A 41,702-nucleotide genomic window follows, 5' to 3' on the forward strand; every position below is an offset into this window, starting at 1 on the left:
GGCGTTGGCCTGGGTGGCGAATTCGCGGCGGTCGGCCGCATCGACCAGCAGCACGGCCTGGACCCGGGCCGCCGACGGCAGTTCTTCCAGGCGCCGCGTTACGGCCGGCAGCGCGCTGGCGTCGCCCACCAGCAGGTGCCAGTCCATCTCCAGCGGCAGGATCATCGAGCCACGCGGACCGCCGATGACGGCCTTCGCGCCGACCGTGGCATTGCGCGCCCACTCGGCCGCGCCGCCATGGCCGTGCAGGGCGAACTCCAGGTCGACCTCGCAGGCTTGGCGGTCGAAGCGGCGTGGCGTATAGTCGCGCCGAACCTGCTGGCCGCCCGCATCGTCGAACATGAACTTGACGTGGTCGTCGAAGGACAGCGACGTGAAATCCGAGAGTGCGGCGCCCTTGAAGGTGATGCTCGCAAAGCCGGGGCTGAGCTGCTCGATGCGCGCAACCTCGACCTCGCGAATCTTGAGGTCGTGGCGAACACGCTCGATCGCGGGAATGTGGGATTCAGACATGCTACACTCCAGAATTAGTTGATAGTATCCACCATTATGCAAAAAGAAGTTGATAGAGTCAACCAAAACCACGGCAATCGTGCGGACGATCCCCTGGAGGCGATGCACGCGATCGTGCATCTCTACCGTTCACGGCAGTTGCGCGGTTTGCGCAGCGGGCCGCACGAGCTGGCGCATATGGAGATGAAGGCGCTGGGCTATTTTGCCCGCCATCCCGGCGCCACACAGAGTGATCTGGTGGCGCATTCGGGAAGAGACAAGGCCCAGGTGGCGCGTCTTATCCGGGTGCTGCGCGAAGCGCAGCTGCTGGAGGCCGCCGCCGACGAGCAGGACCGGCGCAGCACGCGCCTGACGCTCAGCGCGGCCGGGCAGGAAGTGTTCGCAGGATTGCACCGCCAGAGCGGCGCATTGGGGGAGGCGGCGCTTGCCGGCCTGTCCGAAGATGAACAGGCCCAGCTGATGGCGCTGCTGGCGCGGGTGCGCGCCAATCTGGAAGAACAGCGGGCGGACTAGCCCGCCCGGTCGTCCGGCGATTACTCGACCCAGCCGAAGCCGTCGCGCGCCAGCAGGGCGAACGACTCGGCCGGACCCCACGAGCCGGCCGCATACGGATGCGGCTTCTCGTTCAGGGTTTCCCAGCCGTTGATGATCGGCTCGACCCATTCCCAGGCCGCTTCCAGTTCGTCGCGGCGCATGAAGTGGGTCAGGCGGCCGCGCACCACGTCGATCAGCAGGCGTTCATAGGCCTCGGCGCGGCGCTGCTGGAAGGCCGATTGCAGGTCGAGGTTGAGCGCGACCTGCTGCATCTGCATGCCGCTGCCGGGCTGCTTGGCGAAGATCTGCAGCTTGATCGCTTCCTCGGGCTGCAGCTCGATCACCAGGCGGTTGGCGACGCCGCCCGGGGTTTCCGGGAACAGCGGGAACGGCGGATTGGCGAATTCGATGACGATCTTGGACGAGCGGCGGGCCATCCGCTTGCCGGTGCGCAGGTAGAACGGCACCTTCGACCAGCGCCAGGTGTCGATGTGCGCGCGCAGCGCCACGAAGGTCTCGGTGTGGCTCTGGGCCGGCACATTGCTCTCTTCGTGGTAGCCCTTGACCTCCTGGTTGCCGCTCACGCCGCGCGTGTACTGGCCGCGCACGGTGTCGCGCGCGATGTCGGCCAGCGTCATGCGGCGCAGCGAGCGGATCACTTTCAGCTTTTCGTCGCGCACCGCGTCCGGCGACAACGAGGTCGGCGGCTCCATGGCGACGATGCACAGCAGCTGCATCAGGTGGTTCTGCACCATGTCGCGCATCGCGCCGGCGCTGTCGTAGAAACCGGCGCGGCTGCCCACGCCCACTTCTTCGGCCACCGTGATCTGCACGCTCGAGATGTTCGGCGCGCGCCACAGCGGTTCCAGGATCGAGTTCCCGAAGCGCAGCACCATCAGGTTCTGCACCGTCTCTTTACCCAGGTAGTGATCGATGCGGTAGATCTGCGATTCGGCGAAGTGCTTGCCGACCGCCTCGTTGATCTCGACCGCCGAGGCCAGGTCGCGGCCCAGCGGTTTCTCGAGCACCACGCGCGCATTGGCGTCGACCAGGCCGGTGGCGGCCAGCTTGTCGCAGATGGTGGTGAACAGCGCCGGCGCGGTGGCGAGGTAGAACACGCGCTGGGCGCCGTCGCGCGACGCATCGCGCAGGGTGTCGAAGATCTCGGCGTTCGAGACGTCCAGGCGCACGTAGACCAGCAGGTCGAGAAAGCCGGCCCAGCTCTTTTCGTTGAAATTGGCGGCGCTGATGAAGGAGCGCGAATGCTCCTCGACGAAGGCCAGATAGGCGGCGCGATCGTAGTCCTGGCGGCCGGTCGACAGGATGCGGGTCGAGGGCGGCAGGTTACCGTGCAGGAAGGCCATGTACAGGGCGGGCAACAGCTTGCGCATGGCAAGGTCGCCCATGCCGCCGAAGATGGTCATGTCGAGGGGAAGGCCGTTATCTTGCTCGTTCGAGGTGCTCATGTCTCTTTCGCTGACAGGTTGTATAGATCGCTTGCGTCGTGCGCTCGCCTGAAATGGTCTTTGATTGTAGCCTACATGGCCGAATAAAGTCTGGTAAAAGCGGCAAGCTTGCCTTCGCCGTTGGGTGAACGAACGGCGGAATGAAAAAAAGGCGCTGTTCGCGTTATTTCTGCGAACCCTGTCTGTCCGGCCCGGTCTCAGTACTGTCGAGTCATTCCGAAGAGGCGGCCGTGGACAGTCTGGATTTCGATGCATTGTTTGCCGCCCTACGCGGCATCCCGCTGGACCACCAAGCACGCTCCCAGCTGCGCGCATTCCTGGCCATGGTCGACGATGCAGCCGATGCCGCAGCCAATTGCATCGCGCTCATCGAACGGGCGGCGGTCGGGAAGTGCTGTCCTCGCTGCGGCGGGACGCGTTCCCACCGCTGCGGACACGCCAGCGGCCTGCAGCGCTGGCGCTGCCTGGCGTGCGGGCGCAGCTATAACGCCCTGAGCGGCACCCGGCTCGCCCACTTGCGCAAGAAAGAGCACTGGCTCACTTATCTTCAGTGCCTGCTGGATTCTCGGACTGTGCGCGCCAGCGCCGAGGCGGTCCAGGTGCACCGCACCACCAGTTTTCGCTGGCGCCACCGGATGGTGGCCGGGTTCACGCACGAGCGCGCGGCGCGCCTGGCGGGCGTGGTCGAAGCGGATGAAACATACCTGCTTGAATCGCAAAAAGGATCACGCAAGCTGACCCGGCCGGCGCGGCGGCGGGGTGGCGTGGCCAGCCACCGCGGCATCGGCCGCGACCATGATTGCCTGCTGGTTGCTTGCGAACGCGGCGGTGCAGCGCTCGATTTTCATTGCGGACGCGGTCCGGTCTCAGGAGCCTGGCTCGATCGCTGCCTGGGGCCGGTGCTGGCGCCGGATTCGCTCCTGATCAGCGACGGCGCCATCGTCTATCGCGGTTTCGCCAAGCGCCATGGCATTTCCCACGAGTTCATCAACCTGCGCGCCGGCGAACGGGCGCGCGGCGCGCTCCACCTGAACCACGTAAACGGCTGGCACAGCCGCTTCAAGCGTTGGCTTGTGCGTTTTCATGGCATCGCCAGCCGTTATCTGATCCATTACTCGGGCTGGCGGCGGGTACTCGATGCGGGCAGTTTAGTGACGCCGACTCAATTATTGGTGGCAGCCGTCAAAGCAGACTGAGCAGAACCATGTGACGAAATAACGCGAACAGCGCCGAAAAAAAGCCCGCGCAAGCGCGGGCCGCAAAGCCACCAGGATGCAGGACTCAGAACTTGTAGCGCAGGCCGAACAGGTACTCGCGGCCGGTCACGTTGTTCACCACCACGCTGTCGCGTGCGCGGCTGATGAACTGGTCGTTTTCCTCATTGGTCAGGTTGACGCCTTCGAGCGTGAACTCGAGGTTCTCGTTGACCTTGTACGACAGCGACAGGTCGACGTTGAAGGTTTCGTTCTTGCCCTCGACGTCGTTGTTGTTCTGGCCCGGCACGCGGGTCACGAAGCCCGAGCGCTTGGCGCCCGAGATGCGCGCGCTGAACTTGCCGTCGTCATAGAAGAAGGTGGCGTTCCACGATTTGGGCGACAGGTTCAGCAGGTCGTCGGTGATGGTGGCGCCGCCGGTCGGCGAGACCAGGTATTCGATCTTCGAGCTCACCTTGGTGTAGTTCAGCAGGGTGCCGAAGTTCTTGCCCCAGCCCGGCAGGAAGGTGAATGGCTGCTGGTAGCTCAGCTCGAACCCTTTCAGCTTGCCGCCATCGGTATTGACCGGCAGCGTCTGCTGGAAGACTTCCTCGCCCGTGAAGTTCGCCGGCAGCAGCGACAGCGGCAGGCCCGAATCCTTGAACGCCACGTTGGTGCGCAGGCTCTGGATGTAGGTGTCGATGTTCTTCTGGAACAGGCCCAGGCCGACGAAGGCCTTGTTGGCGAAGTAGTACTCGAAGCTGCTGTCGAAGGTCTTGGCGCGGAACGGCTTCAGGAACGGATTGCCCGAGTTGATCGACAGGTTGCCGGTGGTGGCGATGCTGCCGCCCGGCGACAGGAAGCCCAGTTGAGGACGGGTCATCACCTTGGCCGCGCCGAAGCGCACGATGAACTCGTCGGTCACGTTGGCGGTCAGGTTGAACGATGGCAGGGTGTCGGTGTAGTCGTGCTCGACCTTGACCTGGGTGCCGCCGCCGGCCGCCTGGTAGCCGATGGTTTCGAGGTCGGTCTTCACGTAGCGCACGCCGATGTTGCCGCGCACCGGAATATTCCACAGGTCGTGGCGGAACTCGCCCATCAGGTAGACGCCGTCGCTCTTCTCGGTCACCGAGCGGTTGTTGCCGCGCGCATTGCCGTTCTCGATCGACGACAGCGTGAAGTCGCCCGGGCCGCCGGCAGGGCCGCTCTTGATGCAGTTGCAGTAGATGTCGTAGGCGGCGGCGATGGCCTGCAGGTTCGGCACCACCCAGCCGGTCGCGTTCCCGGCCGGCATGCCGAGCTGGCTGCCGAAGCCGGTCATATTGGTGGTCAGGCCGGTCGCGCCGGCCGGCGGCGCGAAGATCGTGTCGTTCTGGTTCACGCGGCGGAACTCATAGGTGTCCGACGTGTACTTCTTGCTGTTGATGCCGCCCTTGAAGGTCAGGTTGTCGCTCGCTTCCCACGCCAGGTCGAACTGGGCGACGTTGTTGACGTTGTCGGTGCCTTGCGGACGGATGCGGATCTCGCTGGTGGTGGTGTTCGGCACGGTGGTCGGCTGGGCGCCGCTGGCGACCTGCGGCACGCCGATCAGGCCCAGTTGACTGCCGTTGACGTCGAACGGATAGCTGATGACCGGGCGACGGCTGTCGCCCCGGAAGTCGATGCTGTAGCCATCCACGTTCAGGGCGTCGAGCGTGACCGTGGTCTGGACTGGATTGCGGAACTTGGATTCGGCGCGCCCGTACCTGGCGCTCATGCTCCAGGTGTCGCTCAGCTTGTGTTCCAGGGTCAGCGTCGGCTGGGTGAAGGTGGTCTTGAGCTCGTCGAAGCGCTGCTCGGAGCGGATGTCGACGTTGTCGTAGCGGCCGTACAGCAGCGAGCCGTTCGGCGCGTACTGCGCTTCGAGCACGCCGACCTGCGGTTTGCCGCCCTGGCTGGCGCTGCGGCTGAACGACGTCGCCTGCAGAAAGTCTTCCTGGCGGGTCGCATCGAGCTTCGAGTACAGCATGTCGAAGGTGAGCAAGGTGCCGCGTTGCGGACGCCATTGCACCGAGCCGGTCAGGCCCAGGCGGTCCTGGTCGTGGGTCAGGCGGCCGTAGCGCGGCAGGCGCGGATGGAAGTTGTTCGGGTCGCTGGCAGCGTTGTAGGCGGCGATGTTCTCTGGCGTGCCGGGCAGGCGATCGGCGCCTTGCGCGGCCGGGCCGCAGGTGGTCGCGGTCGAGTTGCTCGGATTGGCGGCCACGCCTTGCGGCGCGCACCAGCCGCCCGAGGAAGGGCCGTTATCCCAGCGCACGGTGCTGAAACCGTCTTCCAGCACGCGGCGCTTGGAGTAGGCGCCCGAGAACAGGACGCCGACCTTGCGGTCGAAGAAGGTGTTCGAGACCATGAAGGCCGCGCGTGGGTCGGTTTTTTCCGAGCCGTCGTTGTACTTGCCCTTCAGGGCGACGGTGGCATTGAAGCCGCGCAGGTCGAACGGGCGCAGGGTCTGCAGGTCGACGGTGGCGCCGAGCGAGCCTTCATCGACGTCGGCCGAGGAGCTCTTGCGCACCGTCAGGGCGCTGAACAGTTCGGACGCGAACACGTTGAAGTCGAAACCGCGGCCGCGGTTGGTGCCGCCCGAGCTGTCGGTGCCGCCGGTGGTGGCCAGGCCTTCGATGCCGTTGATGCGCACGCGGGTAAAGTCCTGGCCCAGGCCGCGCACGGTGATGCTGCGGCCTTCGCCGGCGTCACGATCGATCACGACGCCCGGCACGCGCTGCAGCGACTCGGCCAGGTTCGTGTCCGGGAACTTGCCCATGTCTTCCGACTTGATGACGTCGACGATGCCGTTGTCCTGGCGCTTGGCGTTCAGCGCGCTCTCCAGCGAGGCGCGCAGGCCGGTCACGACCACGGTCTGGGCGTTGACGGTGTCGGCGCCAGTCGGCGTCGCGGCCACCTCCTGGGCAAAAGCCGGGCCGAGCGAGAGCGCCGATACCGAGGCGGTGCCGAGCAGGCACAGGGTCAGTTTGCGCAGGACTGCGCGGTGCGGGGTGTGATTCATCTTGTCTCCGTGCGTTTTTATAGCGGCGCGTTCAGGTGATCGGCCGGTGTTGCATCTGGGATCTGGTCAGGCCAGTTTTGTAATTCTATGGCAACTTAACGAATTTTGGTCAGGCCAAAGTAAAAATATTTACGAATTGGCCTGACCTGATGACACTTAACCATGGGTGGATAGGGTTTGCTTGTGGCGTTTGCCTGCGATGGTGACGTTATCGAGCGTGACGTCGACGGCGTTGTGCAAGAACCACGGTTTGGCCGTATTGCGCGGCGTGCCGAAGTCCGAATCGCTGATGCGCACGCGGGCGATCGGCGGGATGGCGGTGCCCGGCTTGCCGTTGAAGCTCGACGCGACCGGTCCCAGCAGCACGAAGGCCTGGTAGCACGAGAAGCTGCCCTTGCCGGTATCGACATTGGACGTGCGCACGTTGCTGATCTCGATATCCGACACTTGCGGCGGGCGGATGCGCATGGTGTCGTCGCCCGGCACATAGTCGCAGTCGATCGTGATGATCGCGCCCGCCGTCGAGGCCACCGGTTCCTTGATCTCGCGCGCGCCGGGCAGCGGCTTGTACAGCATCGGCTCGGTGGCCACGCCATGCGGCAGCGTGACGTCGCGCACGTACAGGTGGCGCAGGAAGCCGCCCCGGTTCATATTGGTCTTGAGCCGGATCGCGGTGTTGAGCGGGTCGTCTTTCCAGTGGATGTTGCGAAACTCGAGCTTCTCGGCATACACGTGCTCGATGCCGCCGGCCATCTCGCTGCCGAGGGTCACGCCGCCATGGCCGCTGTTCATCACGCAGTTGCGGATCACCACATTGCGCGTCGGTCCGTGGCCGGTGTCGAGGTTCTTGCCCGCCTTGATCGCGATGCAGTCGTCGCCGTTGTTGAACAGGCAGTCGTCGACCAGCACGCCGTCGCAGGACTCCGGGTCGAAGCCGTCGCTGTTCGGTCCCAGGCTCTCCATGTTCACGCGCCGGATTAACAGGTCGCGGCAATCGACCGGATGGTGCAGCCAGAACGGCGCCGCGTTCACCTGGTAGCCCTGCAGCAGCACCTTGCTGCAGCCGATCAGTTCGATCATGCACGGGCGCAGGAAGTGCCCGTGGCCGAACACGCGCTGCTCGACCGGCACGCCTGCCTCGGACAGCGCCGGCAGGTAGCGCGAATCGGTCTGCCAACGGCCGCCTTCGCCCTGGATGGCGGCCTGGCGCCGCGCATCGATGCCGGGAACCACCTGGTCCAGCGGCGGGTTGTTCGGGTTCGCATGGACCTCGGTGCGCTTGCGCACCGGCTTGCCGCGGCCCTTCCAGTCCCACCAGCATTCCGGCTGGTCGGCAAAACCCGCCTCGAACGGCACGCCGCCCTGGCCGTTGAGGATGCTGGTCCAGTCCTCGCCGGTGAGGGCGATATTGGTCTGGTTGAGCGCATACACCATCGGCGAGTAGTTCAGGCAGTCGTTGCCCTGCCAGCGCGACAGCACCAGCTTGCCGTTCGCGCCGCAGTCATGCTCGCCGTGGCGCGCGTAGTGGGCCGGGTTGGCGGCGAAGTGCACGCGCGCGCCGGCGGCCAGGTGCACGTGCACGTTCGAACGCAGCACGATCGGCCCGGCGCAATACCACTCTCCCTTGGGGATGACGACCCGGCCGCCGCCCTTGGCGTGGCAGGCCGCGATGGCGGCGGCGATCGCGGGATAGCAGTCCGGGGAGCCCGGCGCCGGCGTGTCGAGGGTCCCCTCGACCAGCGATTCGGTCTGGCCCTTCACCTTCACCAGCGCGCAGGGCCTGGCGCCATGCGCCGTGATGGGGAAGTCCTCGTCGCGAAACGCCAGCGGCGTGGCGAAGCGGGCCACGATGTCGGCCGCGCGCCGCCATGGGTTGGGGCGGGCAGCGCCGGGCAGGGCACGGGCGGCGCCATCCTGGTGGGCACGGGCGATGCTGGCGGCGCCGAGGCCGGTCATCATCAGCGAGGCGGCGGGGACGGTGCGCAGCAGCGCGCGTCGTTTGGCTTGGAATGGCATGTCGGTCCTTATCGTTGTTGCGCCAGGCTGACGCGCACCGGGTTGGCGTCGCGCGCGGCCTGGTCTTGCGTCACCTGCTGCCACCTGGCGCGGGTGGTGATCTCGCCGGCGCGGCTCCAGGCGCCGCCGGCGTAGTAGCGCAGCGGCTGGCCGGGCGTGGCCGTGGCATAGATCAGTTCATTGAGCGGGTCCTGGGCGAAGCCCTCGGCGGCCGGCAGCACGACGGCGGTGCCGAAGGCGTCGTTGCTCTTCTGCTCCACCCACTGCAGCAAGACCTTGCCGTCGCGGCCGACCTGGATCTTCGGATCCTGGCCCTTGTCGCCCGGCGTCTTGTTCAGGCCGATGGCGACGGTGAGCGCAGCCGTGTCTCCGGCCGCCGTGGTGAAGGTGCTCTCGATCCGGTCCAGCCAGTGGCCGGCATCGACCGTGAAGCGCTTGACCTCGCTGACCTGGCGGCCGCCCGCGTCCCATGGCGCGTAGTGGAGCTCGAACACGGCGCGGATCGGTCCGTTGGCCAGGATCTTGTAGCTGGCCCAGTTCACGCCCGTGTGCAGCGTCTCACCGATCCAGATGCCGCTACCGCCGGCGCCGCGGGACTTGCCGACGTTGTACATGTCCATGCCTTCGCCCTGGTCCTTGTGGTAGTGGTCATGGCCCTTGTTGTACCAGCGGTCGACGATCGGATAGTCGACCCGCTTGAACCACAGGTCGAGGCCGCTGGTCACCAGCACTTCCTTGACCACGCCCGCGGGCGCCGGCGCGGCCAGCGCCGGGCCATAGGTGCGGTGCGCCACCTTGTCGTTCTCCCAGGCGAAGTCGTCGAGGCGCTCCGGGACGTGGCGCGCGAACGCCTTGACCGGGAATGGCGGCGCCACGCCGTCGATGCGCTCGATGGTGAAGCTGGCGCTCTTCTCGCCGGCGGCGAAGCTGTGCTGGAACAGCAGCTCGCCATAGGCGATGCCTTCGTTGTTCGGGTCTTTCGCCTGCGGCGCGATATTGGTCACCTGGTGCGGCAGCACCCGGCCGCGCGCGTCCTTGACCGCGATCTTCTGGATCATGGCGCCGGGCAGGGCGGCGTTGACGTCCTTCCAGGCAATCGCGATGGTTTCGGACGGGCGCGCGATCGCCAGGTCGTGCTGCACGCTGACGTCGACCTTGTCGGCCGCCTGCGCGCCGCAGGTGGACAGGGCGAGCGGCGCCCCCAGCAGGCTTGCCAGTACGAGTCGTTTCATGGTGTCTCCCGGATCAGTGGTGTTCGCGGTAATCGGTCTTCCCGCCCTTGGGCAGGTAGTGGTAGGTGCGGACCTTGTGCTGGATCTCGAACGCCGGGTTGCTCACCAGGCGGATGATCTCGGCGCCGGCCAGCAGCATCGGGCCGTAGCCGTGCAGGGCGTCGACGCTGGTCGGGCGATGGTAGTAGTAGACCATGTCGCTGGCCAGGGTCGTGCCGACGCAGGTGCCTTCGACCTGGCCCAGCGAATTGATGCGGGTCGACAGCGCGTTCCAGCCGGTCTGGGCGATCGAGCCATAGGTGGTGGCGCTGATCCAGCCTTCGTTGACCGCATGCGCGAACACATAGGTGAAGATGGCGCTGGCCGAGGTCTCGAGGTAGGAGTCGTTCCGGTCCAGCATCTGGTGCCACAGGCCGCTGCCGCTTTGCAGCTCGGCGATGCCCCTCAAGGAAGCGCGCAGCTGGGCCAGCACCTTCGGATAGCCGGGGTGGTCCTTCGGCAGCACGTCGAGCAGGTCGGACATCGCCAGCACCGCCCAGCCGTTGGCGCGCGCCCAGTAGAAGCGCGGCGCGTCGGGGTGATTCGCGTGCCAGCCGTGGGTGTACAGGCCGAGCTGCGGGTTGAACATGCGGCTCGACATCCCGATCACGTTACCCACGGCATCGTCGAAGTAGGCGCGCTCGCCGGTCAGGCGGCCCATCTCGGCCAGCGCCGGGATGCTCATGTACATATCGTCGGCCCACAGCGAAACCTCTTGCGGACGCTTGCGCGCCATGGTGCCGTCTTCCAGGCGGAACTGGCGTTTATATACCCAGTCGCTGCAGGTGTCGATCATGTTCTTCAGGTCGGGGCCGACCTTGGCGAAGCGGGCCCGGATCAGGGCCGCGCACATCGAGCCGCTGTCGTCGAGCGAGCGCGGATCGAGGAAGCGCGAGAAGCTGTTGGCGCGCTCGAGCTTGAACTTCTGTTCCTGGGCGCGGAAGTAGGGAAGGGTGTCGTTGAAGAACTGGAAGTGACGGCGGGTCATGTTGGTGAAGCCGGCGTCGCCGGTGACCTGCGCCGCCTTGAGCAGGCCCGAATGCACCACGCCCATCTCGTACACCTGGATGCCGTAGTCGCCGGCGCTGCGCTCGAAGATCGCGTCCGCGACCGGGTTTTTCAGGTCGGCGATCGGCTGGCCGGTGCGCTTGCTGACGACGCGGGTCGGGGTGGCGCGCTCCATGAAGGCCCGGATCGACTGCAACTGGGCGGTGACTTCGGCCACCACCGGCTTTTTATAGGGAATCGGGTAGGTGCCTTCGCCCGGATCGCCCAGGTTGCCGTTGTCGGGATTGCGGTACTTGCCCTCTGCCAGGGCGGGTCCGCAGGCGAGCGCGCAGCCCAAGAGAGCTGCAAGCAGGTGCAGGGTGTGGCCTTTCATGTGTCTCCAATCGCTTTGTTGTATTACCGGATATCGGCATGTGCTTCAGCTACCGTACTTCTAGTATTGCTGGCTTGCATGGTGCAGGTCCAGGACTGCGTGATCGTCTTGACACTGCTTATCTTGCGTTTTGGTCAGGCCATTCTAATTTGGTCCGGCCAAAATCGCAAGGTGGACTAGCCGCATGCGATTTATTTATGGCATACTAAAAATGACCCTCCCCAATCAGCCATAAGACAGGCAAAGAGACATGAACCACCAAGTTCCGCGCACCATCCGCATGCAGGCCAGCGACAACGTCGCGATCGTCGTCAATGACGGCGGCCTGCCCGCCGGCACCGCATTCCCGGACGGCCTGGTGCTGCTCGAAGGCGTCCCGCAAGGCCACAAGGTGGCGCTGGCGGACCTGCAGGATGGCGACGCCGTGATCCGCTACGGCGTGACCATCGGCTACGCCGACGGCGCGATCCCGCGCGGCAGCTGGGTCTCGGAACGCGTGCTGCGCATGCCGGCCGCGCGTTCGCTCGACGACCTGCCGATCGGCACCCACGCCGTCGATGCCGGGCCGCGCCTGGAAGGCTTCACCTTCGAGGGTTACCGCAACAAGGATGGCTCGGTCGGTACCCGCAACATGATGGCGATCACCAGCACCGTGCAGTGCGTCTCGGGCGTGATCGACTACGCCGTCAAGCGCATCCGCGAAGAACTGCTGCCGCGCTACCCGAACGTCGAGGACGTGGTGGCGCTCGAGCACGTGTATGGCTGCGGCGTGGCGATCGACGCCCCCGGCGCCGACATCCCGATCCGCACCATCCGCAACCTGTCCAGGAACCCGAACTTCGGCGACAGCGTGATGGTCGTGAGCCTGGGCTGCGAGAAGCTGCCGCCGGCGCGCCTGTTCCCGGCCGGCGCGATCCCGATCGGCAACGCCGCGCCGTCGGTGGTGACCCTGCAGGACCAGCAGCACGTCGGCTTCATGTCGATGATCGATTCGCTGATGCGCACCGCCGAGCAGCACCTGCAGGAGCTCAACGCGCGCCGCCGCGAAACTTGCCCGGCGTCCGACCTGGTGGTCGGCGTGCAGTGCGGCGGCAGCGACGCCTTTTCGGGCGTGACGGCCAACCCGGCGGTGGGCTTCGCCACCGACCTGATCGTGCGCGCCGGGGGCGCCGTGATGTTTTCCGAAGTGACCGAGGTGCGCGACGGCATCGACCAATTGACGGCGCGCGCGTCGAGCCCCGAGGTAGCGCAGGCGATGGTGCGCGAGATGCAGTGGTACGACGATTACCTGGTGCGCGGCGGCGTCGACCGCAGCGCCAACACCACCCCCGGCAACAAGAAGGGCGGCCTGTCGAATATCGTGGAAAAGGCCATGGGCTCGATCGTCAAGTCGGGCAGCACCGCCATCACCGGCGTGCTGTCGCCGGGCGACCGGCTGCAGCAGAAGGGCCTGATCTACGCCGCGACGCCGGCCAGCGACTTCATTTGCGGCACGCTGCAGATGGCCGCCGGGATGAATGTCCACATCTTCACCACCGGGCGCGGCACGCCCTACGGCCTGGCCGCGGTTCCGGTCATCAAGGTGGCCACCCGCACCGAGCTGGCGCGCCGCTGGCACGACCTGATGGACCTCGACGCCGGCAGCATCGCCAGCGGCGACGCCACCATCGAGGACGTCGGCTGGGAGCTGTTCCGCCTGATCCTGGACGTGGCCAGCGGCCGTAAAACCTGGGCCGAGCACTGGAAGCTGCATAATGCGCTTGCGCTGTTCAATCCGGCGCCCGTGACCTGAACACCTATTATTGGAGACCCGAATGACCGCTGCAGTACAAAACAAGACCGGCAAGCCTTTCAAACGCATCCTGCTGACCGGCGCCGCCGGCGGCCTGGGCAAGGTGCTGCGCGAGCGCATCAAGCCCTGGGCCGAGGTGGTGCGCCTGTCCGACGTGGCCGAGATGGCCCCCGCCGGCCCCGGCGAAGAGGTGGTCCAGTGCGACCTCGCGGACAAGGAGGCCGTGCTGGCCTTGCTCGACGGCGTGGATGCGGTGCTGCACTTCGGCGGCATCTCGACCGAGAAGCCGTTCGAACCCATCATGCAGGCCAATATCCTCGGCGTGGCCAACCTGTACGAAGCGCTGCACAAGGCCGGCACCCGGCGCGTGGTGTTCGCCAGCTCGAACCACGCGATCGGCTACCACCCGGTGACCACGGTGCTCGACGCCGATTCGCCGACCCGTCCCGACAGCTACTACGGCCTGTCGAAGGTCTTCGGCGAGCAGATCGCCCGCTACTACTATGACCGCTTCGGCATCGAGACCGTCTGCGTGCGCATCGGCTCGAGCTTCCCGGAGCCGGCCAACAAGCGCATGATGAGCACCTATCTGTCGTACGACGACCTGACCGAATTGCTGCGCTGCTCGCTGTTCGCCCCGCGCGTCGGCCACACCATCGTGTATGGCGTGTCCGACAACGACAGCACCTGGTGGGACAACCGCCTGGCCTCGCACCTGGGCTACAAGCCGAAGGACAGCTCGGCGAAGTTCGCCCACCTGTTCCCGGATTCGTCCGAGTTCCCGGCCAGGGACGACGTGACCACGATGTACCAGGGCGGCAAGTTCCTGCTCGACGGTCCGCAGTACTGAATGGTCGAGCGCATCGTCATGCGCAACGCCAGCCTGCTGGCCGAGATCGTCCCCCAGGTCGGGGGCGGACTGGCGCGGCTGGACTGGCTCGGCTCTGGCGAACCGGCCCCCTTGCTGCGCGCCTTGCCGCCCGATGCGCCCGGCGCGCCGACGCCGTCGCAGCTGGCCTGCTTCCCGCTGCTGCCCTGGTCCAACCGCATGGCGCCGTCGGGTTTCGCGTTCGAAGGCCGGCAATATGTGCCGGCGCCGAACCGCGCCGGCGAGCCGTGCCCGATTCACGGCGACGCCTGGCAGCAGGCCTGGCAGGTGGCCGAACGCTCGGACACGGCCGTGCGGCTGACGCTGGCGCGGCCCGGGGCAACGCCATTCTCGTACGAGGCCGGGTTGCGGTACTCGTTGGATGGCGCCGCGCTGCTGGTCGAGGTCGAGGTGCGCAACACGGGCGCCGCGGCGCTGCCGTTCGGGATCGGCCTGCATCCCTGGATGCCCGATCCACAGGGCGCGCGGCTTGAAGCGTGCGCTGACGGGGTGTGGTCGAGTGGTCCGGACAGGCTGCCGCTGACCCGCAGCGACATACCTGGTAACTGGCGTTTCGACACGCCGGCCGCGCTGCCGCAAGATGGCGTCGATCACGTGTTCGACGGCTGGCCGGGGCAGGCGCGCATCGCCTGGCCGGCGCGCGGCGTGGCGCTCGAACTCGACGCCGACATGGATTACTTCATCCTGTATGTTCCGCCGGGGCGCGATTTCTTTTGCTTCGAGCCGGTGGATCACCCGATCAACGCGCACAATCTGCCGGGCCGGCCCGGCCTGACCGTGGTGGCGCCTGGTGCGACGTTGCGGCGGCGCTGCGCCTTCCGCGGCTCGTCCCTATGAGACAAACTTCCCGTGCCACCGCACTGGCGGTGGCCGCGGTGCTGACGCCGGCCAGCGCGCAGTCTCCCTATAACGCCGAAACCACCTACCGCAAGCTGGTGCGCGACTACCCGCAGATCCGCATCGCCAGCGCCGAGGCGCCGGCGCCGGTGCGGGTCCGCAAGGACCTGGTCTATGCGCGCCGCGCCGACCTGGCGCTGGCGCTCGACCTCTACCTGCCGGCACCCGATGCAAAGCCCGCGCCGCTGGTGCTGCTGGTGCACGGCGGCGGCTGGGGCGGCGGCGAGCGCACGAATATGGCGCCGCTCGCGGCGCGCCTGGCGGCGCGCGGCTATGCCGCCGCCACCGTCAGCTACCGCCTGTCGGGCCAGGCCCGGTATCCGGCCGCGATCGACGACGTCAAGGCGGCGCTGGACTGGCTGCGCACGCGCGCGGGCGAGTTCGGCGTCGACGCGGACCGGATCGCGCTGGCGGGCGGTTCGGCCGGCGGCCAGATCGCCGCCCTGGTCGGCATGACGCGTCCGCAACACGTGGGCGCCGTGGTCAATATCGATGGCCTGTCCGATTTCACCTCGCCCGAGGCGCTGCGCCATGAGGACGATCCGGCCAAGAAACCGTCGGCAGCCGGCGCCTGGTTCGGCGGCCGTTACGCCGAGAAGGCCGCGCTGTGGCGCGCCGCCTCGCCGTTGACCCACGCCGGCAAGGACAGCCCGCCGGTGCAGTTCATCGTCAGCAGCGTGCCGCGCTTTTCCAGCGGGCGCGAGGCGCTGGCGGCCAGGCTGGCCGCGCACGGCATCGCGACCGACACCGTGGCGCTGGCCGGCGCGCCGCATTCGTTCTGGCTGTTCGATCCCTGGCTGGCGCCGACGGTCGACGCGATGGACCGTTTCCTGGGCCAGCAGCTGGGCCCCATGCCGGCGCGTGCGCCGTGGTCGGCCGACCTGGGCGACGGCCGCTACCGCAACCCGATCCTGCATGCCGATTATTCCGATCCGGACGCGATCCGGGTCGGGGAACGCTATTACATGGTCTCGTCCAGCTTCGCCAACGCCCCCGGCCTGCCGCTGCTGACCTCCAGCGACATGGTCAACTGGGAGCTGGTCGGGCATGCGCTGCCGCAACTGGCGCCGCAGGCGACTTTCGCGACGCCGCAGCACGGCACGGGAGTGTGGGCGCCGAGCCTGCGCCACCACGACGGGAAATTCTGGATCTTCCATCCCGATCCGGACCATGGCGTCTACCTCAGCACCGCGACCGACTTCGCCGGACCCTGGAGCACGCCGCACCTGCTACTGCCCGGCAAGGGCATCATCGACCCGGCGCCGCTGTGGGACGACGATGGCCGCGCATGGCTGATCCACGCCTGGGCCAGGAGCCGGGCCGGCTTCAACAACGTGCTGACCCTGCGCCGCATGGCGCCGGACGGCCGCAGCCTGCTCGACGGGGCGGGCCGGGTGATCATCGACGGCAACCGCCTGCCGGGCTACCGGACCCTCGAGGGTCCCAAGCTGTACAAGCGCGACGGCTGGTACTACGTGTTCGCGCCGGCGGGCGGCGTCGAGCATGGCTGGCAGTCGGTGTTTCGTGCGCGCCGCATCGAAGGCCCGTACGAAGACCGGATCGTGATGGAGCAGGGCGCCACCGATATCAACGGCCCGCACCAGGGCGCCTGGGTCACGACGCCGCAGGGAGTCGACTGGTTCTTCCACTTCCAGGACCGGCGCGCCTATGGCCGCGTGGTTCACCTGCAGCCGCTGCGCTGGATGGACGGCTGGCCCCTGATCGGCGAGCCGTCCGCCAAGCCGGGCGTGGGACAGCCGCTGCGCGAGCACGCCAAGCCGGTGCCGGGAGTCTTCGCCCGGCGCGAGCCGGCGGTCGGCGACGAATTCGACGGCCCGGCCCTCGGCCCGCAATGGCAATGGACGGCCAACCCGCAAGCCGGCTGGCATGCGCTGGACGCGCGCCCCGGCTTCCTGCGCCTGCACGCGCAAGCGGCGGCGCCGGTGCGGCAACTGCCGTCGGTGCTGACCCAGAAGTTTCCAGCGCCGGCGTTCGGCGTGACGGCCAGGGTGGAGTTACGCGCGCAGCAGGACGGCGACCAGGTGGGGCTCGGCGTGATGGGCCTGGCCAGCGACTGGTTCGGCGTGCGCCGCGTCGGCGGCCAGCCGCGCATGGTCGGCGTGCGCTGCGGCCAGGACGGCGCCTGCGCCGAGACGGTCGGACCCGTATTGCCCGGATACGCGGTCACGCTGCGCATGCACGTGACGCATGGCGCCCGGGTATCGTTCTCGTACAGCGCGGACGGCCTCCAGTACACGTTCCTGGGCGAACCTTTCGACGCCACCATGGGCCGCTGGGTCGGCGCCCAGGTCGGCGTGTTCGCGACCGGAACGCCGGGCGCCTACGCGGACCTGGATTACTTCCGCATCAATCCCTGATCACTTGCCGGCGCCCGCGCGCCCGCGCACATGCGCCGGGACGGCGGCCGCGGGCAGCGGCGCGAACGCATAGGGCACCTCGAACGCTGGCGCGGCATCCACGCCGCAGCCGGCCAGCGGCGCGCCGTTCAGCAGCGAGCCTGTGTCGCTGAAGCTCCCCGCGTCCGGCCCCTGTGCGAACGGCTTCACGGCGTCGGTGCAGCCGCGCGCATTGGTCACCTCGAAGACGTTGGCGTGGGAAACGATGCGCGCCTGGCGGGCCACCCCGACGCTGTAGTCGTGGCGGTAGGCCGCATGCTTGCGGTCGCCGACGTGGTAGTTGTTGAACAAATGGACCTGGCCGAAGCGCACCCGCGGGGCGCGGCTGGCAATGAATTCGAACAGGTTGTTGCTGACGGTGATGCGCAGATGGCCGGCATCGCCTTCGGCCCGGTCGCTGGCGCCGATCAGCGTGTTCTTGGCATGCAGGGCGAAGTGGTTGTACGAGACCGTGACGTAGTCGCTGGCGTCGCGGATGTCCAGCGCGCCATCGTGGCACTGCCGGGTCTTGCCGTCCACGACCGGCAGCGTGTCGTCGGTCAACGGGGCGTCGGTGAAGCTGTTGCGGTCGACCCAGACGTGGGTGGAGGCGACGATGGCGATGGCGTCGAACTCGGCATTCCAGTTACCGTCGCCGTCCTTGGGGTCCCAGCGCGGCGCGACGTCGCAGGGATTGCGCAGGTTCAGGTTGCGAATGATGACCTGCGACACCCTGGTCACCGTCAGGTGGGCGTTGACGAAGCCGGATCGTGGCCCGAGCCCGACCAGGGTGGTGTCGCCCGGCAGCGCGACCCGCCCACGCCTGGACTGGTCCGCATGGTCGGCAAAGGGCCGGCCTTCGCTCATGTCGATCACGCCGTCGACCTGCACGATGCGGCTGCCTTCTACCGACTTGCCGAGCGCCCGGCGCAGCTGGGCGGCGTCGGTGACGGTGAAGACGTTGGCGGTCGGTGCGTCGGCGCCGCCGCGGGTGCCGCCGGCCTGGGCCGCCCAGCCGTCGGGCGGCGCCGCCTGGCGCGACATGGGGGCGAAAGAAGCGGCGCGCGGCGCGTCGCTGGCGCAGCCGGCACTGCTTGCGGCGAGCCACAGGATCAGGAACTTGGACAGGTGCTTCATGGCGCTCCAGGATACGTCGTTACCCCCACCGGAGGTAACGACTTTTCGCGCAGGCGAGAACGACGGGCTTAGAACGTGTAGTCGGCGCGCAGCGTGAAGGCGCGGCCGATCGGCTTGGCGATGTTCTGCGCGAACACGACGCGCGAGGACAGGCGCTGGTTCGACAGCGGCGGATCGGTGTCGAACAGGTTGTTCACGCCGGCGCCGAGCTTGAAGTTCTTCGACACCTTGTAGGTGGTCGACAGGTTGTACACGCGATAGGGCTCGATCACGTTGTAGAACGGCTGGCCCGGTTGCTGGGTCGGCAGGGCGTTGGTGTCTTCGTAGCTCGACGTGTACTGCTGCGTCAACTGGGCGAAGAACGGGCCGTAGCTCCAGTTCACGCGCGCCTGGTGCTTCCACTTGAAGATATACGTGTTGGCCGAGGTCGAGCCGGTGGACAGGGCGCCGATGCGGCCGACGCTGTCGACCCATGGGCTGCCTTCGTCGTTCTGGCCCTCGTAGCGGTCGGTGTAGGTGCCGTCCATCGAGAAGCCGAAGCGGCCCCAGTTCGCGGTCGGCACCAGGTAGTTCAGGCCGATGTCGACGCCCTGGGTCTTCAGGCCGCCCATGTTCAGGCGGGTCTTCGTGATGTACGCCAGCGTGCCGTCGGGATTACGCACGAACAGGTCGCCGTAGCGGTCCAGGTTGTCGAAGATCGAGTCCTCGTTGATCTGGGCGATCGTGCGCTTCATGTCGATCTTCCAGAAATCGACGGTCGCCACGAAGTTCTTGACCGGTTCGATCACGAAGCCGACCGTGTAGGTCTTCGACTTCTCCGGCTCCAGGTCCGGATTGGCGCCGACCAGCGTCGTCAGGCGCGTGTTGCAGACACGTTCCGCGTCCAGGCCCAGGCCGGCGAAGCGCGGATCGGTGGTAAGAGAGCCGGAGCCGGCCACGTTCGGGGTCGGGCCAGGGCACAGCAGCGGGTCGTCCCAGCTCGAAGTCGACGGCTGCAGGCTGCGCGGCACGCCGTACAATTCGGGCAGGGTCGGGGCGCGGAAGCCCGTGCTGACGGTGCCGCGCACCATCAGTTCCTTCATCGGCTGGTAACGGAAGCTGGCCTTCGGATTGAAGGTCGAGCCGAAGTCGCTGAAATGGTCGCCGCGCACCGCGAAGTTCAGGTTGAGCGCTTTCGTGACCGGCGCATCGAGTTCGGCGTACAGGCCCGAGACGCGGCGCGCGCCGCTCGGGTTGTTGCCCGGCGTGCCATTGACGCGCCATACCACCTCGTCGCCGATCATCGGCACGTTCTCTTCGTAGGTCTCGCGGTGCCAGTCGCCGCCGACCGCCAGTCCCAGGGCGCCGCCCGGCAGGTCCATCAGGGTGCGGCTCAGGTTGAAGTCGAGGCCGTAGTAGCGCACGTCGGCCTTGCGGAAGACTTCACCGTCGGCCGAGATGCTCTCGAGGTAGGCGCGGCCGGCCTCGTCCTGCGCGCCAAAGGGGTTCAGGATGCCGTTGGCGACGCCCGCATACACGGCCGGCGTGCGCACGAAGTTTTCCTTGAAGCCGCTGTCGCGATGGCTGTAGCCGTAGGAGGCGCCCACGCGGTAATCCCAGGACGCGACCTGGCCCTCGTCGGCGATCACCAGGCGGTGGTTGGTCTGCACGTCGTGCAGCTTGACCGGGCCGAGTTCGTCCAGGCTCCAGGTCAGCGCCAGGTCTTCGCCGTTGAGGCCAGCCACCGCCGGCACGCCGCCGCTGCCGCCCGGATACCATTTGCTGGCGGACGTCATCATCAGCGGGCGGCGCGAGGCCGTCAGGCGGTCATAGTCGGTATTGTTGCCGAAGGGCTGGGGACCGCTGACGGCATCGATGTACGAGCGCGCCAGGTTCAGCTCGACGGTGAGCATCTTGCCTTCGCCGTGCGCCAGGCTGGCCTTGGTGAACAGGGTGACCTGCTGGTTCTCCGGCAGCAGCTCCGGGTAGATGCTCGGATCGGTGATGCAGGTGTTGCCGCCGTTGGCATTGGTGCGGGTCGACGGCACCGTGGTCTGGGCCAGGCCCGGCGCCACGCAGCCGTTCGCGAAATAGGGGTTGCCCGTGATGTTGGCCGAGCGCCCGTTGCGATAGATGGTGAAGTTGGCCGGCGAGGCGGAGCCGCCCGAGGTGTTCGAATTGAACGGCGTGCCGCCCAGCGAAGCGAGCTTCGCGGCGTCCCAGATCTGCGGCCGGTCGCGCTGCAGCAGCGAGTCGCGGCGCTGGGCGCTGAATGCGGTATAGACGTTCCAGCCATCCCTGGCGATGTCGCCCTTGCCGGCCACGATGGTCACGCGCTTCTGGTCGCCGCCGCCGGATTCCTGCGGCTGCACGGTGCTGGCATGCAGGGTCACGTCCTGGACCGAGCGTTTGGTGATGAAGTTGACCACGCCGGCGATGGCGTCGGTGCCGTACAGGGCCGAGGCGCCGTCGCGCAGCACTTCGACCCGTTCGATGGCGGCCATCGGGATCACGTCGACGTTGACCAAGCTCGCGCCCAGCGCCTCGTTGGCCAGGCGCCGGCCGTTGAGCAGCACCAGCGTGCGGTTGGTGTTCAGGCCGCGCATATTGATCATGGTGCCGCCGCCTCCGCCGCCCACCGGTTCGTTGGTCGCGGCCACGGTCAGGGCCACCGCGACTTCGGACATCGTGGTCAAGCCCTGGTTGACCAGTTCCTCGGCCTTGTAGGTGGTCAGCGGCAGGGCGTTCTCGGTCGCCAGGCGCTTGATCGAGGAGCCGGTCACCTCGATGCGCTGCATCGGCGCTTCCTGCGCCGTGGCGAGGTTGGCCAGGGTCATCGCGGCGAGCGCGACGGCCGAAAGGATGAAGCGGGGTTGATTGGTCGTGCGAAGGTTGTTCACTGCGTGTCTCCTGCCTGTAGTCGTCGAATGCGTCCGGATGTGCCCCCGGCTCGCCCGCATGTGTGCCCCGGTTCCGCCGGGTCGTCGATGATTGGTATGGAAACAATTCTAATTTGGTCAGACCACTTTGGCAATCTGGACGTGCCGAAATTTAATCCGGTCTAACCTTTGTGGGTGAGATGGGCGAGCGCAGGCCCGCGCGGAGCGCGCGGGGCAGGAAGTGGCCGCGCAGGAAAGGGCGGCGCAGGTAAGGGTGGGGAAGGGCGGGTCAGCCGCGCGAGAAGGTACGGGTGACGCGGTCGAGGTGGGCGCGCATGGCCTGGCGCGCGCCGGCGACGTCGTGGGCAGCGATCGCGGCAAAGATGTTGCGGTGGTCGATCAGCGTCTGCTGGCGCAGTTCCTCGGTCTGGAAGTGTTCCTTCAGCTTGTGCCACAGCGAGCCGCGCTGGCTCCACAGGTATTCGATCACGCCGACCATCGCGCTGTTGCCGGTGGCGCGCGCGATCGCCAGGTGGAAGTTGCGGTCGGCCGATTCGTTGCCGCTGCGGTCTTCGTGGTGCTGCTCCATCTCTTCGACCGCCACCAGGATGGCGTCGATCGCCGAATCGCTGGCGTGCTTCGCGGCCAGCGCCGCGACCTCGACCTCGATCAGGCGACGCGCGGCCAGCACCTCGAACGGGCCGGGGCCGGCGGTCGGCACGTCGGCCTTCGGCGCGACGTCTTCGCTGACGTACACTCCCGAGCCGCCGCGCACTTCGACCTTGCCGCTCAATTCGAGCGCGATCAGGGCCTCGCGCAGCGAGGTGCGGCTGACCCCGAGCTTGGCCGCCAGCTCGCGCTCGGCCGGCAGGCGTTCGCCGGCGCGGATGTTCTCGGCGCGGATCAGCTCCTCGATCCTGGCCGAAACGACCCGATACAGCCGCGGCTCGGTGGTGCTAGGTTCATTCAGCGCTGGGGTCTTCTTCATCGATCGGTTCGTCCTGGATTATTGGCAGCGGGCGCCAAAACTAGCGAATCTTAGTTTGGTATGGTTAATGTTGCAAGTGGACGGGCAGATATTGTGGCGCGCGCCGGCCGCCTAGGGCTGCGGGTTCCAGCCGCGCCCCGCGAACACGGCGGCCCGGGTCGAGAGGCGCGCGGCCTGTTCGCGCTCGAGCATGAAGCCGCCATAGCTGCGCGCTTGGCCGTCCGGCCCCCGGTTGCCGTATTCGCGCCATCCGCCTTCGGCTGGATTCGGCGCCGGCCGCCGCAGCCAGCCGTCGGCGGCGATGTGCGGGCCGACGCTGCAATCGATGAAGGCGACGTTGTCCCAGGTGTTGGCGGTGCCGGGCGAGCGCGCCAGGTAGGCGCTGCCGTCCGCCGGCAGGTTGCCGGCCGGCCCGGCGCCGCGGGTGAGGCGCGAGCGCAGGAAGACGAAGCCCGGTTCGGCGGCGCCGATCGTGCGCGCCTGCACGATGTAGCCGCCGCTGTCCGGCCGGGCGCTGTCGCCGATGCTGCGGATTTCACTGTCCTCGAACAGCGCGGCGCGGTTGTTCCCCCAGATGAAGTCGACGTTGCCTTCCACCAGCGACTTGTGGAACCAGGCATAACCGGTCAGCTGCAGCGTATCCTGCTCGCTCAGGAAGTGGGCGTTGCGCGCCATCAGGCGGCCGTCGCGGCTGCTGAAGAACAGCGTCTCGGCCTGCGGCGAGTGGCCGTCGGTGCGCAGGGTGCTGTTGTGCAGGGCGATGTCGCGCAGGTCGAGCAGGTCGCTGTCCTGGGCCAGGAACAGCGCGCGTCCGCCCAGCAGCCCTGGCGTGCCTGCTTCCTGCCCGGCGCCGGAGCCGGGGTTGAGGGTGTCGCTGTTGGCGGCGCGGATGACGGTCGCCTCGCGGCTGGCGCCGCGCAGGGTGAGGTTGTCCTTGTCGCGCAGGTACAGCAATTCGGGATAGACGCCGTCGGCCACATTGACCGTGAGCGCTTGCGCGCGCGGCAGCGACATCGCGTAATCGAGCGCGCCCTGCACGGTGCGGAAATGCGACCGCCCGGCGGCGGCCACCGTCACGCTGTCGCCGACCGGGCGGTGCGGCGTGGTGCGAAAGCGCCAGCGCGCGCCATCGAAATCCGCGCCGCGCACCAGGCGCGCCTCGGCCAGCGCCTCGTACTCGGTATCGTACTCGAGCGCCTGCGGCAGGCGCGCGCGCAGCTCGCCGTCGACGATGCTCAGGTCGTGCTGGCGCACCAGGCGCTGGCGTGGCGCAGGGCCGATGGCGGCCACCGTCTCGCCCGGACGGACCACCGCGACCAGCAGGCCGTCGCGCTTGCGCAGCACCCGGATGCTGCCTTCTCCCGTCAGCGCGGCGCCGGGCGCCAGGGCCAGGCGCAGCGGCGTATCGGGCGGCACGCCGCGCTCGTCGGCCCGTGGGTGCGTGGCGACGCTCGTGGCGCCGCGCGGCGCGACGAAGCGTTCGCCGACCACGACGGCGAAACTGGCCTGGGCCCACGGATCGCCGGCGCTGCGCACGGTCACCGCGGTGCGGCCGGCCGCCAGCGGCGTCACGCGCACGGCGCCGTGGACGACGTCGGCCGTGGCGATGCGCGGATCGTCGCTGACGACCTCGATGCCGAGTGCGCCGCCAATGGGTACGGTGGCCGCCGGGTCGCCGGCCTGCAGCAGGATGCGCCGTTCGGCGACCTGGGCGCTCAGGCGCGCCGGGACCGCGTCAACGGGGCCGCCGCGCAGGTCGAGCAGCCGGTGCGCGCCGGCCTCCCAGTCAAGCGCTTGCGTGGCCGGCAACGGCTCGGCCAGCGCGGTGGTCACGCGCTCGCCATCGACCAGCGCCGCCAGTTGGCCGGCGTCGGCGGCAAAGCCCAGCACCAGCGGCATGTCGGCCGGCACGGTGCGGCGCCGTATCTGCTTCAGGCGCTGCGCCTGGCCGCCGCGTGCGGCGAGCAGCTCGACCTGCAGCGTCTTGCCGCCGTCGACCAGTTGCAGGCTGGCGCCTTGCCAGTCGCCGTTGGCGGCGCGTCGGGCGCGCAGCACGAATGGCGCGCCGGTCGACGGCGCGATGCGCGCCTCCACCAGGGCGCCGGCAGCGTCGCCGGCGCCTGGGCGCGGGCCGGCATTGGCGCGGACGTGGGCGGGCACCTGCGACGCCGGCAGCGCCGTGTACGAATACGGGACGCGCCAACCGGCGTCGCCGCCGTGCGGGCAGCCATCCAGCGGCTGGCCATTGAGCAGGGAGCCGGTGTCGACGAAGACGCCGGGACTGTGCGCCGGGTCGCGCACCAGCTGGCTGCAGGCGCTCGCGCCGGCCACGTCGAAGGCATTGGCGTCGGAGATCAGGCGCGAGGCATGCGCCACGCCGATGCTGTAGCCGTGGCCATAGACCGCGCGACCGCGCTCGCCCACATAGTAATTGTTCAGCAGGTGGACCTGGCCATAGCGCACCCGCGGGGCGCGTTCGGCGACGTGCTCGAACAGATTGCCCTTGAGCGTGATGCGCAGCCGCCCGCGGTCGCCGGTGAAGCGGTCGCCGGCGCCGATCAGCATGTTCTTCTCGTGCTGGGCGAAATGGTTGTAGGTGACGCTGACCAGGTCCGATCCCTGGGTGATGTCGAGCGCGCCATCGTGGCACTGCTTGCGCTTGCCGTTCTCGACCGGGGCGCGGTCGTCGGTGTCGGGCGCATCGGTGAAGCTGTTGTGGTCGATCCAGACATGGCGCGCGTCGCGCACCGTGATGCCGTCGAATTCCGAGTTCCAGTTGCCCTTGGCGCCGTCTTGCGGGTCCCATTGCGGCGCCACGTCGCAGGGATTGCGGATCGCCAGGTGGCGCACGATCACCTGTTCGACGCCTGCAACCAGCAGGCTGGCGTTGACGAAGCCGGCGCCCGGCGCCACGCCAATTAGGGTGGTGTTCGATGGAAGGCGCACGCCGCCGCGCCGGGCCTGGTCGTCGTGGTCGCGGAAAGGCCGGCCTTCGCTCATGTCGATGGTGGCCGCCACGCGCACGATGCGCGCCGGCGCCGGCGCCTCCAGGGCGGCCACCAGCTGGGCGCGGTCGGCCACCGTGTACACGTGGGCCGGGCTGGCGAGGGCGCCGCCGCGGGTGCCGCCTTGTTGCGCGGCCCAGCCGTCCGCAGGAGCGTGCTGGCGCTCGGCGATCGCACCCGGCATGGGGGCGGCCGCGAAGACGATGACCGGGACCAGCGAAGCCAGGGCGAAGGCCGGGAGGAGGGTGGCGAAGACCGCGCGCGCCCCGCTCATTGCGCGCTCCGCGCGGCAGTGCGCGCCTCGGGCGCGAACGCCGGGGCGAGGGCCGGGACCTTGCGCAGCAGTTCGCGTGCGACGATCTCCGAAAAGCGCTGGGCGCCCAGCGGGCCGACGTGGGTGTGATCGAAATTGGCGCCGGCGCGCGCCAGCTTGTCCGCTTCTCGCGGTCCCATGGCCTGGACCGCGGCCAGCGACAGCGCATTCAGGTCGACCAGCGGCGTGCCGGTCGCGGCGGCGATCCTGCGCACCGTGCCGGCCCATGGCGCCAGGTCGTTCTGTACATAGCCCTGCCTGAAGCTGCGGCGCGTGAGCGGGGTCACCAGCACCGGCAGCGCGCCCAGTGCGCGCGCCTCCTCGACGTAGCGGGTCATATTCGCGGGAAACTCGGTCGCATAGTCGGTGGAGCGTCCGGGTTTGCCCGGCTGGTCGTTATGGCCGAACTGGATCAGCACATAGGTGCGGCGGTAGCCGGCCCCCTGGCGCAGCAGGCCGGTCACCTCGTCCCAGCGGCCTTCGGCCCTGAAGCTGCCCGAACTGCGCCCGCCGCGCGCCAGGTTCAGGCAGGCCGTCTCGGGGGTGAGGCGGGCGCACAGCGCGTCGCCATAGCCGGTGCTGCTGGCCATGGTCGAGTCGCCGACCAGGATCACGCGGTCGTGCGCCGGCGGCGCCGACCAGGCGGCGCCGGTCAGCAAGAGGGTAAGCAGGGGGAACAGGCGGACCAACGGCATGGAGTCTCCAGTATTTCTTTTTTGATACCCGATTCTAGTTTGGTCGGGCCAATATCGCAAGGTGGTTGTACCACGCGCTTGTCGCGCACCAGCACTATGCAGATAGGATGTCAGACAACTGATGTATGTGGCAACCAGCCCTTCGCGTATAATCGCGCCATCCCATCCAATCCAACGAATGACCATGACTCTTCCCCAACGCAAGCACCGCAGCCTCGCCCAGGGCGTGGTCGAGCACATCAGCGGCACCATCCGCCAGGGGACGCTCAAGCCGGGCGACAAGCTGCCCACCGAATCTTCGCTGATGACGCAGCACGGCGTCAGCCGCACCGTGGTGCGCGAAGCGATCTCGCACCTGCAGGCGGCTGGCCTGGTGCAGACCCGGCACGGCATCGGCACCTTCGTGATCGAGCGGGCGCAGGCCGGGCTCGGACTCGACGCCGAGCACATCCTGACCCTGCGCGACGTGCTGTCCATCCTCGAGCTGCGCATCGGCGTCGAGACCGAGACGGCGGGCCTGGCAGCGAGCCGGCGCAGTGAAGACCAGGTCGACGAACTGGCCGGCGCGCTGCTCGAGATGCAGCAGGCGATGGCCGAGGGCAGGTCGGCGGTGGATGCCGACAAGCGCTTCCACCTCTTGATCGCCCAGGCGACCGGCAACCGCTATTTCGTCGACATCCTCGAGCAGCTGGGCAACGCTATCATCCCGCGCGCGCGGCTGGACACGCCGAAGCTGGAACAGGACAAGCCGGCCGACTTCCTCGAGCGTGTCAGCCGCGAGCACGACGATATCTTCCGCGCCATCGAACGGCGCGATCCGGAAGCGGCGCGCGCGGCGATGCGCACCCATCTGTCCAACAGCCGCGAACGCCTGGTGCAGGCGCAGCGCCGCCTGGAGGGATCGCTGAACTGAATCTTTCCGGCACATTTTGCTTGCGGTCGCCCGACTTAGGTTGTACGATGACTTACAACTTGATTCTGACATACGAGTCATATCACTTTTTCGTCCAACACCTAGACCCACGGAGACCCGAGCAATGCAACCAAATGAACTCAAGCAAGTCCTGTCGCACGGCCTGCTGTCCTTCCCGATCACCGACTTCGACGCGCAGGGCGAGTTCGATCCGAAAGGCTATGCCGCGCGCCTCGAATGGCTGGCGCCGTTCGGCGCGACCGCGCTGTTCGCGGCCGGCGGCACCGGCGAATACTTCTCGCTGCACGGCGAAGAATACGGCCAGATCATCAAGACGGCGGTGGACACCTGCGCCGGCGTGGTGCCGATCCTGGCCGGCTGCGGCGGTCCGACCCGCACCGCCATCGCGCACGCCCAGGAAGCCGAGCGCCAGGGCGCCAAGGGCCTGCTGCTGCTGCCGCACTACCTGACCGAAGCCAGCCAGGACGGCCTGATCGCCCACGTCGAGGCGGTGTGCCGCTCGGTCAAGATCGGCGTCGTGGTCTACAACCGCGCCAACTGCCGCCTGACCCCGGATTCGCTGGCCAAGCTGGCCGACCGCTGTCCGAACCTGATCGGCTTCAAGGACGGCAACGGCGACATCGAACTGATGGTCTCGATCTGGCGCAAGCTGGGCGACCGCTTCAGCTACCTGGGCGGCTTGCCGACCGCCGAAGTGTATGCCGGCGCCTACAAGGCCCTGGGCACCCCGGTCTACTCGTCGGCCGTGTTCAACTTCGTGCCGCAACTGGCGATGGACTTCTATCACGCCACCGCCGCCGGCGACACCGACACCACCAACCGCCTGATCGACGAGTTCTTCCTGCCTTACCTCGAGATCCGCAACCGCAAGGCCGGCTACGCCGTCAGCATCATCAAGGCCGGCGCCCGCCTGGTCGGCCACGGCGCCGGCCCGGTGCGTCCGCCGTTGACCGACCTGACCGCCGAAGAAGACGCGATGCTGCTCGACCTGCTCAAGAAGAACGGAGTGCTGTGATCATGACGATTCTCGGTGAAATGATCATTGGCCAGCAGTGCGTGCGCGGCACTGCGGGCGAGGCCTTCGGCTTCAACCCGTCCACCCGCGCCAACCTGGAGCCGGGCTTCGGCCAGGCGACCGGCGACGACGTCGAGCGCGCCTGCGCGCTGGCGGCCCAGGCCTTCGACCCATACCGCGCCTTGCCGCTCGAGCAGCGCGCGCGCTTCCTGGAAGCGATCGCCGAACAGATCCTGGCCGTCGGCCCGGCACTGATCGAGCGCGCCATGCTCGAGACCGGCCTGCCGCAGGCGCGGCTGGAAGGCGAGCGGATGCGCACCGTGAACCAGCTGCGCCTGTTCGCCAAGGTGGTGCGCGACGGTTACTTCTTGGATGCGACCATCGATAGCGCGCTGCCGGACCGTGCGCCGCCGCGTCCCGACCTGCGCCTCTCCAAGATCGGCCTCGGCCCGGTCGCCGTGTTCGGCGCCAGTAACTTCCCGCTGGCGTTCTCGGTGGCCGGTGGCGACACGGCCTCCGCGCTGGCGGCCGGCTGCCCGGTCGTGGTCAAGGCCCACGCCGCCCACCCGGGCACCTCGGAACTGGTCGGCCGCGCCGTCCAGCGCGCGGCCAGGGAAGCCGGCATGCCGGAAGGCGTGTTCTCGATGCTGTATGGCGACGGCCGCACCGTCGGCCAGCAGCTGGTGGCGCACCCCGCGATCAAGGCGGTGGGCTTCACCGGTTCGCGCCAGGGCGGCACCGCGCTGATGCGCACCGCCGCCGGCCGTGCCGAGCCGATTCCCGTCTACGCCGAAATGAGCAGCGTGAACCCGGTGTTCCTGCTGCCGGCCGCGCTGCAGGCCGGCGGCGCCGGCCTGGCGCAGGGCTTCGTCGATTCGCTGACGCTCGGCGTCGGCCAGTTCTGCACCAACCCGGGCCTGGTGTTCGCGCTCGAAGGCGCCGATCTGGACTCCTTCGTCAAGGCGGCCGGCGAGGCGCTGGCGGGCAAGGGCGCCGGCACCATGCTCACCGCCGGCATCCACGAGGCGTACAACAGCGGCGTGGCGAAGTTCGGCCAGGTCGAGGGATTGCAGCTGGTGGCGCAAGGAAGTGAACAGGGCGCGGGCTGCGCGGCGCGCGCCGCGCTGTACCTGTGCGACGCCGACACCTACCTGGGCAATGCGGCGCTCGAAGACGAAGTGTTCGGCCCGGCCGCGGTGCTGGTGCGCTTCAAGGACGCCGATCAGTTGCTGCGGGCGGCCGAGGCGCTGCACGGCCAGCTGACCGCCACCGTCCATGCGCAAGCCGCCGACCACGGCCTGGCCGGCGCGCTCTTGACCATCCTGGAACGCAAGGCGGGCCGGGTGCTGTTCAACGGCTTCCCGACCGGCGTCGAAGTGTCGCACGCGATGGTCCACGGCGGCCCGTTCCCGGCCACCAGCGACAGCCGCACGACCTCGGTCGGCGCCAGCGCGATCGACCGCTTCCTGCGGCCGGTGTGCTACCAGAACGTGCCCGCCAACCTGCTGCCGGAAGCGCTGCGCGACGAGAATCCGCTGGGTCTCGCGCGCCTGCTGGACGGCGCCTTGCAAGCTGGAGGGAATGCGTAACGCCGTAAGTTTCTGTCGCAGCACCAGCCGGGGGAGACACCGGCTGTCTTAACTTGTAAAGAACTGATCACCATGAATCAGCAAGTCATCGACCTCGCACCGGCACAGACGGTGGTGGGCAAATATCGCTGGACGATTTGCGCACTGCTGTTCTTCGCCACCACCATCAATTACCTGGACCGCCAGGTCCTCAGCCTGCTGGCGCCGATGTTGTCCGCCGAATTCGGCTGGTCCAACACCGACTACGCCAACATCGCGGCCACCTTCCAGTTTGTCTACGCCATCTCGATGCTGTTCGCCGGCCGCGTGATCGACCGCATGGGCACCAAGCGCGCCTACGTGCTGGCCATCGTGGTCTGGTCGCTCGGCGCCGTCGCCCACGCCTACGCGATCTGGCTCGGCGAGGCGGTCAACACCGTGTTCACCGCCATCGGGCTGGCCGTGGTGCCGGTGTCGATCGCCGGCTTCATGATCGGCCGCGCGGTCCTCGCCATCGGCGAAGCCGGCAACTTCCCGGCCGCGATCAAGGCCACCGCCGAATACTTCCCCAAGCGCGAGCGCTCGTTCGCGACCGGCATTTTCAACTCGGGCGCCAACGTCGGCGCCATCCTGGCGCCGCTGACGGTGCCGGTGATCGCCGAGTTCTGGGGCTGGCAGGCTGCCTTCATCGTGATCGGCGCCATCGGCTTCGTCTGGATGGGCGCCTGGATCTGGCTGTACGACGTGCCGGAGCGTTCGGCGCGCGTCGGCGCGGCCGAACTGGCCTATATCAACAGCGACGCCGGAGTCAGCCCGGCGGCGGTCGACAACACCCGGGTGGCCAGGACCTCGTGGTTCAAGCTGCTCGGCTACCGCCAGACCTGGGCCTTCGTCGCCGGTAAATTCCTGACCGACGGCGTGTGGTGGTTCTTCCTGTTCTGGCTGCCGAAATACATGTCGGCGCAATACGGCATGTCGGCCACCGCCATGATCCTGCCGCTGGCGGTCCTGTACAGCATGACGATGGTGGGCAGCATCGGCGGCGGCTGGCTGCCGACCTACTTCCTGAACCGCGGCGCCGACATCTATCACGGCCGCATGCGCGCCATGCTCTTGATCGCCCTGTGCCCGCTGGTGGTGCTGCTGGCGCAGCCGCTGGGCTACCTGGGCTTCTGGATTCCGGTGATCCTGATCGGCATCGGCGCCTCGGCCCACCAGGCCTGGTCGGCCAACCTGTTCACGACGGTGTCGGACATGTTCCCGAAACACAGCGTGGGCTCGGTGGTCGGCATCGGCGGCATGGCCGGCGGCCTGGGCGGCGTGCTGCTGACCAAGCTCGGCGGCTGGCTGTTCGACTATTATGGCGCCCTGGGCCAGCTGTCGACCGGTTACATGATCATGTTCTCGATCTGCGCGCTGGCCTATCTGGTGGCCTGGTGCGTGATGAAGGCGCTGGTGCCGCAGCACCGTGAAATCAAGGACCTGTAAGGATGTCGATGGAAATGGACATCGTCGCCGGCGTGCACTGCGCGACCGGTGAGAGCCCGATGTGGCATGCGGGGGAGCAGGCCTGGTACTGGGTCGACATTCCCGCCCGCCGCATCTGGCGGCGTGACCACGCCAGCGGGGAATTGCGCCGCTGGCTGGCGCCGGAGATGGTGGCCTGCATCGCGGCCAGCGGCGGCGGCGGGCTGGTGGCCGGGATGGAGAGCGGGATCTTCCACCTCGACCTGCACGACGATGGTTCGGTCGGCGCTCGCCGGCTGGCCGCGCCGGCGGTAAGCGAGCTGGGTGAGGGCATGCGCTTCAACGACGGCCGCTGCGACCGCCAGGGGCGTTTCTGGAGCGGCACCATGTTCATGGACATGGGCGCCGCGCGCGCGATCGGCGGCCTGTATCGTTATTCCGGCCGTGACGGCCTGCACGGGCCGGTGGTGTCGAACATGCTGACCCAGAACGGATTGGCCTGGTCGCCGGATGGGAAGACGATGTACCTGTCCGATTCCCATCCCCAGCGCCGCATGGTCTGGGCCTACGACTACGACGTCGACGCGGGCTTGCCGCATGGCCAACGGGTGTTCCTCGACCTGAACGGCCAGAAGGGCCGGCCGGATGGCGCCGCGGTCGACGCCGACGGCTGTTACTGGACCTGCGCCAACGATGGCGGCGTGGTGCAGCGCTACACCCCGGCGGGCAGGCTCGATCGCGAGATCGAACTGCCGATGGCCAAGCCGTCGATGTGCGCCTTCGGCGGGCCGGATCTCGACCTGCTGCTGGTGACGTCGATCGACCCCGCAGGCGGCGGCAACCCGGGCGGGGATGCCGGCGCCGTGGTGGTGCTGCGCCCTGGCGTCAAGGGCGTGGCCGAGACGCCGTTCTCACCGGATGCCTGATATTCCGACCTGGGCCGCGTGCCGGCGCAGGAATGCCAGGTGGGCGTCGCGGGCCGCGGGACCGTCGTAGGGCAGGATGGTCCACAACTCCGACGCCCGCATCGCCTCGCCGGGCGCCAGCCTGACGTAGGGCGCGTGCACTTCCAGCTCCAGCATGCCTTTGTCCGCCGCGCGAGGGTCGATGTCCTGGTACAGCTCCACCTGGCCCTGGGCCGGGTGGATCGCCGCGCGCGGCTGGTGGGCGAACTGGATCACCAGGAGCTGGCCGTCGCGGAATGCCGCCAGCCAGCCGCTCGAGGGCTGGACGAACAGCTTGCCTTTGCGCGCGGGGTCACCCGGCGCCGGCAGGTCCAGCGACAGCAGGCCGCCAGCCAGCGTGTAACGCAGCGCGCCGGCCGGCTCGATCCGGACATCGTCCGGCGCCGCCACCGGCACATAGGCCATCGTGTGCGCCGGCACGCGCGTATTGAACCAGATGTCGCGTCCCGCCTGTTTGCCGCTGCGGTTGGTCGCTTCGGCTTCCAGCCGCAGGCTGTGCGGCTTGTCCGCGACCAGCGCGTAGCGCTTGCGCAGCTGGATGCCGGAGACGGGACTGGCCGGGCTGTCGAGGACGATTTCGTCGCGCTTGTGTTCCACCAGCGTGTAGGTCGCAAGGCTCAGCCAAGGGTCCGGAGGCCAGGCCGCCTGCGCGGCGGCGCGCGCCGGATTGACGTCCTGATGCACCCACCACTCGCTTTGCGGCCCGATCCAGACTTCGTGTCCCTGGTAAGGCACGTGGCCGGACGCCGCATTGGGTATGGCGTCGGGTGCGCCGGCGGTTTCGTCGACGAGCAAAAAATTGGGCTTGCCTGCCAGTGCGAACGACAGCAGGCGGCCACCGGCCGGCTCGGCGATTCGCGCCTGGACGACGCCATTGTCGAGACGGTGCGAGGGCAGCTGCGAGGGAAGCTGCGAGGCAGCGTGCGCGGACGCGAGGGAGAGAAGGCAGAGACAGGCGAGACGGATCGCCTGGACGGACGAGAACAAGCCGCGCAGCCGGTTACCCGGCCACGCGGCTCGTCTGAAGCGATGACGCTGGACGATTATTTCGAAGCGTCCTGCATTTTCTCGCCGGCGCGTTCGACGCTGCGGCCAGCAGCGGCGGTGGTGTCGCTGACGGCTTCCTTGGCTTCGGCGGCGGCTTCGCGCGATTCCTGGCGTACTTCGGCGGTGGCGTTGTCGATGCGGTCGCCGGCGCGCTCGGCAGCGGCTTCGGCGCGGTCGCCGGCGGCTTCGATGCGGTCGCCCGCACGTTCGGCGGCGGCGTCGGCAGCGGCCACGCCTTCACGGGTTTCTTCGGCCACGGCGCGGCCGGCATTGTCGACAGCGGCGCCGGCTTCTTGCGCTGGGCCCATATTGTCGTTCTTGTTGCAGCCGGTGGCCAGGACGGCGACGGACAGCATGATGGCGGACAGGGCGAAGGTGGTTTTCATGGTGTGCTCCTTAAAATAAATGTTGTCGTTTAGCTTACACCTGCTGCTAATTTTTTGACTCACGCCACGACCGCAATCGTGCGCGACGAAGCCATTACAACATTTCCAACACTCATCCGCTGTGCGCTAGATAACGTAACAACGTTTCCGCATGCGGACTCAGGGTATTCGGATCGGCGAAGCACACCCGAAGTTCCCGGTTGGCCCAGGCGTCGTCGAGCGACACGATGCCGACCGGCAGCTCGCGCGCGAAGCGGCTGGCGGCGGCCTCGGGCAGCATGGCGATCCCGGCGTCCTGCGCCACCAGCTGGGCGATGGCGTCGAAGCTGGGCGCGCGCACCCGCACCTTGAGCGGGCGCCCGCTCTGCACTGCGCGCGACTCGACGAAGTGCTGCATCGGGCGCTCGGCGGGCAGGCAGACGAAGGCGAACTCGAAGGCGTCGCGCAGCCGGGTGGCAGGGCGCGCTCCCAGCGGGTGGCCGTTCGGCACCAGCAGCACCAGGCGGTCGGTGCGAAACGGCAGCGAGATCACGTCGCCGGTCGCCACGTTGCCGTCCAGGATGCCGATCTCGATCTCGCGGGCGCGCACCGCCTGCAGGATGTCGCGGCTGGTGCGTTCCTCGAGCTGCAGGTCGACTTCTGGATGGTCGCCCAGGAACACGCCCAGCGCGGCCGGCAGGAAGGTGCTGATCGCCACCGTGGTGCCGGCCAGGCGCACCGCGCCGCGCTGCGGCCCGCGCAGCTCGCGCACGGTATCGCGCAACTGCTCGACCTCGCTGACCACGCGCGCCGCGCGCTCCAGGATGAAGCGGCCGGCCGGCGTCGGCGCCATCCCGCCGGCCAAGCGGGTAAACACCACGATGCCGCAATCTTCCTCGAAGCCGCGCAGGCGGTTGCTGGCGGCCGACAGGGCGATCGGGAAACGCTCGGCCGCCTTGCTGAGGCTTCCGGCGTCGGCGATGGCCAGCAAGAGGCGGAGATCGGTCAGGTCGACGTGCATGGGGTTTCTCGTATCGCGAAGGCAGAGTCCAGGAGTGACGTATTCTAGCGCGGATGCTTTCGCGGCAGAATAAGGTCTTTGCCGCCAACATCCGATCATGAGTTCAACCCAAGCAGTTCTTCGCAGCTGGTCCCAGGATGGCCGCCTGTACGCGGTGCTCGCCGCCGCCGGCTTCAGCATGAAGGCGGTGTTCGTCAAGCTGGGCTATGCGGCGGCGCCGGTCGATGCGCTCACCCTGCTGGCCTTGCGCATGGGCTTCGCGCTGCCGTTGTTCCTGTGGCTGGCCTGGCTGGCGCGCGACCGCACCGCCGAACCGCTGTCGGTGAAGGACGGGCTCCACATCGCCGTGCTGGGTTTTCTTGGCTACTATCTTTCCAGCCTGTTCGACTTCTATGGCCTGGAAACCATCACGGCGGGGCTGGAACGGCTGATCCTTTACCTGTACCCGACCCTGGTCTTGCTGTTCCAGGTCTGCCTGACGCGCCAGCGGCCATCGGGCCGCACCTTGCAGGCGCTCGCGATCTGCTACCTGGGCCTGGGCATCGGCTTCGTGCACGACCTGCAGGTGACCGGCTGGAGCCGCGAGGTGATGGTGGGATCGGCCTGGGTGTTCGCCAGCGCGGTCACCTACGCCATGTACTATCTCGGCACCGGGGCGCTCGTGGGCCGGATCGGCTCCATGCGCCTGGCCGGCCTGGCCGGCAGCGCGTCCTGCGCGTTCGTGCTGGGGCACTTCGTGGCGGCTGGCGAGCTGGCCGCGCTGCCGGCGCTGCCGCCCGCGGTCTGGCTCAATGCCGGCCTGATGGCATTGGTGTCGACCGCGCTGCCGATCTACTGGCTGGCGCTGGCGATCGGGCGCATGGGCGCGCCGCAGGCGGCGGCGGTGGGCAACCTGGGGCCGGTGCTGACCGTGTTCGCTTCATGGTTGCTGTTGGGCGAACCGCTGTCGTTATATCAGTTGGGCGGGCTGGCGCTGGTGATTCTCGGGGTGGCCCGGCTCAAGCCGGCCCCGAAAAAGGTCGCTGCCTAGTCGAACAGGCCGGCGCCGTTCCAGCGCGGAAGCGGGCAGGCGGCGCGCGCCGGGACGGCCTTGGCCGCATGGCCTGATCCCAGTGCGCGCAAGAGGCGCGGAAAGGCCCGGCAATAACTGGACTGAACGCCCGCCAGGCGCGCCAGCTGGGCGTACTCGACCACGGCGCCAGGCGGGACGGCGTCCAGCACCTGGGCGATGCGCAGGCGCCAGTCGTCCGGCCACGACGCGAAGCCTTGACCGAGATTGCGCACCGGATCGCCCGGACGGATGACCCCGCCCTCGACCACGCGCGCCAGCACGCCGCGCCGGGCGCCGATCCTGGCCGCCAGCCGCTCGGCGTGCAGGTCGAGCCGGCCGCAGGCTTCGCAGGCGAACATCAGCCGCACCTTGGCCTCGGCCCCGATCTGCAGCACGGTGCCGGAAGGCAGACGTTCGACGTCGTCGTCGAGCAGGAGGTTTTCGCGCAGCGCCTGCGGCGCGAGCGCCAGGGCGGCATAGCCGGCACGCGAAGCCAGCAGCAACTGGCGCGGGGACAGCGGATCGAGATGGCGGTCGCCTTCGGCGCCGCTGCCCGCGATCAGCCGCATGCCGTCGACCCGCATCGGCGCGGGCGCGCCGGGAGGGCGGATCGACAGGGCGGCGATCACAGGGCCGGCGCCAACGCGGACGCCGACATCACGGCGCCGCGTGCAGCGCGCGCGCCGCCTCGCGGTACTTGGCGGCGTTGGGAACGTCGGTCCACGCCGGCTTGGCCGCGTCGTTGGCGATGTCCTGCAGGGCCAGGGCGATCATGCGGTTCACGCGCGCCATATTGTCGTAGTCGATCTTGTCCCAGGTGTCGTCCTTGCCGTGGTAGTCGGGGAAGCCGAAGGCCACTGCGAGCGTGTGCGCCGGCACGCCGGCGTCGGCCAGGGCCTGGTTGTCGCTGCGGGCGAAATAGCGGTCGCTGTTGGTCGGATGCTTCCAGAAGCGGATGCCGGTGCGCCCGGCGGCGCGCTGCAGCGTCGTGCCCACGGTGGAGTAGTCGAAGCCGGTCATGGTCGCCGACGAGACCTGCGGGCCCTCGCTGTCGTCGGTGCGGCCCAGCTGCTCCAGGTTCAGGTTCATCACGGTGTCCTTCAGCGGGAACACCGGGTGCTTCGCATAGTAGCGCGAACCCAGCAGGCCGAGCTCTTCGCCGAACAGGGCGACGAACACGATGCTGCGGCGCGGGCGTTCCTTCTGCGCGGCCATGGCGGCGGCGATCTCGATCATCGACACGGTGCCGCTGCCGTCGTCGTTGGCGCCGTTATAGATTTCGCCGTCGCGGATGCCCAGGTGGTCGTAGTGGGCGCTGAGCATGACGTAGGTATTCTTCAGTTGCGGATCCGATCCGCGCAGGACGCCGATCACGTTGCGCAGCTTGACCGGGCTGACGGCTGGCGCCACCACCTTGGCCGCGACGCTGGCGCCGCCCCGTTCGAGCGTGGCGGCGACGTCGGCCGCGTGCAGCAGCACGACCGGCGGGCCGTCCTTGGCCACCGGCTGGCTCGGGTCGATCAGCCAGCCGCCCTGGGTGCGGCCATGGCGGCGTTCGCGGTCGATCATCAAGACCAGCGCGGGTTTGCTCTGCAGCTTCGATTTCAGCACGCCGGCCGCGCCCGGGATCGCCGCCGCGGGCACGACCAGCACCTTGCCGTCGGCCGCGCCCTTGTCGTCCAGCGCCGCCTGCCATGGCATGAACACGGCCGGCGTGTTCCCGAGGGTGACCGGGTCGACGAAATTGGCCGAGGCGCCGCCGACCGGGACCTCGATCGTCTTGCCGCCAGCCTTCACCGTGAGCGTGATGTCCTTTTCGCCGCGCTTCGCGTACTGCCAGTGGGCGGTCTGGTAGTAGCCGTCGTCGCCGGCCGCCTCGAGCCCGGCGCGGCGGAACTGGGCGGCGATGTACTCGGCCGCCAGGTCGACGCCGCGCGACGGCGTGCCGCGGCCTTCGAGCAGGTCGGACGAGAGGAAGGACAGGTGGCCGCGCAGTGAGTCGGCCGAGATGTGGCTGGTGAGCGCATCAGGGGCGGACGCGCGGGGCGCGTCAAGCTGGGTCGCGCAGCCGGCGAGGGCGAGGCTGAGGCCGAGGACAGGGACAAGGTGACGCATGCGTTGACTTCCTTGGGTGGAAAAAATGGCAATATGACATGTCGGGCTAGTGCGGTCAATCGCCCGGTCGACAGGGCGTTTCGATGGCGATTTGCATAAGCTTGTATTTATTTATTCGTTTGGCATGCCATTTCCGCCGGGTATTATGCGTCTTCCACAGCAATTCAACGATTATTCGGTCATGACACATTCGCAGCATCCTGCTTCACGAACCCGCACGGCGCACCTGCCGGGCAAGGCCGGGTCGTGCTGTCGAATGTCGCGCAACTGATCGCCTGATCCATACCGCCGTCTTCCGCACCCGTCCCTCGAGGATGGGGCAGGAAGCGCACGCCCGCTGCGACGCCTGGAGCGCCGCCGCGGGAAGACCACTACCAGGAACACCATGCACAAACCACTCGCTATCGTCGTGGCGCTCGCCGCCGCATTCTCGCAACACGCCGTCGCCCAGGACATCGAAAAAGTCGTCGTCACCGGCTCCAACATCCGCACCACGCAAAAGGAAGGCGCCAGCGCGGTCCAGGTCATCTCCGCCAAGGAGCTGGCCGCCACCGGCAAGGCCAGCATCGCCGACGTGATCCGTTCGATCTCGGCCAACAGCGGCAACAGCTACAACGAACAGTTCACCGGCAGCTTCTCGGCCGGCACCGCCGGCCTGTCGCTGCGCGGCCTGGGCCAGAAGAACACGCTGATCCTGGTGAACGGCAAGCGCGTCAGCCCTTACGCCACCGCCCAGAACCTGCAGGAAGTCTTCGTCGACCTGAACAGCCTGCCGATGGCGGCGGTGCAGCGCATCGAGGTGCTGAAGGACGGCGCATCGTCGGTCTACGGTTCGGACGCCGTCGCCGGCGTGGTCAACATCATTCTCTACAAGGAGTTCAAGGGCACCGAGATCAGCGCCCAGGCCGGACGCTCCACCGAGGGAACCGGCCAGGACGACAAGAGCGTGACCCTGCAGTCCGGCTTCGGTTCGCTGGTCGAGGATGGCTACAGCGTCGTGTTCTCGCTTGATGCCCAGTGGCGCGACAAGCTGCAGCAGGACCAGGTGGGCTGGATGGCCGGCAGCGACTTCCGCGGCAATCCGAACGGGACCCTGGCCTGGGTGCCGACCAACTACGTCAACAACGACCCGACCCAGTGGCTGGGCGGCGCATCCGGCGCGAATGCGGGTCCGCTGGCGGTGCAGCCCTACGGCGAGATCACGCCTGGCCGCAGCGGTAACGTTCTGGCCTACAACCCGGCCACCTACAAGACCCTGATTCCGGGCATCCAGCGCGCCCACGCCTCGCTGCGCGGCGCCGTCAAGCTGGGCCAGGACCACGAGGCCTATGCCGAGGTGCTGTACGGCCGCTCGCGCGCCGACCAGACCTTCAGCGCACCGCTGACCGTCGGCACCGGCCTGCGCGCCTGGAACGACGCCACCCAGCAGCTCGACAACATCAACGTGGTGCTGCCGGTCGGCCATCCGAACAATCCCGGCGCCACGCCGCTGCCGTTCAACGCCACCCTGTTCGACCTGGGCCCGCGCATGAAGCAGGGCCGTGTGGAGTTCTTCCGCGTGTTGACAGGCGTGAAGGGCTATGCCGGCGGCTGGGAATACGACGCCTCGGTCGGCCACTCCGGCAGCGAGCTGAAGGAAACCGTGCAGAACTTCGTCAACCGCTACGAGTTCGAGAAGGTGCTCGCGGACGGCAGCTATGACTTCGTCAACCAGGCCAATAACAGCGAGGAAGTGCGCAACCGCCTGCGCCTGTCGACGCTGCGCCCGGCCGAGTCGAAGCTCACCACGGTCGACCTGAGCGCGACCCGCGAACTGGTGCAGCTGCCGGCCGGGGCGCTCGGCTTCGCCGCCGGCGCCCAGTGGCGGCGCGAAGAGATGGATTCGCAGACCTCGACCGCGGTGCTGTCGGGCACCGAGCTGCGCCCGGCGATCAACATCATCGATGGCAGCCGTGACGTGGCGGCGCTGTTCGCCGAGCTGAACGTGCCGGTGCTGAAAGACCTGAGCGTCAACCTGGCCGGGCGCGGCGACCATTACGACGACTTCGGCAGCGCCTTCTCGCCCAAGGCCAGCGTGCGCTGGCAGGCGGCGCCGTGGCTGCTGGTGCGCGGCACGCTGTCGCGGGGCTTCCGCGCGCCGTCGCTGCCCGAGATCACCAACTCGACCTCGGTCAGCTACGGCAACGTGGTCGATCCGCGCGATCCGATCTCGCCGACCCAGGCGCGCGGCATCACCAACCTGACGATCGCCAACCCCGACCTGTCGCCGGAGCGCTCGACCAATGCCAACTTCGGCATCGTGCTGGCCCCGAACAACCGCACCAGCCTGGGCCTGGACTTCTACCGCATCCGTACCGAGGGTGTGATCGGCACCGAATCGGCCGACAACATCATCGCCAACGAAGCGTCGGCGCCCGGCAAGATCGTGCGCGACGCCCAGGGCCGCATCCTGACCCTGTACCGCCAGTATGCCAACCAGGGCAACCGCGTGGTGTCGGGCTTCGACGTCGACCTGCGCCACGTGCAGCCGCTGGCCGCTTACGGCAAGCTGACCCTGAACGCGCAACTGAGCCGGGTGCTGTCGTTCGAACAGCCGCTGGCGGTCGGCCTGCCGCTCACGGAAGGCGCCGGCAACAACTACTTCGGCTCGATTCCGAAGTGGCGCGGCGTGACCGGCCTGAGCTGGGACATCCAGGACTGGAGCAATACGCTGGTGTGGAACTATGTCGACGGCTACGACCAGACCACCCGTCCGGGCGAGCGCGTCAAGCCGTACGGCACCTTCGACCTGAACCTGGCCTGGAAGGCGACCCAGGCGGCCACCGTCAGCTTCATCGTGCACAACCTGGGCGACAAGCGTCCGTCATGGGATTCGTCGACCGCCTTCTTCGACTACACCCAGGGCGATCCGCGCGGCCGGGTGGCGTCGGTGAAGGTCAATTACCGCTTCTAAGCGCTGCCGCGAAGCGGTTTCGGCCGCCCCCGTAGCCGCTTCGCACCGTGCTTTCTCCGGTTCGTCGCAGGACGGCTTGCCGGGCGCTCGCCCCCTCATTGACTATGCGGTCGAGGCTTTCGAGCGGGCCGCAGTGGACTACGTGCTCAAGCCGGTCAGCGCGGGCCGACTGGGCAAGACGGTGGAGCGCCTGCGCGCGCTGGTTGAGGCGCGCCGGGAGCAGGCAGCGGGCGTGGGGGGGCACGGACTCGCTGGGCCAACTGCTCGGCCAGCTCCAGGCGCTGCTGCCGGCGGCAGCATCGATCGAGCGCTTGACGACGGTGCGGGCGGCGGTCGGTAATGTGGTGCGGATGATCCCGGTGGCCGACATCGTGTTCTTCCAGGCGGTCGACAAGTACGTGAACGTGGCGACGGCGGACAGCGAGGCGCTGATTCGGGTGCCGCTGAAGGATTTGCTGCCGCAGCTCGATCCGGACCGGTTCCGACAGGTCAGCCGCAGCATGGTGGTGAATATGGCGTGCGTGCTGAGTGCGGTGCGGGATGACATGGGCAAGGTGACCCTGAACCTGCGCGGGCGGGCGGACAAGCCGCGGGTGAGTCCGGTGTATGCGCATTTGTTCAGGCAGATGTCGGCTACTTGTGACGCTACTCGACCTCCGGGAAGAACATCACGCTGTCGACGTCACCATTGCTCTTGTCTGTCAAAAAGACCAGTAGATAACCGGTGTTTGTCAACGTAGTTGTCGCGTCATCTCAAGCTGCTTGCTGTAGTGCTTCTGGCCGAATCCGTTCCGGATTCAACCAGACTTGATCGTCA

General features: G+C 68.1%; 30 protein-coding genes (1 of these 30 only partly in view). 14 read left to right on the top strand and 16 right to left on the bottom strand.

From position 1 onward, the window contains the following. Positions 1–513: the 5' portion of a siderophore-interacting protein gene (locus HMPREF9710_RS23360; protein ID WP_005670560.1), read on the bottom strand. The gene continues 216 nt to the left of window position 1, outside the view; only the first 513 of its 729 coding nucleotides appear in the window; its start codon is at positions 511–513; the stop codon falls past the left edge of the window. A 36-nt stretch (positions 514–549) separates the two neighbouring features. Here HMPREF9710_RS23360 and HMPREF9710_RS23365 point away from each other — a divergent pair, with 36 nt between their 5' ends. Next, positions 550–1,026 (top strand): MarR family winged helix-turn-helix transcriptional regulator, encoded by a 477-nt coding sequence (locus HMPREF9710_RS23365; RefSeq protein ID WP_005670562.1) that lies wholly within the window; start codon positions 550–552, stop codon positions 1,024–1,026. Positions 1,027–1,046: 20 nt separating this feature from the next. Here HMPREF9710_RS23365 and zwf read toward each other — a convergent pair whose 3' ends face one another. Beyond that, positions 1,047–2,513 (bottom strand): glucose-6-phosphate dehydrogenase, encoded by a 1,467-nt coding sequence (zwf, locus tag HMPREF9710_RS23370; RefSeq protein ID WP_005670563.1) that lies wholly within the window; start codon positions 2,511–2,513, stop codon positions 1,047–1,049. Positions 2,514–2,653: 140 nt separating this feature from the next. Here zwf and HMPREF9710_RS23375 point away from each other — a divergent pair, with 140 nt between their 5' ends. Beyond that, the gene (locus tag HMPREF9710_RS23375; RefSeq protein WP_229409922.1) at positions 2,654–3,709 is read left to right on the top strand and encodes an IS1595 family transposase; all 1,056 of its coding nucleotides are present in this window, start codon (positions 2,654–2,656) and stop codon (positions 3,707–3,709) included. Positions 3,710–3,794: 85 nt separating this feature from the next. On the opposite strand, the gene HMPREF9710_RS23380 is transcribed toward HMPREF9710_RS23375, so the two are convergent. The 4 genes from HMPREF9710_RS23380 to HMPREF9710_RS23395 all read right to left on the bottom strand — a co-directional run bounded on the left by HMPREF9710_RS23380 (position 3,795) and on the right by HMPREF9710_RS23395 (position 11,414). Beyond that, entirely contained in the window at positions 3,795–6,746 is a 2,952-nt protein-coding gene (locus HMPREF9710_RS23380) for a TonB-dependent receptor (protein ID WP_005670567.1), read from the bottom strand. Between the two features lie 156 nt (positions 6,747–6,902). Then, positions 6,903–8,762: a glycoside hydrolase family 28 protein gene (locus HMPREF9710_RS23385; RefSeq protein WP_005670568.1), complete on the bottom strand. Its 1,860-nt coding sequence runs from the start codon at positions 8,760–8,762 to the stop codon at positions 6,903–6,905. Positions 8,763–8,770: 8 nt separating this feature from the next. Continuing rightward, the gene (locus HMPREF9710_RS23390) at positions 8,771–9,994 is read right to left on the bottom strand and encodes a DUF4861 family protein (protein ID WP_005670570.1); all 1,224 of its coding nucleotides are present in this window, start codon (positions 9,992–9,994) and stop codon (positions 8,771–8,773) included. 13 nt (positions 9,995–10,007) lie between these two features. Then, entirely contained in the window at positions 10,008–11,414 is a 1,407-nt protein-coding gene (locus tag HMPREF9710_RS23395; protein ID WP_005670573.1) for a glycoside hydrolase family 88/105 protein, read from the bottom strand. Between the two features lie 250 nt (positions 11,415–11,664). Here HMPREF9710_RS23395 and garD point away from each other — a divergent pair, with 250 nt between their 5' ends. From garD to HMPREF9710_RS28700, 4 genes are read left to right on the top strand one after another with little or no spacing between them, the layout of a single operon-like run. After that, entirely contained in the window at positions 11,665–13,206 is a 1,542-nt protein-coding gene (gene garD, locus HMPREF9710_RS23400; protein ID WP_005670575.1) for a galactarate dehydratase, read from the top strand. A gap of 22 nt (positions 13,207–13,228) precedes the next feature. After that, positions 13,229–14,056: an NAD-dependent epimerase/dehydratase family protein gene (locus HMPREF9710_RS23405; RefSeq protein ID WP_005670577.1), complete on the top strand. Its 828-nt coding sequence runs from the start codon at positions 13,229–13,231 to the stop codon at positions 14,054–14,056. Next, positions 14,057–14,932, top strand: a complete 876-nt coding sequence (locus HMPREF9710_RS23410; RefSeq protein WP_005670578.1) for an aldose 1-epimerase — start codon at positions 14,057–14,059, stop codon at positions 14,930–14,932. It abuts the gene before it with no gap. Then, the gene (locus HMPREF9710_RS28700; RefSeq protein ID WP_005670579.1) at positions 14,929–17,370 is read left to right on the top strand and encodes a family 43 glycosylhydrolase; all 2,442 of its coding nucleotides are present in this window, start codon (positions 14,929–14,931) and stop codon (positions 17,368–17,370) included. Before HMPREF9710_RS23410 ends, HMPREF9710_RS28700 begins: the two co-directional genes overlap by 4 nt. Here HMPREF9710_RS28700 and HMPREF9710_RS23420 read toward each other — a convergent pair whose 3' ends face one another. The 5 genes from HMPREF9710_RS23420 to HMPREF9710_RS23440 form a co-directional block, all read right to left on the bottom strand. Beyond that, a complete protein-coding gene (locus tag HMPREF9710_RS23420) occupies positions 17,371–18,525 on the bottom strand; it encodes a pectate lyase family protein (RefSeq protein WP_005670581.1) in 1,155 nt (384 codons plus the stop codon). 68 nt (positions 18,526–18,593) lie between these two features. After that, the gene (locus HMPREF9710_RS23425; protein ID WP_005670582.1) at positions 18,594–21,404 is read right to left on the bottom strand and encodes a TonB-dependent receptor plug domain-containing protein; all 2,811 of its coding nucleotides are present in this window, start codon (positions 21,402–21,404) and stop codon (positions 18,594–18,596) included. Positions 21,405–21,672: 268 nt separating this feature from the next. Continuing rightward, entirely contained in the window at positions 21,673–22,371 is a 699-nt protein-coding gene (locus HMPREF9710_RS23430; RefSeq protein ID WP_005670584.1) for a FadR/GntR family transcriptional regulator, read from the bottom strand. A gap of 111 nt (positions 22,372–22,482) precedes the next feature. After that, positions 22,483–25,650 (bottom strand): pectinesterase family protein, encoded by a 3,168-nt coding sequence (locus tag HMPREF9710_RS26770; protein WP_005670587.1) that lies wholly within the window; start codon positions 25,648–25,650, stop codon positions 22,483–22,485. Next, positions 25,647–26,384 (bottom strand): rhamnogalacturonan acetylesterase, encoded by a 738-nt coding sequence (locus HMPREF9710_RS23440; RefSeq protein ID WP_005670589.1) that lies wholly within the window; start codon positions 26,382–26,384, stop codon positions 25,647–25,649. Before HMPREF9710_RS23440 ends, HMPREF9710_RS26770 begins: the two co-directional genes overlap by 4 nt. A gap of 184 nt (positions 26,385–26,568) precedes the next feature. On the opposite strand from HMPREF9710_RS23440, the gene HMPREF9710_RS23445 reads away from it, so the two are divergent. The 5 genes from HMPREF9710_RS23445 to HMPREF9710_RS23465 all read left to right on the top strand — a co-directional run bounded on the left by HMPREF9710_RS23445 (position 26,569) and on the right by HMPREF9710_RS23465 (position 32,294). Then, positions 26,569–27,297: a FadR/GntR family transcriptional regulator gene (locus HMPREF9710_RS23445; protein ID WP_005670591.1), complete on the top strand. Its 729-nt coding sequence runs from the start codon at positions 26,569–26,571 to the stop codon at positions 27,295–27,297. 124 nt (positions 27,298–27,421) lie between these two features. Next, positions 27,422–28,333 carry a 5-dehydro-4-deoxyglucarate dehydratase gene (gene kdgD, locus HMPREF9710_RS23450; protein WP_005670592.1) on the top strand — a complete coding sequence of 304 codons (912 nt, stop codon included), beginning with the start codon at positions 27,422–27,424 and terminating at the stop codon, positions 28,331–28,333. Between the two features lie 2 nt (positions 28,334–28,335). Then, on the top strand, positions 28,336–29,922 hold the full coding sequence (locus HMPREF9710_RS23455; RefSeq protein ID WP_005670594.1) for an aldehyde dehydrogenase (NADP(+)): 1,587 nt from the start codon (positions 28,336–28,338) through the stop codon (positions 29,920–29,922). Between the two features lie 72 nt (positions 29,923–29,994). After that, positions 29,995–31,389 carry an MFS transporter gene (locus HMPREF9710_RS23460; protein ID WP_005670596.1) on the top strand — a complete coding sequence of 465 codons (1,395 nt, stop codon included), beginning with the start codon at positions 29,995–29,997 and terminating at the stop codon, positions 31,387–31,389. An 8-nt stretch (positions 31,390–31,397) separates the two neighbouring features. Further along, on the top strand, positions 31,398–32,294 hold the full coding sequence (locus HMPREF9710_RS23465) for an SMP-30/gluconolactonase/LRE family protein (protein WP_005670597.1): 897 nt from the start codon (positions 31,398–31,400) through the stop codon (positions 32,292–32,294). Here the strand turns inward: HMPREF9710_RS23465 and HMPREF9710_RS23470 are convergent. The 3 genes from HMPREF9710_RS23470 to HMPREF9710_RS23480 all read right to left on the bottom strand — a co-directional run bounded on the left by HMPREF9710_RS23470 (position 32,280) and on the right by HMPREF9710_RS23480 (position 34,766). Then, the gene (locus HMPREF9710_RS23470) at positions 32,280–33,320 is read right to left on the bottom strand and encodes a DUF4380 domain-containing protein (protein ID WP_005670598.1); all 1,041 of its coding nucleotides are present in this window, start codon (positions 33,318–33,320) and stop codon (positions 32,280–32,282) included. The genes HMPREF9710_RS23465 and HMPREF9710_RS23470 overlap by 15 nt on opposite strands. A gap of 56 nt (positions 33,321–33,376) precedes the next feature. Further along, positions 33,377–33,766: a hypothetical protein gene (locus HMPREF9710_RS23475; protein ID WP_005670599.1), complete on the bottom strand. Its 390-nt coding sequence runs from the start codon at positions 33,764–33,766 to the stop codon at positions 33,377–33,379. Between the two features lie 112 nt (positions 33,767–33,878). Beyond that, complete coding sequence (locus HMPREF9710_RS23480; RefSeq protein ID WP_005670601.1) at positions 33,879–34,766, bottom strand: LysR family transcriptional regulator; 888 nt, start codon at positions 34,764–34,766, stop codon at positions 33,879–33,881. A gap of 97 nt (positions 34,767–34,863) precedes the next feature. Here HMPREF9710_RS23480 and HMPREF9710_RS23485 point away from each other — a divergent pair, with 97 nt between their 5' ends. Beyond that, entirely contained in the window at positions 34,864–35,796 is a 933-nt protein-coding gene (locus tag HMPREF9710_RS23485) for a DMT family transporter (RefSeq protein ID WP_005670603.1), read from the top strand. Here HMPREF9710_RS23485 and HMPREF9710_RS26775 read toward each other — a convergent pair. Next, positions 35,793–36,446 (bottom strand): MOSC domain-containing protein, encoded by a 654-nt coding sequence (locus tag HMPREF9710_RS26775; RefSeq protein WP_051205178.1) that lies wholly within the window; start codon positions 36,444–36,446, stop codon positions 35,793–35,795. The genes HMPREF9710_RS23485 and HMPREF9710_RS26775 overlap by 4 nt on opposite strands. A gap of 28 nt (positions 36,447–36,474) precedes the next feature. Next, positions 36,475–37,932 (bottom strand): M28 family peptidase, encoded by a 1,458-nt coding sequence (locus HMPREF9710_RS23495; protein ID WP_005670605.1) that lies wholly within the window; start codon positions 37,930–37,932, stop codon positions 36,475–36,477. Between the two features lie 385 nt (positions 37,933–38,317). Between HMPREF9710_RS23495 and HMPREF9710_RS23500 the strand changes: the two genes are divergently transcribed. Together HMPREF9710_RS23500 and HMPREF9710_RS28960 are read left to right on the top strand one after the other, a co-directional pair. Continuing rightward, entirely contained in the window at positions 38,318–40,885 is a 2,568-nt protein-coding gene (locus tag HMPREF9710_RS23500; protein WP_005670607.1) for a TonB-dependent receptor plug domain-containing protein, read from the top strand. 350 nt (positions 40,886–41,235) lie between these two features. Then, entirely contained in the window at positions 41,236–41,625 is a 390-nt protein-coding gene (locus HMPREF9710_RS28960) for a LytTR family DNA-binding domain-containing protein (protein WP_371855240.1), read from the top strand. The last annotated feature ends 77 nt before the right edge of the window (positions 41,626–41,702 follow it).

It is taken from the genome of Massilia timonae CCUG 45783, from assembly GCF_000315425.1.
Classification (GTDB): domain Bacteria; phylum Pseudomonadota; class Gammaproteobacteria; order Burkholderiales; family Burkholderiaceae_D; genus Telluria; species Telluria timonae.

Coding starts and splice junctions, on each gene's coding strand:
- HMPREF9710_RS23365 (WP_005670562.1), top strand. CDS start 550: ATGCAAAAAGAAGTTGATAGAGTCAACCAAAACCACGGCAATCGTGCG.
- zwf (WP_005670563.1), bottom strand. CDS start 2,513: ATGAGCACCTCGAACGAGCAAGATAACGGCCTTCCCCTCGACATGACC.
- HMPREF9710_RS23375 (WP_229409922.1), top strand. CDS start 2,654: ATGAAAAAAAGGCGCTGTTCGCGTTATTTCTGCGAACCCTGTCTGTCC.
- HMPREF9710_RS23380 (WP_005670567.1), bottom strand. CDS start 6,746: ATGAATCACACCCCGCACCGCGCAGTCCTGCGCAAACTGACCCTGTGC.
- HMPREF9710_RS23385 (WP_005670568.1), bottom strand. CDS start 8,762: ATGCCATTCCAAGCCAAACGACGCGCGCTGCTGCGCACCGTCCCCGCC.
- HMPREF9710_RS23390 (WP_005670570.1), bottom strand. CDS start 9,994: ATGAAACGACTCGTACTGGCAAGCCTGCTGGGGGCGCCGCTCGCCCTG.
- HMPREF9710_RS23395 (WP_005670573.1), bottom strand. CDS start 11,414: ATGAAAGGCCACACCCTGCACCTGCTTGCAGCTCTCTTGGGCTGCGCG.
- garD (WP_005670575.1), top strand. CDS start 11,665: ATGAACCACCAAGTTCCGCGCACCATCCGCATGCAGGCCAGCGACAAC.
- HMPREF9710_RS23405 (WP_005670577.1), top strand. CDS start 13,229: ATGACCGCTGCAGTACAAAACAAGACCGGCAAGCCTTTCAAACGCATC.
- HMPREF9710_RS23410 (WP_005670578.1), top strand. CDS start 14,057: ATGGTCGAGCGCATCGTCATGCGCAACGCCAGCCTGCTGGCCGAGATC.
- HMPREF9710_RS28700 (WP_005670579.1), top strand. CDS start 14,929: ATGAGACAAACTTCCCGTGCCACCGCACTGGCGGTGGCCGCGGTGCTG.
- HMPREF9710_RS23420 (WP_005670581.1), bottom strand. CDS start 18,525: ATGAAGCACCTGTCCAAGTTCCTGATCCTGTGGCTCGCCGCAAGCAGT.
- HMPREF9710_RS23430 (WP_005670584.1), bottom strand. CDS start 22,371: ATGAAGAAGACCCCAGCGCTGAATGAACCTAGCACCACCGAGCCGCGG.
- HMPREF9710_RS26770 (WP_005670587.1), bottom strand. CDS start 25,650: ATGAGCGGGGCGCGCGCGGTCTTCGCCACCCTCCTCCCGGCCTTCGCC.
- HMPREF9710_RS23440 (WP_005670589.1), bottom strand. CDS start 26,384: ATGCCGTTGGTCCGCCTGTTCCCCCTGCTTACCCTCTTGCTGACCGGC.
- HMPREF9710_RS23445 (WP_005670591.1), top strand. CDS start 26,569: ATGACTCTTCCCCAACGCAAGCACCGCAGCCTCGCCCAGGGCGTGGTC.
- kdgD (WP_005670592.1), top strand. CDS start 27,422: ATGCAACCAAATGAACTCAAGCAAGTCCTGTCGCACGGCCTGCTGTCC.
- HMPREF9710_RS23455 (WP_005670594.1), top strand. CDS start 28,336: ATGACGATTCTCGGTGAAATGATCATTGGCCAGCAGTGCGTGCGCGGC.
- HMPREF9710_RS23460 (WP_005670596.1), top strand. CDS start 29,995: ATGAATCAGCAAGTCATCGACCTCGCACCGGCACAGACGGTGGTGGGC.
- HMPREF9710_RS23465 (WP_005670597.1), top strand. CDS start 31,398: ATGGAAATGGACATCGTCGCCGGCGTGCACTGCGCGACCGGTGAGAGC.
- HMPREF9710_RS23475 (WP_005670599.1), bottom strand. CDS start 33,766: ATGAAAACCACCTTCGCCCTGTCCGCCATCATGCTGTCCGTCGCCGTC.
- HMPREF9710_RS23480 (WP_005670601.1), bottom strand. CDS start 34,766: ATGCACGTCGACCTGACCGATCTCCGCCTCTTGCTGGCCATCGCCGAC.
- HMPREF9710_RS23485 (WP_005670603.1), top strand. CDS start 34,864: ATGAGTTCAACCCAAGCAGTTCTTCGCAGCTGGTCCCAGGATGGCCGC.
- HMPREF9710_RS23495 (WP_005670605.1), bottom strand. CDS start 37,932: ATGCGTCACCTTGTCCCTGTCCTCGGCCTCAGCCTCGCCCTCGCCGGC.
- HMPREF9710_RS23500 (WP_005670607.1), top strand. CDS start 38,318: ATGCACAAACCACTCGCTATCGTCGTGGCGCTCGCCGCCGCATTCTCG.
- HMPREF9710_RS28960 (WP_371855240.1), top strand. CDS start 41,236: ATGATCCCGGTGGCCGACATCGTGTTCTTCCAGGCGGTCGACAAGTAC.